Raw genomic sequence first — 55149 nt, forward strand, 5'->3', positions numbered from 1 at the left:
GCGATCACGCCGACGACGACCCTGACCGCCCTGCGCGAGCGCGCCCGGCCGTCCTGAGGGCCCGCACGGACGGTACGCTCTTGCCGAACGCCGCCGTCCATGCTCTTGCCGGGCTGTGAGCCGTGCGGGTTCGCGTCCGTCATCGGACTGAAACACAACAGACCCATCAGGGCCCGCGTCACTGGAGGAGACGAGGCGTCATGGCGCTGACCGGTATCGTTCGCAACGGGCTGGCCCTGCTGGGGCTCGCCGCGGCCACGCCCGCGCTCGCGGTCACCGAGCTGCAATGGTGGCACGCCATGGTCGGCGCCAACAACGACGCGGTGAACCGCCTCGCCGAGGAGTTCAATGCCTCGCAGAGCGAGTACCGCATCGTCCCGGCCTACAAGGGCACCTATCCGGAGACGCTGAACGCCGGCATCGCGGCCTTCCGGGCTGGCACGGCGCCCCACATCATGCAGGTGTTCGAGGTCGGCACCGCCACCATGATGGCCGCCAAGGGCGCGGTGAAGCCGGTCTACCAGCTGATGAAGGACGCGGGCGAGCCGTTCGACCCGGCCACCTACCTGCCGGCCATCACCGGCTACTACTCGACCACGAAGGGCGAGATGCTGTCGCTGCCCTTCAACTCGTCCTCGATGGTGATGTGGGTCAACCGCGACGCCCTGCGCAAGGCCGGGCTCGACCCGAACGCCCCGCCCAAGACCTGGCCGGCCTTGTTCGAGGCCGCCAAGGCGCTGAAGGCGGCCGGCTTCACCACCTGCGGCTTCTCCAACACCTGGGTCACCTGGGCGCATCTGGAGCAGCTCTCGGCGTGGCACGACGTGCCGCTCGCCACCAAGGCGAACGGCCTCGACGGCTTCGACACCAGCCTGACCTTGAACGGGCCAGTGCAGGTCAAGCACCTCGCCAACCTGGCGGAGCTGCAGAAGGAGAAGCTGTTCGACTATTCCGGCCGCTACGACAACGGCTTCGGGCGCTTCACCTCGGGCGAGTGCCCGCTCTTCCTCGGCTCCTCGGGCTCCTACGGGCAGGTGCGCAACAACGCCAAGTTCGATTGGGCGGCCGCGCCGATGCCCTATTACCCGGATGTGCCGAACGCGCCCCAGAACAGCATCATCGGCGGCGCCTCGCTCTGGGTGATGGGCGGCAAGTCGGCCGAGGAGTACAAGGGCGTCGCGAAGTTCTTCAGCTTCCTGTCAGCCACCGACCGGCAGGCCAAGCTGCACCAGACCACCGGCTACCTGCCGATCACCAGGGCGGCCTACGAGAAGTCGAAGGCGGACGGCTACTACGACAAGAACCCGGCCCTCGAAGTGCCGATCAAGGAACTCACCAACAAGCCGCCGACCGAGAACTCCCGCGGCCTGCGCCTGGGCAACATGCCGCAGATGCGCGACGTCTGGTCGGAGGAGATCGAGGCGGCGCTCGCCGGCAAGAAGACCGCCAAGGAGGCGCTCGACGAGGCGGTCGCGCGCGGCAACGCGATCCTGCGCCAGTTCGAGCGGCAAGCGAACCGCTGAGAGAATCGAACCGCTAGGAGCATCGTGGGACCCGAACGCGTGACCTTCCGGGGCTGGCTCCTGCCGCTGGCCCTGCTCACCCCCCAGCTCGCCGTCGTCGGCCTGTTCTTCTACTGGCCGGCCGTGCAGGCGGTCGGGCATTCCTTCGTGGCGCAGGATGCGTTCGGGCTCTCCACCGAGTTCGTCTGGTTCGAGAACTACCGGGCGCTGTTCTCGGACCCCGCCTATTACGACTCGCTCGGCGTCACCGCTCTGTTCTCGGCCGCGGTGGCGGGTCTGTCGCTCGGGATCGCACTGCTGCTCGCCGCGATGGCCGACCGGGAGATCCGCGGGGGCGGTCTCTACCGCACCCTGCTGATCTGGCCCTACGCGGTGGCGCCCGCGGTGGCGGGGGTGCTGTTCGGGTTCCTGTTCCAGCCGGCGCTCGGCCTCGTGGCGCAGCTCCTGCGCGACCTCGGCATCCCCTGGAACCCGCTCCTCGACGGCCGGGACGCGCTGGTGCTGGTGGTGCTCGCCGCCGCCTGGAAGCAGATCTCCTACAATTTCCTGTTCTTCCTGGCCGGCCTCCAGGCCATCCCCCGCAGCGTGATCGAGGCGGCGGCGATCGACGGGGCGGGTCCGGTGCGGCGGTTCTGGACCATCATCTTCCCGCTCCTCTCCCCCACCACCTTCTTCCTGCTCGTCGTCAACGTGGTCTACGCCTTCTGCGAGACGTTCGGGATCATCGACGTGCTGACGGCGGGCGGGCCGGGCCGGGCGACGCAGACCCTCGTCTACAAGGTCTACCAGGACGGCCGCATCGGCGCCGATCTCGGCGGGTCGGCGGCGCAGTCGGTGGTGCTGATGGCGATCGTGATCGGCCTCACGGCGATCCAGTTCCGCTACGTGGAGCGCCGGGTCGCGTACTGAGGACGGGCGGCTCCGCTGTCCCCGGGCTCCGCCCGCGGGGCGGCAGCCTGCCGGGGCGTGAACCTGTCGCACGGCTCGGCCGTTGTCCGGGGGATCCGGAGACCGTCATGCCCCGCCTGCCCCTCAGCCTCGTCGCCCTCTGCCTCATGGCCGCGCCCGCCCTCGCCCAGACCGCCTCGGCCCCGCCTCCCCTGCTGAGCGAGCCGCCGGCCGGCGCGATGCGGGCCTCGGCCTTCGAGGGGGTGCCGGTGATCGGCATGGACCACGTGCGGATCGGGACCATCGAGGACCTGCTGCTCGGCCCCGACGGCCGCGTCGCGGCGGTGGTGGTCGGGACCGGCGGCGTCCTCGGCCTGGGAGAGAAGAAGGTCGCGGTGCCCTTCGACCGGTTCGCCTGGAACGCGGGCGAGGGCGCCTCCGGGCCGCGCTCCTACACCACGCCCGACTCCGCGCCGAGCGAGGCGCGTGCGGAGAGTGCCGGCCCCGGCACCATGCCGGGCGCCCAGGCGAGCAACGAGGTGCTGGCCGCCGTGGAGGGCCGGCGCAGCGGCGAGGTCAGCGACACCACGGGGTCGGTCACGGCGCAGCAGCCCCGCGGCCGCGCCACCGTGCCGCTGGTCGGGCCGAGCGGCGGCCCGAAGGAGGCCGAGGTGCGGATGACGAAGGCGGAGTTCGAGGCGGCTCCCGCGTTCCGCTACGAGGCGGAGACGAAGTGAGCCGCCGCACCGGCGACCGTGCCGGGGCGTGAGGCTCAGACCACCCCGGCCCGCAGCAGGTCGTGGATGTGAAGGATCCCCACCGGCCGGCCGTCCTCGACCACGAACAGCGCGGTGATGCGGGCGCGGTTCATCACCTCCAGGGCGGAACTGGCGAAGACGCCCGCCGTGGTGGTGATGGGGCCGGGCGTCATCACGGCATCGACCCGGCGGTTGAGGAGGTCGGCATCCATGTGCCGGCGCAGGTCGCCGTCGGTGATCATGCCGGCGAGCCGGCCCTGCCCGTCGAGCACGCCCGTGCAGCCGAAACGCTTGCCCATCATGGCGGGCAGCGCCTCCGCCATGGTGATGCCGCTGCCCACCAGCGGCAGCTCGTCGCCCACATGCATCAGCTGGCCCACGGTCTTGAGCCGCGCCGCGAGCTTGCCGCCCGGATGGAAGACCTTGAAGTCGCTGGCCGAGAAGCCGCGCCGCTCCAGGAGCGCCACCGCCAGCGCGTCGCCGAGCGCGAGCTGCACCACGCTCGACGAGGTCGGGGCGAGGTTGTGCGGGCAGGCTTCCTTGACGAGCGGCAGCGGCAGCAGGATGTCGGCCGCGAGGCCGAGCGTGCTGATCGGGTTCGACGTGAAGGCGATCAGCGTCACCGCGAAGCGCTTGGCGAAGCTGATGATGTCCCCGAGTTCCGTCGTCTCCCCCGACCACGACAGGGCGATGACGATGTCCTGCGAGGTGATCATCCCGAGGTCGCCGTGGCTGGCCTCGGTGGGGTGGATGAACGAGGCCGGCGTGCCCGTGGAGGCGAGCGTCGCGGCGATCTTGCGGCCGATATGCCCGCTCTTGCCGATGCCTGAGACGATGACGCGGCCCTGGATGTCGTGGATGGCCGCCACCGCGGCCCCGAACCCGGCCTTCATCTCCCCGTCGAGGGAGCGCGCGAGCGCGAGCAGCGCCTCGGCCTCCGTCCGCACGCTGCGGATGGCGGAGAAATGCGCCGCCTCGACGATCTGTCCCGCGCCGAACGTCTGCGCGGTCCCCGACTGCTCCATGTCACCCCTCGATCGGACATCTGTGACGGCTCCGGCGGCCGCCGCTCGTGAGGCGACGAAGATCCGCGACCTTTGCGGCCAGATTGCGGGGGCCGGCCGCGGCCCCGGCCGTCAGGGCGGTTGCGTGCACCGCTGTCACACCCGCGCGACGGGCAGGAACCCGATCCGGACGCGGTGATTGGGTCGGCACGCCGGCCGGGCCGCGACCGGCCCCCATCCTCACGGGAGATCCCCATGTCCGCTTCGTCGGCCCTGTGCCGCAGCCTCGCCGCCGCCCTCGCGCTCACCTCGACGGCGGCGCTCGCCGCCCAGCAGCCTGCGCCGCCCCGCGCCACCGACGCCTCGCCCCCGGTCGAGGTGACGATCAGCCAGGACGGCGGCACCACCCGCTGCGAGCCGGCAACCCTCCGCCTGCCGGCCGAGACGGACGTGACGCTCAGCCTCGTCAACCAGAGCGGGCTGCCGGCCACCGTGACGGCGCCCAAAATGTTCGAGAACCGCCAGATCCTGCATCACGACGGCGGCCTCGCGCACATCGCCAACGAGTCGGGCTTCACGGTCCGACCGAGCACGCGCGGCGAGGTGAAGCTGCGCACCCTCGCCCCGGGCGAGTACGATTTCTCCTGCGCCACGACGCGCAACCAGGGCACGCCGAGCCGCGGCAAGCTGGTGCTGGTGGCGCCCAACCAGTGAGGCGGCGCCGGTCCGGGCGCGCCGATGCGGCCGGACCGCTCCCGCGATCCGAGGCGGGACGAACGACGCGGCCGCGATGCGATCGGGCAGGTCGAAGGGACGCGGCCGCACCTTTCCGGACAGCCGGCCCTCCGCTCTCGACGCCGATCGCGGCCTTGATGATTTGGCAACCATGCCGGGCCGACACTGGGGTGAGACCCGGGGCCGCCGGGGCGCGCGGCAGGTTGCCGGGCGGCTCTCGGCACACCATCTAAAACTCTGATGCGCTTCACGCTTTGGGCGACCGTCCGCGGTCGTGGCGGTGGGAGCGCAAATCGGTTATGCGGATGCGCGGACCCGCCGCGTCCGCCACGAGAGACAGACCTTGGCAGATCACGACGAGACCGGCGCGCCACCGCCCGCCAGCGACATCAAGCCCGTTTCGATCACCGACGAGATGCGCCGCTCCTACCTCGATTACGCGATGAGCGTGATCGTGAGCCGGGCGCTGCCGGACGCGCGCGACGGGCTGAAGCCCGTGCACCGCCGCATCCTCTACTCGATGTACGAGAACGGCTATCTGCCGGACCGCAAATACGTGAAGTCGGCGCGCATCGTCGGCGACGTGATGGGTCAGTACCACCCGCACGGCGACCAGTCGATCTACGACGCGCTGGTGCGCATGGCCCAGGACTTCGCCATGCGGCTGATGCTGGTGGACGGCCAGGGCAATTTCGGCTCGATCGACGGCGATCCGCCGGCGGCGATGCGCTACACCGAATCGCGCCTCGCCAAGCCCGCGATGGCGCTGCTCGAGGACATCGACAAGAACACCGTCGACTTCAACCCGAACTACGACGAGTCGAAGGACGAGCCGGCGGTCCTGCCCGCCCGCTTCCCCAACCTCCTCGTCAACGGCGCGGGCGGCATCGCGGTGGGCATGGCCACCAACATCCCGCCGCACAATCTCGGCGAGGTGATCGACGGCTGCGTCGCGCTGATCGAGGATCCGGCGCTGACCATCGAGGCGCTGAACGACATCATCCCGGGGCCGGACTTCCCCACCGGCGGCCTGATCCTCGGCCGCGCCGGCACCCGCGCGGCCTACATGACCGGCCGCGGCTCGGTGATCATGCGCGCGAAGTCGCACACCGAGGAGGTGCGCAAGGAGCGCGAGGCGCTGATCTTCACCGAGATCCCGTATCAGGTGAACAAGGCCTCGCTGGTCGAGAAGATCGCCGAACTGGTGCGCGACAAGCGCATCGAGGGCATCTCGGACCTGCGCGACGAATCCGACCGCGACGGCATGCGCATCGTGGTGGAACTCAAGCGCGACGCGATGGCCGACGTCGTGCTCAACCAGCTCTACCGGTACACGCCGCTCCAGACCTCGTTCGGCTGCAACATGGTGGCGCTGAACGGCGGGCGGCCGGAACTCCTCAACCTGAAGGACCTGATCCAGGCCTTCATCGACTTCCGCGAGGAGGTCGTCTCCCGCCGCACCAAGTTCCTGCTGCGCAAGGCGCGCGAGCGCGCCCACGTCCTGTGCGGTCTGGCCATCGCGGTCGCCAACATCGACGAGGTGATCCGGCTGATCCGCACCTCGCCGGACCCCAACAGCGCCCGCGAGGCGCTGATGGCCCGCGACTGGCCGGCGGCCGAGATCGCGCCGCTGATCGCGCTGGTGGACGACCCGCGCCACCGCGTGGCCGAGGACGGCACCTACCGCCTCTCGGAGGCGCAGGCGCGCGCGATCCTCGACCTGCGCCTGCAGCGCCTGACGGCGCTCGGGCGCGACGAGGTCGGGGACGAGCTGAAGCAGCTCGCCGACGAGATCGCCGACTACCTCGACATCCTGCGCTCGCGCGCCCGCATCCTCGGCATCGTCAAGACCGAGCTGGCGGAGGTACGGGCCGAGTACGCGACCCCGCGCAAGACCGAGATCCTGGACTACGACTCGAACGTCGAGGACGAGGACCTGATCCAGCGCGAGGACATGGTCGTGACCGTGTCCCACGCCGGCTACATCAAGCGGGTGCCGCTCTCGACCTACCGGGCGCAGCGCCGCGGCGGCAAGGGCCGCTCCGGCATGTCGACCCGCGACGAGGATTTCGTCACCCGGCTGTTCGTGGCCAACACCCACACGCCGGTGCTGTTCTTCTCCTCGCAGGGTCAGGCCTACAAGGAGAAGGTGTGGCGGCTGCCGCTCGCGGCGCCGAACGCCCGCGGCAAGGCGCTGGTCAACATCCTGCCCCTCGACCAGGGCGGCGAGCGCATCACCACCATCATGCCGCTGCCGGAGGACGAGGCCTCCTGGGAGACCCTCGACGTGATGTTCGCCACCGCCAGCGGCAACGTGCGGCGCAACAAGCTCTCCGACTTCGTGCAGGTCAACCGCAACGGCAAGATTGCCATGAAGCTCGACGAGGGCGACCACATCGTCCATGTCGAGATCTGCACCGAGGCCGACGACGTGCTGCTGACCACGGCGGCGGGGCAATGCATCCGCTTCCCCACCACCGACGTGCGGGTGTTCAAGGGCCGCGATTCCACGGGCGTACGCGGCATCAACCTGGCCAAGGGCGACCACGTCATCTCGATGACGATCCTGCGCCACTTCGAGGCGACGCCGGAGGAGCGGCAGGCCTATATCCGGCGGGCCAATGCCGACCGGCGCGCCACCGGCGAGGCGATCGAGCTGCCGGCCGCGCCCGAGGCGGACGGCGAGGAGACCACGGCCTCGATCGACCTCGACCAGGACCGCTACATCGCCATGGGGGCGGCCGAGCAGTTCGTGCTCACGCTCTCCGAGCGCGGATACGGCAAGCGCACTTCTTCCTTCGAGTACCGGATCTCCGGGCGCGGCGGGAAGGGCATCAAGGCGATGGAGGTGAACACCCGCAACGGGCACCTCGTGGCCTCCTTCCCCGTAGAGACCAGCGACCAGATCATGCTGGTGACGAATGGCGGGCAGCTCATCCGCGTGCCCGTCGACGACATCCGCATCGTCGGCCGCGCCTCGCAGGGCGTGACGGTGTTCAACACCGCCAAGGACGAGCGCGTCGTCTCGGTGGAGCACATCGAGGGCGAGGAGGAGGCGGCCGAGGGGGCGTGAGCCCCGGCCGTCCTCACAGGGGCGAGGATCCGCACCCCGGCCTCGGCCGGTGCGCGGAAGCCTCCCTCAGCGCTGCCCGAAGGCGGCGTCCTTGAACAGGTCCTTGTACTCCCGCGGCTGCGAGCGCCAGTACTGCTTGGGCGCCCGCACCCGGGCGCCGAGTTCGGCGGCCGCGTGCCAGGGCCAGCGGGGGTCGTACAGCATGGCACGGGCGAGCGAGATCGCGTCGGCCTTGCCCTCCGCCAGGATCTGCTCGGCCTGCCGCGGCTCGGTGATGAGACCGACCGCGATGGTGGGGAGGTCGGTGGCCGCGCGCACCCGCTCGGCGAAGGGCACCTGATAGCCCGGACCGAGCACGATCTTCTGCTTGGGCGACACGCCCCCGGTGGAGACGTGGATCGCGGCGGCGCCCCGCGCCTTCAGGGCCTCGGCGAAGGCCACGGTCTGCTCGACCTCCCAGCCCTCCTCCACCCAGTCGGTGGCCGAGACCCGCGCCCAGACCGGCTTGCCCGCCGGCACCGCGTCGCGGACCGCATCGAAGACCTCCAGGGGGAAGCGCATCCGGTTCTCCAGGCTGCCGCCATAGGCGTCGGTGCGCCGGTTGGAGAGCGGCGAGAGGAACTGGTGCAGCAGGTAGCCGTGGGCCGCGTGGATCTCGACCGCGTCGATGCCGAGCCGCATGGCGCGCCGGGCGGTGGCCACGAAGGCGTCGCGCAGCCGCTTCAGATCGGCGGCGTCGAGGGCGCGCGGGGCCACTTCCCCGTCCGCGTGGGCGAGCGCGGAGGGCGCCTCGGTGAGCCAGCCGTGAGGGCTCTCCACGGCGACCTGGGCACCGCCGCGCCAGGGCACCTCGCTCGACGCCTTGCGGCCCGCATGGGCGATCTGGATGCAGACCGGGATTGGCGCGTAGTCGCGCACCGCGCCGAGCACGCGGCCGAGCTCCCGCTCGCAGGCATCGTTGTAGAGGCCGAGATCCCCGTAGGTGATGCGCCCCTCGGGCGAGACGGCCGTCGCCTCGATGGTGAGAAGCCCGGCACCCGACATCGCGAGCTGGCCGAGATGCATCATGTGCCAGTCGCTCGCCTCGCCGTCCCGTGCCGAATACTGGCACATCGGCGCGATGAGGATGCGGTTCTCCAGTTCCAGCGCGTCGAGGCGCAGGGGCTGGAACAATCGAGGCGTGCTCATGCGGACAACTCCGTGGCGGACCAGCGCCCTATCTGGCCCGTGGTCGCGTCCCGGAAAAGCCCCGCCACGGCATCGGCCCCATGCGGAGGAAGCGAGGCCGCACGGGCCTCAGCCGAGGCCGCGCGCGCGCAGCGCCTCGCCGATTTCCTCCAGGATCAGCGGATCGTCGATGGTCGGCGGCGTGGTCCAGGGCTCGCCGTCGGCGATCTTCTTCATGGTGCCGCGCAGGATCTTGCCCGAGCGGGTCTTCGGCAGCCGCCCCACCGTGAGGGCGATCTTGAAGGCGGCGACCGGGCCGATGCGCTCGCGCACCAGCGCCACCAGCTCCCGCTCGATCTCGTCGGGCGCGCGCGCCGAGCCCGCCTTCAGCACCACGAAGCCGCAGGGCGCCTCCCCCTTCAGGCTGTCGCGCACGCCGATCACCGCGCATTCGGCGACGGCGGGGTGCGAGGCCAGCACCTCCTCCATGCCCCCGGTCGAGAGCCGGTGGCCCGCGACGTTGATGATGTCGTCGGTGCGGCCCATGACGTAGACGTAGCCGTCCGGGTCGAGGAAGCCCGCATCCGAGGTGTTGTAGTAGCCCGGAAAGGTGGCGAGGTAGCTCTCGCGGAAGCGCTCGTCCTGCTGCCACAGCGTCGGCAGGCAGCCGGGCGGCAGGGGCAGCTTGATGGCGATCGTGCCCATCTGCTCGGCGGGGACCGGCTTGCCGCCCTCGTCGAGCACCTGCACGTCGTAGCCCGGCATCGGCACGGTCGGACTGCCGTGCTTGACCGGCAGCAGCCCGAGCCCCACCGGGTTGGCGGCGATCGGCCAGCCGGTCTCGGTCTGCCACCAATGGTCGACGACCGGCACGCCCAGGATGCGCTCGGCCCAGGCCACCGTGTCGGGGTCGGCCCGTTCGCCGGCCAGGAACAGCGTCCGGAACCGCGAGAGGTCGTGGCCGCGCATCAGCGCCGCCTCTGGATCCTCCTTCTTGACCGCGCGCAAGGCCGTCGGCGCGGTGAACAGCGCCACCGCCCCGGTCTCGGCGATGACGCGCCAGAACGCACCCGCATCCGGCGTGCCGACCGGCTTGCCCTCGTACAGCACGGTGGTGCAGCCGTGCAGGAGCGGCCCGTAGACGATATAGGAATGGCCCACCACCCAGCCGACGTCGGAGGCGCACCAGTACACCTCGCCCGGGCGGATGCCGTAGAGGTTCGGCATCGACCACGCGAGCGCCACGAGGTAGCCGCCGGTGTCGCGCACCACGCCCTTCGGCTTGCCGGTGGTGCCCGACGTGTAGAGGACGTAGAGCGGGTCGGTGGCGGCGACCGGCACGCATTCCGCACGGCGCCCGGCCTCGCGCGCCGCCGCCACCGCCGCGGCCCAGTCGCGGTCCCGGCCCTCCACGAGGTCCGCGCGCGCCTGCGGGCGCTGCAGGATCAGGCAGGCGTCCGGCTTGTGCTGCGACAGGCGGCAGGCCTCGTCGAGAAGCGGCTTGTAGGCGACGGTGCGGCCCGGCTCGATGCCGCAGGAGGCCGCCATCACGACCTTGGGCGTCGCATCCTCGATGCGCGCTGCGAGTTCCTTGGCGGCGAAGCCCCCGAACACCACGGAATGCACGGCGCCCAGCCGCGCGCAGGCGAGCATGCCGAACAGCGCCTCGGGCACCATCGGCATGTAGAGCACCACGCGGTCGCCGCGCGCGACCCCGAGGTCGCGCAGCACCCCCGCGAGCATCGCCACCTCGTCCTGCAACTCCGCGTAGGAGATGCGGCGCTTGGTGCCGGTGACGGGGGAATCGTAGAGAATCGCCGCCTGATCGCCCCGGCCGCCCGCCACGTGACGGTCGACGGCGTTGTGGCAGGCATTGACCTCGGCGCCGGCGAACCAGCGGCCGAACACGCCGGATTGCGGATCGAAGACGCGATCGGCGGGCTTGGCCCAGGCGATCGCCTGCGCCGCCTCGGCCCAGAATGCCGCCGGATCCGCCGTCCACGCGGCGTAGACCTCCGGGTAGCGGCTCTCCTCCGGGGAGCGGCTCTTGCCCGCCATGACGTTCCTCCTCCTCCGCCGGCTCCCGGCGGTTGGCCGGATTGTCCGGGACTCGGCGGCGGCAGGCAAGACGTCGCCGGAGCCCGGTGGCGTGCCGGTTCGCGCACGGCCGTGGCGCAGCGGCCCGATCGCTGCGTCAGGCTCGCGGGGAATCCTGTGCGTTCCCTGCGGCAGGCGGTTGCCCGGGCGGGGGCGGTGGCGCGCCTGGCCCCTGCTTGAGACTTTCGATCGCGAGCGCGACGGTGGAATGGCCCACGAGATCGACCAGCCAGCGGCCCAGGATGAGGGCCTTCAGGCGCGAATCGATCTCCTCCTGCCCGAGCTGGGCGATGCGGATGCGGAGATCCCCGAGCCCGTTGAGCGACACCGGCCGGCCGAGGCTGAAGCACGCCTCCGCCAGTTGCTGCGCCTGACGAACGTCGAAGCCGTTCATCAGCGTGGCGATCGCCGTGAAGCGCCGGTCGCCCGCCAGGGGATCGTAACTGATGTAGGGCCCGAGATCCTTCACCGCCTGCTTCAGGACGCCGGTGCCGACGACGTTGATCAGGATGAGGCCGAGATTGAAGGCGCTGATCTCCGGCGGCAGGCCGAAGGCCGCGAGTTCCTTGACCTGGACACCGACGTCCCGCTGCTCCTGCGATGGAACATTCTGCATCAGCGCGAAGCAATAGACCGGCAGAGCGATCTGGGCGCGCTCGAACGCGACGTCCTTCATGATCGCCTGAACCGCGTTGCCACGCGGCGGCGCCACGCCGCGATCAATGGCGCGGTCCGACGCGAACAGCAGCGTGTCGAGCAGGAACGACGGTCCGAAGCCGAGTTCTCCGTCGGCGGTCTTGATCCTGAACAGCGACGAGCGGAACAGCGTCATGGCGCCGAAGCCGGAAGCCAGGATGAGCGAAAGCTTCTGGAGATCAGGGTCGTCCTTCAGGTCGGTAAAGAGCCAATCCGGCCGCATCATCCGCAGGCAAACCAGCATGCCCAGGCAGGCGATGACGTTGACGGCGATGTAGAGGGCCGCCGGCGCGCTGAAGAGCGCGCGTGCCGGATCACCCTTGTAGCGGGACACGGTCTCGACGGCGCCGATCAGCAATCCGATCAACACGACCCAGAAGGCCTCCGGCGGATTGGCCAGAGGACCCACCTGCCATGCCCCCATCACGCCGACGAGTTGGTTCCAACCTTCCACGCCTTCCCCCGCAACGACGCAAGGGAATGTGAGACCTGCTCAAGAACCCGTCCACGAACCTCAGGTTGTGACAGACCCTCGCACGCAGAGTGAGGTCGCGATCACAGCACCTTGCGCCCGAGCGAGGTGAGGGCGTAGGCCCTGCTGTCCTGGCCACCGACCGGATTGAGAAGACCCGTATCGACGCCGCTCTGCAGCGTGCGCGCCAGCGTGTCCAGGGGGAGGCCCGTGCGCTGCGCCACATCCACGATCGTGGCCGGCTCGCCGGACCCGATGCTTCTCACGACGGTCGAGAGCACATCCACCTGCGACCCGGCAAAGGCCGCGCTCGCGCGGGACGCCGCATAGCCCTTGCCGCCAGGCTCGCGCATGACGTTGAGGAACGAGCTGAAGAGATCGCCGGAAGGTCTGCCTGACACGATCGCCAACTCCTGTCGGCCCGAGCTCACTGTTTCGCTGACGTTAATTCACCGCCACGGCTGCGGCAAGATGACGGCACGCCGCGGCACGGCCGCCCTCCGCCGTATTTTTCGCATCGGCGTTCCGGCCCAACGATGGCACAGTCGCGCCGGATGCAGCGCCGGGAGGCTGCGGGAGGAGCCGCCATGACCACGACGATCTACGACCAGGGACTCGACCGGAACCCGGCCAACTTCCAGCCCCTCACGCCCCTGAGCTTCCTGGAGCGGGCGGCCACGGTATTTCCGGATCACGTGGCGGTCATCCATGGTTCCCTGCGGCGCAGCTACCGCGACCTCTATGCCCGTGCCCGGCGCCTCGCCTCGGCGCTCGCCCGCCACGGCATCGGCCGAGGCGACACCGTGGCGGTGATGCTCGCCAACACGCCCGCGATGATCGAGTGCCACTACGGCGTGCCGATGTCGGGCGCGGTGCTCAACACCCTCAACACCCGCCTCGATCCGGCGATCCTGGCCTTCTGCCTCGACCACGGCGAGGCCAAGGTGCTGATCACCGACCGCGAGTTCGCCCGCGTGATGGCGCCGGCCCTGCAGCAGGCCAAGGTCACGCCGCTGGTGATCGACTACGACGATCCGGAATACGCGGGCGAGGGCCAGCGCCTCGGCACGATCGATTACGAGGATTTTCTCGCCTCCGGCGATCCCGACCACGCCTGGGCCATGCCGGGCGACGAGTGGGACGCGATCTCGCTCAACTACACCTCCGGCACCACGGGCGACCCCAAGGGCGTGGTCTACCACCATCGCGGCGCGGCCCTGCTCGCGGTCGGCAACGTGGTCACGGGCACGCTCGGCAAGCATCCTGTCTATCTCTGGACGCTGCCAATGTTCCACTGCAACGGCTGGTGCTTCCCCTGGACGCTCTCGGTGGTGGCGGGCACGCATGTCTGCCTGCGGCAGGTGCGCGCCAAGGCGATGTACGACGCCATCGCGGATCACGGCGTCACGCATCTGTGCGGGGCGCCGATCGTGATGTCGCTGCTCATCAACGCCTCGGATGCGGAGCGGCGTCCCCTGCCCCACCGGGTCGCGTTCTTCACCGCCGCCGCCCCGCCCCCGGAGGCGGTGCTCGCCGGCATGGCGGAGGCGGGGTTCGACGTCACCCACCTCTACGGCCTCACCGAGACCTACGGGCCGGCGGTGGTGAACGAGTGGCATGCCGACTGGGATGCCCTGACCAAACCCGAGCAGGCCGCCCGCAAGGCCCGGCAGGGCGTGCGCTACCCGCCGCTCGAAGCCCTCGACGTGCTCGATCCCGAGACGATGCGGCCGGTACCGGCGGACGGGGAGACGCTGGGCGAGGTGATGTTCCGCGGCAACGTGGTGATGCGCGGCTACCTCAAGAATCCGAAGTCCACGCAGGCCGCCTTCGCGGGCGGCTGGTTCCATTCGGGCGACCTCGGCGTGAAGCACCCGGACGGCTACATCCAGCTCAAGGACCGCTCAAAGGACATCATCATCTCGGGAGGCGAGAACATCTCGTCGATCGAGGTGGAGGAGGCGCTGTTCAAGCACCCGGCGGTGGCCGCCGCCGCGGTGGTGGCCAAGCCCGACGAGAAATGGGGTGAGACGCCCTGCGCCTTCGTGGAGCTGAAGGCCTCCGAGATGGTCTCGGCCGAGGAGCTGATCGCCTGGTGCCGCCAGTCGCTCGCCGGCTACAAGGTGCCCAAGCACGTGGTGTTCACGGAACTGCCCAAGACTTCGACCGGCAAGATCCAGAAGTTCGTGCTGCGCGAGATGGCCAAGGCCATTTAGATCAGCCCGAGGGAGGCGGGGCTCCGGATGCGTCGCCGGAGCCCCTCCCCGCTCACTGCGTCTCGAGCAGGCGGCGGGCGATGACCTGGGCCTGGATCTCGGCCGCGCCCTCGAAGATCGAGAGGATGCGCGCGTCGCAGAGCACGCGGCTGATCTGGTACTCCAGCGCGAAGCCGTTGCCGCCGTGGATCTGCAGCGCGTTGTCGGCCGCCGCCCAGGCCACGCGGGCGCCGAGCAGCTTGGCCATGCCCGCCTCGAGGTCGCAGCGCTTGCCCTCGTCCTTCTCGCGGGCCGAGAAGTAGGTGAGCTGGCGGGCGATGTTGATCTCCACCGCCATCATGGCGATCTTGTCGGCGACCCGCGGGAAGGCGATCAGCGGCTTGCCGAACTGCACCCGCTCCTCGGCATAGCGCAGGCCGATGTCGAGGGCCGATTGCGCGACCCCGATGGCGCGGGCCGCGGTCTGGATCCGGGCGGATTCGAAGGTCTGCATCAGCTGGGCGAAGCCCTTGCCCTCGACCTCGCCGAGCAGGTTGGCGGCCGGCACCTCGAACCCGTCGAAGGCGAGTTCGTATTCCTTCATGCCGCGGTAGCCGAGCACCTCGATCTCGCCGCCGGACAGGCCCTTGACCGGGAACGGATCCTCGTCCGTGCCGCGCGGCTTCTCGCCGAGCAGCAGCGAGAGGCCGCGATGGCCCGGCTCGTCGGGCTTGGTGCGCACCAGCACGGTCATCAGATCGGCGCGGACCGGATGGGTGATCCAGGTCTTGTTGCCGTGGATCCTCCAGACGTCGCCCTCCTTCACCGCCTTGGTGCGCAGGTTGGCGAGGTCCGAGCCGGTATTCGGCTCGGTGAAGACGGCGGTCGGGAGGATCTCGCCCGAGGCGATCCTGGGCAGGAAGCGTTGCTTCTGCTCCTCGGTGCCGCCGCACAGGATCAGTTCGGCGGCGATCTCCGAGCGGGTGCCGAGCGAGCCGACGCCGATATAGGCCCGCGACAGCTCCTCCGAGACCACGCACATCGAGATCTTCGGCAGGCCCATCCCGCCGTACTCCTCCGGGATGGTGAGCCCGAACACGCCGAGTTCGGCCATCTGGGAGATGATCTCGAGGGGGATGTAGGCGTTCTGCAGGTGCCACTCGTGGGCGTGCGGCACGACCTCGGCCTGCCCGAAGCGGCGCATCTCGGAGCGGATCGCCTCCATGTCCTCGTCGAGGCCGGCATCGCCGATCGTGGCGGAGCCCTGACCCTCGCGGATCAGCTTGACCAGGGCGGCGCGGTGCACCGCGGTGTTGCCGTCGGCGATCAGCGTCTCGACGGCGGCGGTGCGGTGGCGCGCGACCTCCTGGGGCTTGAGGCCGAGCGAGGTGGTGGGCCGCACCATCTCGCCCTGGCTCATCGGGATGCCGCCGAAGATCTGGTCCAGGTACTCGCCGAGCCCGATGCGCAAGAGCAGCGTCTCGGTCTCGCCGAAGCGGCCGGCTTCCTGCAGGCGCTCGGCATAGGCGGCGAGCTGGTTGACCGCCTCCGCGTAGGTGGCGAGCCAGGCCAGCCCGTGCGCGGCGTGCTGCTCGGCCTCCAGCCGCTCGGCCGAGAGCCGCCCCTCCGCGGTCGCCACGCCGGCGCGCACGCGCCGGCCGGCATCGGCGGCGAGCGCCTTGGCGGAGGTCGCGGCCTCGCGGGCGAGCGACACGAGGTCGGTATCGACGGGCAGGGGCGCGGCCTGGGCTGACATGGCTCTCGTCTCCGGCGAAGTCTTGTGCGCTGCATGATAGCGGCGAATGCAGCGGCTTGTAGAGGGCTGCGTCCCCTTGCGTCGCCCCCAACCTTATGGGGACGGGCCGCCCCGGTCGTCGGAAGCGGGAATCAGCCCCGGCTGGCGATTGCCACGCCCAGGGCGGCCACCCCCATGCCGACGACCTGCACCGTGCTCAGCGTCTCGCCGAACAGCCCGAAGGCCATCGCGGCCGAGACCGGCGGCACGAGGTAGAACAGCGCCGCGACGCCGGCGACCGCGCCGCGCCGGATCAGCCAGAGCAGGATCAGGATCCCGCCCACCGACAGGCCCAGCACCGCCCAGGCGAGCCCCAGGAACGCCGGCAGCGAGGCGTCGAACCGCCCCTGCTCCAGCAGGAGCGCCAGCGGCAGCGTCATCAGGCCGGCGCCGAGGAACTGCACCGCCGCGTTGGTGCGCAGGTCCACGGCCGCCGCCGTGCGCTTCTGCCACAGGGTGCCGAGGGTGATCGCGACGGTGGCGCAGAAGCAGACGCCGAGCGCCGCGGGCGGGATCGCGTCGGCGCCCGCGCCGAGCTTGGGCGCGAGCACCAGCCCGGCGCCGACGAAGCCGACCCCGATGCCGAGCCAGCGCCGGCCCGAGACCCGCTCGCCCAGCACCGGGCCGGCGACGAGGGCGGTGAGCAGCGGCTGCAGGCTGGTGACGAGGGCCGCGATGCCGGCGGGCAGCCCCCGGCTCACCGCCCAGAAGACCCCGTCGAGATAGACGCCCTGGAGCAGAATCCCGGAGACGAGTGCGTCGCGCCAGCCGCGCCAGCCGGAGGGCCAGCGCGCCCGCGCGAGCCACGCGACGGTCGAGAGCACCGCCACCGTGCCGAGGTAGCGCAGGCACAGGAAGGTCAGCGGGTCGGCATGCGGCGCGACGAGGCGCGCGACCACGAAGCCGGTCGACCAGATCAGCACGAACGCGGCCGGGGCGAGGCGCGCGGCGAGCGCGGCGGGATCTGGCGTGGTCTTCATCATTCTGCGCGCGCAGGCAGCACGGCCGTTGCGTCCGTGCAAGCGATGCGGCCGGATGGCGGCTGCGCTTCGCGTGCATGGTGCTGGGCGGATCTCCGCCAGCGATTTCCAACCACGCGTATGAGGATCCGACAGCGCCAAGCCCGCCTCACATGACGCTGCGCCGTGGCGGAATCGCTCTCTCGCCGGGCCACCGACCGGTGTAGAAGCCGGATCCGCCATGCGCGTCCGCACCGCCCTCGAGATCGCCGCCATCGCGGCCCAGCGCTTCGTCGCGCATGACGGCTGGGCCATCGCGAGCCATATCGCGCTCTCGCTGCTGACCTCGCTGTTTCCCTTCCTGATCCTGCTCACCGCGCTCGCCAGCGTGTTCGGCACCAAGTCGCTCGCCGACGAGGCGAGCAACCTGCTGTTCGAGATCTGGCCGAGCGAGGTGGCCGGGCCGGTGGCGGCCGAGGTGCACCGGGTGCTCACGGAGCAGCGGGGCGGCCTGCTCACGCTCGGCGCGGCGCTCGCCCTCTACTTCTCGTCGAGCGGGGTCGAGAGCCTGCGCGTCGGCCTCAATCGGGCCTACGGCTTGCGGGAGATGCGGCCCTGGTGGCTCACCCGCCTCGAATCGATCGGCTACGTCGTCTGCGCGGCCTTCGCGATGCTGGCCTTCACCTTCCTGGTGGTGCTGGGGCCGCTGATGTGGCGCGGGCTGGTGATGGTGGCGCCCGGCATCGAACCGCTCGGCCTCACCTTCGCGGTGGTGCGGGTCGCGCTCACCGCCCTGCTCGTCGCGGTGGTGCTGGTGATCGCCCATAAGTTCATCGCGGCCGGGCGGCGGCCCTGGCACATGGTGCTGCCCGGGGTGGCGGTGACGCTCGGCATGTGGGTGCTGGCGGGCCTCGGCTTCGGCCTCTACCTCGACCGCTTCTCGGGCGCCTACGTGTCCACCTACGGGGGCTTGGCCACCGCGATGGTCTTCCTGATCTTCCTCTACTGGCTCGCCGCCATGTTCCTGTTCGGGGGGGAGATCAACGGCACCGTCATCGCGGCGCGCCGCCGCCGGCTGCAGGCCCGCGCCCAGAGCCGCAAGGACACGATCAAGCTGCTGTGAGGAGCGCCGGCCGAAAGGTTTTGCCCAAGGCCTCCGAGATCGAGCGACACCGGCTCTGCACACACCGGTGAGTGGAACCGGCATGATCTTTCCCGCAATGGACGCAGACGCCGATCATCGAGCGCGGGGAACCCTTCTCCCGTGTGGGAGAAGGGCAGGGTTGAGGGTGGAGACGGCGCAGAAGAAGCCTGAACCGATCCGCTGCCCGGCTCCGTCCTCAGCGATTGATCCTGAGGCCGTACGCCCTCACGCGGGATCTTCGATCCCCTGCCCCTCTCCCACTCGGGAGAGGGGTTCCGTGCGCCTGACCCACGCGGTTGCAAAACGAAGTCCCAGGTTTCGCGTCAGTCGCCCTCTGGCCGGAAGACGTAGCCGAGCCCCCGCACCGTCTTGATGAAGCGCGGGTTGGCGGGGTCCGGCTCGACCTTCTTGCGGATTCGGTTGATGCGCACGTCGATGGCGCGGTCGAAGGCGTCCGGGTCGCGGGCATCCGCGAGGTCGAGGAGCCGCTCGCGGCTCATCACCCGCTTGGGATTGTCGAGGAAGGCCTTGAGCAGGGCGAATTCCGAGCGGGTGAGGATCTGCTCGGCCCCGGTCTCGTCGCGCAGGCGCAGCGTCTCGACATCCACCAGCATGCGGCCGAAGCGGACGCCGCCCGGGGCGGCAGCGGAGGCGGGCTCCGCCGGCGCGGGCCGCGCGAGGGCGGCGCGGCGCAGCACCGAGCGCACCCGCGCCACGAGTTCGCGCAGTTCGCAGGGCTTGGGCAGGTAGTCGTCGGCGCCGAGTTCGAGCCCGACCACGCGGTCGATCGGGCTCGCGGTGGCGGTCAGCATGATGATCGGGATGGTGGTGCGCGCCTTGAGGTCGCGCACGATCGACAGCCCGTCCTCCTCCGGCATGTTGAGGTCGAGGACGATCAGGTCGGGATGGCCCTGCTCCAGGAGGCGGCGCAGTGCGCCGCCGCCCTCGCAGAGATCGACCTCGAAGCCGTGCATGCGCAGGTAGTCGCCCACCATCGCGCGGGCGTCGGGCTCGTCGTCCACCACGACGATGCGCTGGCTCGCCCCTGTCATCGGGCGCCCTTCCGGGATTCAGGAGAGCTCGAAGCGGGAAAGGACACGCGGACCTGCACTGGCCGACACGCAGACTGGGACTGACAAGACGTCGACAATGACTGCGAACCGGGACGCCGTCCATGCCGCGGGATCGCAAGAGGCCGGCCACCCACCGGTTCCGCGCGGTTCAACCGCGCAGCGCCGCGGCGAGGCGCTCGGCGATCCGCTCCCGGGCGCGCCGGGGCAGCGCCCCCGGGGCCTCGTCCTCGATCAGCGCGGCGATCTGCGCCCGGGTCGGGCCCGCGCCGCGCGAGTCCTGCAGCAGGGTGCGCAGGGCTTCGAGATCGTCGCGCCAGGGCGCCTCGTCCCGAGCGGTCGTCCGGGGGGCGGCGGGACCGGATTGGATCGTGCAGAGCATGGCCGATCTCCTCGGCAGGTCATGGCGGGCGGTCTTTGCCCCGTCGCAGAGGGACGCGGCGGTTGTAGGCAAACACTGTTGCGTGCCGATTGCGTCGTGAACACCCCAGGGTGGATGTGCTCTGGCGCACACACTGCCGCGAGCCATGCAGAATCGTGCGGTGTCGTCAGACGGCTCCGCGTCCCGCGCCGATCTTTCCCGCATCGCGACGCAGGCAGGGCCGTGCGAACCTTGTTCCGCACGCGTCGTCCGGTCAGGATGAGCGCGACTGATCGCAACCGACCCGGACCGGACTGTCGATGGCCGACGACGATATCTTGTTCCTGCTGCCGGACGACGGCGAGGCCGCGCAGGAGGCGGCGACGATGTGGCCCGTCGTGGTGGTGGACGACGACCCGGCCGTGCACGAGGGCACCCGCTTCGCCCTCTCGGGCTATGCCCTCGACGGGGCGCGGCTGGAGATCCTGTCGGCGCATTCCGCCGCCGAGGCCCGCGATCTGCTCGCCGCGCGCGGCCCCACCGTGGCGGTGATCCTGCTCGACGTGGTGATGGAGACCGAGGATGCGGGCCTGCGGCTGGTGGACTTCATCCGCCGCGACCTGAAGGACGAGGCGGTGCGGATCATCCTGCGCACCGGCCAGCCGGGGCAGGCGCCGGAGCGCCGGGTGATCGTCGACTACGACATCAACGACTACAAGGCGAAAACCGAACTCACCGCCGACAAGCTGTTCACCAGCCTGACGGCGGCCCTGCGCGCCTACCAGCAGCTCAAGCGCCTGCAGGAGACGCGCCGGGGGCTGGAGATCATCATCGACGCGGCGCCGATGCTGCTCGACTACAAATCGATGCAGCGGCTGGCAGAGGGCGTGCTGACCCAGGTCGCCTCGCTCCTCAACGTCGCCTGCGAGGGCATCCTGGTGCTGCGGGAGAATGCCGGGCGCGACGACGATTTCTGCGTGCTGGCCGGCTCGGGCTGCTACCACCACCTCGCGGTGGACGGGGTGCCCGCACCCCTCGATCCCGAGGTCCAGACCATCGTGGCGCAGGCCTTCGCCGAGCGGCGCCACACCTTCGGCGACCATTGGTCCACGCTCTACGTCCACACGGCGAGCGGCAGCGAGATCGTCGCCCTGCTCAAGGCGGACCGCCAGCTCTCCGAGACCGACCGGGCCCTGATCGCGCTGTTCACCTCGCGCCTGTCGATCGCCTTCGACAACGTGATCCTCTACGAGCAATTGCAGCGGGCCAACGTGAGCCTGGAGCAGCGGGTGGTGGAGCGCACCGCCGAGCTGATGCGCGCCAACCGCCGGCTGGCCATGCAGCGCTCGGACCTGCGCCGCGCCAACCAGCTCAAGACCGAGATCCTCGGCACGGTGGCGCACGACCTCAAGAATCCCCTCGCGGTGATCCTCGGGCGGGCCGAGATGCTGGGCGACCTCATCGGCAGCCTGCCCCAGCCCGTCGAGGCGATGCGGGCGCAGGTCGGCCACATCCGCGATTCGGCGCGCCGGCTCACCGGCATGATCGAGAGCCTCATCGCCGACGCGATGAACGATGCCCTGGACATCACGCTGCGCCGCGAGCCGGTGGATTTCGCGGGCCTCGCCCGCGAGGTGACGCAGGCGAACGCGCCGCTGGCCGAGACCAAGAACCAGGTCCTGCGCGCCCGCCTGCCCGACAGCCTGTTCATCTGCGGGGACGGCGAGCGCCTGCGCGAGGCGATGGACAACCTGATCTCGAACGCCATCAAGTACAGCCCGGTCGGGGCCGAGATCGTGGTGAGCGTGGAGCGGACTGGGGACGAGACGCTCTTCGCGGTGCGCGATTTCGGGCCGGGCCTGTCGCCGGAGGATACCGGGCGGCTGTTCGGCCGCTTCCAGCGCCTCTCGGCCAAGCCGACCGGCGGCGAGGGCTCGACCGGACTCGGCCTCTCGATCGTCAAGCGCATCGCCGAACTCCACGGCGGACGCGCCTCGGCCGAGAGCCACGCGCCGGAGCCGGGCTCGACCTTCGCGATCCATCTGCCGAACATCGCGGTCGAGCTGGCCTGAGTCCGGCCGGGCCGCGGCGCTCCGGCTCCGTGCGCCGTCGGCCGTCCGGGGGTCGGAGGCGCGCCCTCCCCGGCGCGGCCAGCTTGCGAGCGGCCGCCTGCCCGCAGGCGACGCAAGCAAAATCGACACATGGAAAAGTCTTTATCGGTTGACTCGACGACAAGTCTTGTGTGAATTCCACCCCAGTCGCTATACAAGGCGCAATATTTTCACGGGTGGAAATCAGATGCCGCTTTTTTCAGCCTTTGAAATTCTCGCAGAAACGCTTGTTCCCAGCGGCATCCTGCCTCCCAGCGCACCCAATCCCTTTGTCATTCAGGGCTACTGGGTGCAGCTGTCGCTGGCGCCGGGAACCACTCAGGCGAATTTCAACATCACCTTCAAAGAGACGACGGATTTCAATCAAGGTGCCGGACAATCCGCACTGCAGGCTCAGATCATCGATGCGAAGGGAGTGGTTCAACCCTACAACAGCTTCTTCGCATCGGTCGGTCGCGGGTTTCTCGGCCAGACGCTGTTCTCCGGTCAGACGGTGATCTACGGCGTACAGGCCCTGCCGGGGCTCCCGACCGATGCCGCCCTGCCGCAGGGCGGCACCGGCTGGCGTGGCACCGTGTCGATCGACGGCCAGACGCCCGGCTCGCTGATCGCGACGCCCACGCAACGCCTGCTCTACACCAGCGGCAGCGACATCACGAAGGCGACCGCCCTCGACGCCGTCGTCTACGCCGTCCCGACCTTCAGCGGTGCCGCGAGGATCTGAGATGGCAAGCCAGTCCTTCACGGCGTTCTGGCTCGGCTACGTGCCGTCGGGGTCGGGCGCCGGCCCGCTGCTGGGCGCGACGCCGCCCTACGTCGACACCGTCACGCTCGCCTTCGCCAACCTGTTTCGCGGCAACGTCACCTGCCAGAGCTTCCTGTTCAAGGCGAACAGCGAGGACACGATCCGGGCCGGCGTCGCGGCGCTGCGGCGCTCCTCGCCCCACGTGAAGATCCTGCTGTCGCTGATCGGCACCCCCGACCCCGTCGGCGTCGGCTGGAACACCGGCATCACCGATCCGGTCGCCTTCGCGGGCTGGTGCGCCAACCTGGCGAACGACTGGGGGCTCGACGGGTTCGACATCGACAACGAGGATCTCGACAGCAACCCGGGCCAGCCCTTCGTCGACACCTTCACGGCCATGCGCAAGGCGATGCCGAACGCCATCCTGACGCTGGACACCTACCTCTTCGGCCGCGACCAGGCGGTCATCAAGCAATTGGCGCCGGTTCTCACCGGCATCAACACGATGGCCTACTTCCTCGATTTCGACAGCATGACCGCGCTCGTGGAGCAATACGCGACCGTGATCGAGCCGGCCAAGATCGCGATCGGGGTCAAGTCGGACAAGGTCGGCCCGATCACGCAGGGCACGTCGGTCGCGGACACCGCGCGGCTCAGCGCCTGGAACCCATCCGGGGGAGCCAAGCGGGGCATGATGCTTTGGAACCTCAGCCAGGACATCGAGAGCGTCACGGGCGAGCCGGACGGGACCTGGACCCGCACGATCCACGACAACCTGCCCTGACCCGCCGCGCGCCCCTCACCGGAGAGCACCCGGATGTCCGAGCCGCTTCCCGACGACGCCGTCCTGATGACGCTCGCCGGCATCGCGTACGGCGCGCCCGCCTCGATCGGGCGCTATCTCGGCGAGGCCGCGCCCACCGCCGGCTGGACCCTAGCCTGGCTCGCGGCTCCCGCCGACCCGCCGGTCAACTTCGCCTACATCGCCCGCGACGGCGGCACGGGCGCCTGCGTGCTGGCGATCCGGGGCACCTACCCGAACCCGTTCTCGCCCGCCTATTGGCAGGACGGTGCCCAGGACAGCCCGTTCGGCGACATGACGGACTGGCCGGGGGCGCCGGGGGCCGCGATCTCGGCCGGCACGGCGCAGGGGCTGGCCAACCTCCTGGCGCTGCGCGATGCCGAGGGGGTCACGCTCGCCGCAGCGGTGGCCGCCCTGCCGCCGGAGGCCGCCCTCACGGTCACCGGGCACAGCCTCGGCGGCACGCTCGCGCCGGTGCTGGCCCTGCGTCTCGCCGAGGCGGAGCCGGACCGGTGCCTCGGTGCCGTGAGCTTCGCCGGCATGACCCCGGGCAACCAGCCGTTCGCCGACCTGTTCGGGCCGGGCTCGCGCCTGGAGGGCCGCTTGCGCCGCGTGTTCAACACCCTCGACACGGTGGCGTATGGCTGGGACCGGGTGCTGGCCACCCGGGATTTCTACCAGCCCGCCCCGCAGGGCGGCCTCGCGGTCGAGGCGTTGCTGACGGCGACAGCGGCGCGGCTCGCCCTCGGCGGCTACGGCTACGCGCCGGTCGGCCCGGCCGTCCCGCTGCCGGGCGTGCTGCTGCGCGAGCCCGTCATCCCCTGCGACCTCGTCGCCTACGTGTTCGAGACGCTGCATCAGCACATGCCGGACACCTACCTGGCCCTGCTCGGGGCGCCTCCGCTGCCGTTCTCGATCATCTTCGGCAGCGCGGTGGTGCCGCGCGGCCACGCGGCCGCCACCGGTTCGCCCACGCCCCGGCCCGCGCCGGTGCATCTCGACGGCATTGCGCGCTGAGCCGTGTTCCTGATCGCGGCATGACGCGCGCGGGTCCCCTGTCCTGCTCGGGCTTTCGCCTTCACCCATTGGCATGTGAAGCGCGCGTGCATCCGCGAGCCCGCGCCGGTTGGTTGCCCGTGCGATCCCTGGCGCAGATCGGATCTGGACCGATTCCAGATCATCGAGCCAAACACCTGGAAAATTGAGCTGATTTGACAGGGACGAACGCCTCGTGCGACCGGTCTCCATCCAGCCTTGCTGGTGAAATTTTCCGCGCTCAACAAAAATTCCTTGTCGTTCCACGGAACCGCGCGATTGATTCCCGGCCTGCGCATCCGCCACCTTCCGCGTCGCAACGAGAACCGAACCGCGGAGGAGACGATGCCGGCCATCGAGCCGTGGAGCGCGCCGCGCGCCGCCGAGATCATCGCCGGGCTCGCCGACCGCGAGGGCGCAATGCTGCCGATCCTGCATGCCCTGCAGGAGGCGTTCGGCTTCGTGCACGAGGAGGCGGTGCCGCTCATCGCCGAGGCGCTGAACGTCTCGAAGGCGGAGGTGCACGGCTGCATCACCTTCTACCACGATTTCCGCGCCGGCCCGCCCGGACGGCAGGTGGTGAAGCTCTGCCGGGCCGAGGCGTGTCAGGCGGTCGGCGCCGAGGCGATGCACGCCGAGGTGCTGCGCCGGCTCGGCATCGAGTGGCACGGCACGACCCGCGACGGCGCGGTGACGGTGGAGCCGGTCTACTGCCTCGGCCTGCGCGCCTGCGGCCCGGCCGCGCTGATCGACGATGCCCCGGTGGCGCGGCTCGATGCCGACGGCCTCCAGGCCGCGCTGATAGAGGTGGCCGCGTGAGCGTGACGGTCTTCATCCCCCGCGATTCGGTTGCCCTCGGGCTCGGCGCCGACCGGGTCGCCCGACCCCTCGCGAAGGCCGCGGCGGCGCGCGGCCTCGACCTCACCATCGTGCGCACGGGCTCGCGCGGCATGGTCTGGCTCGAACCGATGGGCGAGGTCGCGACACCGCAGGGCCGCATCGCCTACGGTCCGGTGCGGCCGGGCGACGTGGAATCGCTGCTCGACGCGGGGCTCGCCGAGGGCGGGGCGCACCGCCTGCGCGTCGCCCCTCCGACTGGCAGGCGCGCTTCTTCGAGGAGGATTTTTCCCTGACGCGCATCGCCCAGACCCTCGACGCGGCGGAGTGATGGCGATGAGCGCGACCTCCTCGACCGACAAGCTCGTGCGCATGGCCAACCAGATCGCCACCTTCTTCCGCTCCTATCCGGAGGAGGAGGCCGTGGCCGGCATCCGCAAGCATATCGCGGCCTACTGGACGCCGACGATGCGCGCGCGGCTGGAGGCCCATGCCGCGCAGGCCGGCGGGCGCCTCGACCCGCTCGTCGTGGCGGCGTTCGAGCGGGCGGCGGCGCCGAGCCCGGTCCGGCCCGCGACCTCCGACCCGCATCGCCTCGGCGAGGGCGCGAGCGACGCAGGCTGACCCGGGTGACGGCCGCGCCGGTTCGGCGTACCAACCGGCCATCCGACAGGCAGGCCCGGTTTGCCATGCGAAAGACTTCGCCCTCCCCCGCTTCGCCATCCAGCGGCGGGCTGCTGCCCGGCGGCGGCGAGGCGGCGGCCGACACGGCCGTGCGCGTGCCCACGCGAGTGATCGCCTACGCGGATCCCGAGCCGCGGGCCGACACGCGGCCGCTCGCGGTCGAGATGCCGGTGAACGTGATCTACGGCAGCGTGCCCTACGCGGTCATGATGACGACGCCCGCCGACCTCGTGGATTTCGCCTACGGCTTCAGCCTGACCGAGGGCATCGTGCGCTCGGCCGACGAGATCCGCGGCGCGGCCGTGGAACCGGGCGACGGGGGCCTGCGCCTCCTCGTCGACCTCGCGCCGGGGCGGCTGCGCGAGCACCTCGCCCGCAAGCGCGCGATCAGCGGCCGCACCGGCTGCGGCGTCTGCGGCATCGACGACCTCGCCGACATCCCGAAGGCCGAGTCGAAGCCCGATGCCGGTGTGACAGTGCGGCTCGCCGCGGTGGAGCGGGCGCTCGCCGCCCTGTTCGATCGCCAGATTCTCAACCGCGAGACGCGGGCGGTTCACGCCGCCGCCTGGGCGGATCTCGACGGGCAGGTGCTCGCGGTGCGCGAGGATGTCGGGCGCCACAATGCCCTCGACAAGCTTATCGGGGCGCTGCTGCGCGCGGGCACGCGGCCGGAGACGGGCTTCCTCGTCATCACCAGCCGCTGCTCGTTCGAGATGGTCGAGAAGGCGGCGAGCCTCGGCGCCGCGGTGCTGGTGGCGATCTCCGCCCCGACCTCGCTTGCGGTGGAACGCGCCCGCCTGCACGGCCTCACCCTGGCGGCGATCGCCCGCAGCGACACCGTCACGGTGTTCACCGGACCCGAGCGCCTCGTCACCGCGCCACCGGCGCCCTCCCCTTGAGGGCCGAGCCCGGCGCGGGCGCACGGCGGACCGATGCGACCGGCCCGGCTCGGGGCCTACACCTCGCGGGAGGCGGGGTGCAGCGCGGCGCGCCCCGCGCCGCGCTCGTACCAGCCCCGGCTGCGGTTCACGATCCAGACCACCGTGAGCATCACCGGGACCTCGATCAGCACGCCGACGACGGTGGCGAGCGCCGCGCCCGAATGGAACCCGAACAGGCTGATCGCGGCCGCCACCGCGAGTTCGAAGAAGTTCGAGGCGCCGATCAGCGCCGAAGGGCCGGCGACGCAGTGCTGTTCCCCGGCCAGGCGGTTGAGCCCGTAGGCCAGCCCCGCGTTGAAATACACCTGAATGAGGATCGGCACGGCCAGCAGGGCAATGACCAGCGGCTGCGCCAGGATCTGCTCGCCCTGGAAGCCGAACAGCAGCACCAGCGTGGCGAGCAGGGCGACCAGCGACACCGGGCCGAGGGTGTGCAGCAGCCGGTCCAAGGCCGCCTGTCCGCCCGAGGCCAGCAAGGCCCGGCGCACGAGCTGCGCCACGATCACCGGAATGACGATGTAGAGCACGACCGAGAGCACCAGCGTGCTCCACGGGACCGTGATGGACGACAGGCCGAGCAAGAGACCGACGATGGGGGCGAAGGCCACCACCATGATGCTGTCGTTGAGCGCAACCTGCGACAAGGTGAAATGCGGCTCGCCCTTGGTCAGGTTGGACCAGACGAACACCATGGCGGTGCAGGGCGCGGCGGCCAGGATGATCAGGCCGGCGATGTAGCTGTCGAGCTGGTCGGCCGGCAGGTAGGGCTTGAACAGGTATCCCACGAACAGCCAGCCGAGCAGCGCCATGGAGAAGGGCTTGACGGCCCAGTTGATCAGGAGGGTGACGCCGATGCCGCGCCAGTGCCGGCCGACCTGGCCGAGCGCGGCGAAGTCGATCTTGAGCAGCATCGGAATGACCATCAGCCAGATCAGCACCGCCACCGGCAGGTTGACCTTGGCGACCTCGGTCGCGCCGACCAGCTGAAAGAACCCCGGCATCACGTGGCCGAGCGCGAGGCCGGCAAGGATGCAGAGGGCGACCCACAGGGTCAGGTAGCGTTCGAAGGTGGACATGGGGGCACAGGCTTTCGCGGGGTTCAGGCGGTGGCGACACGCCGGCCGTGTTCATCCACGACCCGCTCACCGTCCTCTTTGATGAACTCGCCCTGCTGCGCCGGCAGCAGGTCCAGCACGGCCTCGGACGGCCGGCACAGGCGCACGCCCTTGGGCGAGACCACCAGCGGGCGGTTGAGCAGGATGGGGTGCGCCGCGATGGCGTCGAGCAACTGCGCGTCGGTCAGCGCCGGGTTGCTCAACCCGAGCTCGGCGTAGGGCGTGCCCTTCTCGCGCAGCACGTCGCGTACCGACAGGCCGGCGCGATCGAGCAGCGCGACCAGTAGGGCCCGCGACGGCGGGGTTTTCAGGTACTCGATCACATGCGGCTCGATGCCGGCGTTGCGGATCATCGCCAGGGTGTTGCGCGAGGTACCGCAGGCCGGGTTGTGGTAGATGATCACGTCCATCACGCGACCTGCGGCCGGGCCGACGTGGCCCCTTCCTGGTGGCCGATCTCCCGCACCTTGGCGGTCAGCGCGAACTCGTCCAGGCTGGCGATCGGCAGGGCGATGAACGCCGCGATGCGGTTCTTGAGATAGCGCTGCGCCTGGCGGAAGGCCGCCGCCTTCACGTAGTCCAGGCCCTCAATCGCGGCGGGGTCCTCGATACCCCAATGCGCCGTGACCGGCTGACCGGGCCAGAAGGGGCAGGTTTCGCCGGCTGCGTCGTCACAGACCGTGAATACGAAATCCATCACCGGGGCATCCGGCGCGGCGAACTCGTCCCAGCTCTTCGAGCGCAGGCCTGAGGTGGGATAACCGCTCTCCTGCAACGCCTGCAGGGCAAGCGGGTGCGGCTGGCCCTTGGGCCGGCTGCCGGCCGAGAACGCCCGGAAGCGTCCCTGCCCGTCCTTGTTGAGCATGGCTTCCGCCAGGATCGAACGGGCCGAGTTGCCGGTGCAGAGGAACAGCACGTTGTAGACGCGATCAGGCATGGGCGGTGTCTCCGGGGAGGCAAAGGCAGGCCGTCAGGGCTTCGACGGCCGGGGTGCAGACCTCCGGGCGGCCCTGGCAGCAGTCGCGCATCAGGAACTCGACCAGGCCTGACAGGCCCGCGAACGCGGCGCTGTAGAGGATCGAGCGCCCCTCTCGCCGGGACTGGATCAGCCCGGCGCGGCTCAGCTCCTTGAGGTGGAACGAGAGATTGGTGCCGGACACTCCGACCCCGCCCGCGAGCACGCCGGCCGCCAGACCGTCCGGGCCGGCGGTGACGAGCGCCCGCACGATGCGCAGGCGGTGCTCCTGACCGAGGGCCGCGAAGGCGGCGATGGCTTGCCGTTCATCCATCATCTATGCAATATCTCAATCATTGTTGAAATGTAGACGAAAGCCGCCCCTTGGACAAGCCCGCCCAGCCGTTTGCCGACGGCCTGCCGAACCTCAGCGCCGCGCACTTCGAGACGCCCACGGCCGCCGCCATCACCCCCCGGCAGCCGTTCACCCACGCCCCGCGTTTCCTGATCCTCTACGGCTCACTGCGGGAGCGGTCGTTCAGCCGGTTCCTGGCCTACGAGGCGGCCCGCCTGCTCGAAGTCATGGGCGGCGAGGTGCGGATCTTCCATGCGGACGGCCTGCCTCTGCCCGACGACACCACCGCCGACCATCCGAAGGTGCAGGAGCTGCGCCAGCTCTCGCTCTGGTCCGAGGGGCAGGTCTGGGTGTCGCCCGAGCGGCACGGCAACCTCACCGGCGTGATGAAAAGCCAGATCGACTGGCTGCCGCTCAGCGAGGGCAGCGTGCGCCCGACCCAGGGCCGCACCCTCGCCGTCATGCAGGTGTCCGGCGGCTCGCAGAGCTTCAACGCCGTCAACAGCCTGCGCCTGCTCGGGCGCTGGATGCGGATGATCACCATCCCGAACCAGTCGAGCGTGCCCATGGCCTACCGGGAATTCGACGAGGGCGGCCGCATGAAGCCCGGCCCGCTCTACGACCGCGTGGTGGACGTCTGCGAGGAGCTGATGAAGTTCACGCTGCTGACCCGCGAGCGGGCCGACGCTCTCGTGGACCGCTACAGCGAGCGCAAGGAGCGCGACCCCGACCGCCTGAAGGCCGTGGGCGCCGACATCGGCTTCGCTCAGCGCTGACGGCGCCCGCCCGGCCGCGACCCGACCTCGGCGCCGGTTTCCCCTCTTTCCCGCCCGCCGGCGCTTGTCACGCGCCCCGGCCCGCATTACACAGCGCCCATCGCACGCCGCCATAGCTCAGTTGGTTAGAGCGCTAGATTGTGGATCTAGAGGTCCCCCGTTCGAGCCGGGGTGGCGGTACCAGCGAACCCTCTACAAACAAACGATGTTTCGAGGCGGCATGGGAGCCGCCCATATCGCCAATGCCGAACGGGTCGGCACCGGGTCGGCACACGCTCAGGCTAGCAATCGCTGCCCTGCGACAATTTTGCTGGGGCAGTCCACACCTCAGTTGTTCTCGCGCCAGTTGGCCATCCGCTGCCCGAGCGTGCGGTTGGCTTCGCTGTCGTAGGCCGAGAGCACCTGCATGAACATCGCCCGGACCTCGGCCTCGGTTAGGGTCGAGCCGCGCATGTCGAACGCGAACGAGCGCGCGTCCGTGACCGCCTTCTGACCCCCGCCGCCTGACCGCACACCCGACAGCGACCCGCGCACCATGTCCGTCTGGCGCTCCGTGAGCACCGTTTCGCCTTCCTGCAGGACGGCCGCGAACTCGTTCGAGGCGAGCCCGGTGTGGTAGCGAGGGGCGTCGTGGAAGATCCGGGGATCGACGCGGACCCGCGGGATCCCGGGATCACCGACCCGGCCACCGTCGTGCAGCAGCAGCGCCCCGTCGCTCAGAACCACGGGGGCACTCGCAGCCGCCATCGCGGCACCTCCGCCGCCCCGGAAGAACGACAGCGCGCCTCCAAACAAGCCGCCGAGCGTGCCGGCGCCGCTCTCGGTCGCCGGAGCTGCTGTCCCCAGGAGACCAGCCAGCGGCCCCGTCCCCGTGAGCAATCCCTGCAGCGCCATGCGGGCGAGCTGGCGCGAGAGGTTGTGCAGCACATCGGAGAGCTTCTGCCCGTCGATGAGGGCATCCGCGATGCTGTCGCTGAGCGCCTGCCCGAAGTACTGCGCAGCCTGAGCCGCGAGCTGCTGTTGCTGCTCCAGGGCTGCGATCCGGTCCTTGGCGTGCCCGTATGCGTCGGCCGCCTTGTTGATGCGTGCGATCTGCTCATCGCTGAGCTTGATCCCGGCCTGCTGTGCAACTTCGACAGCGCGAGCCAGCTGAACCGCGCGCTGCTTCTCAGCAGTCGACTTGTTGAAGGCGTCCGCCTCTGCCTTCAGGCCGGCTACTTGCTTTTCGAGGCTACGGGTGAAGCTTTCCACCGCGTCGATGCTCTCGGATGAGGACGAGCGTGGCGTAGTGGTGATGAGGGGCTTGGTCTTGTCTCCGAAAAACAGATCCGTCACCGACTTTGAGGCACGCTGCGCAGCGGCGATGGTGGTCGGGTTCATCGACCCGCGCATCTTGTCCAGCGCGTCCTGCATGCCGGCATCCGCGGCGGGGCCGGTGCGAGACTGGCCGGGCGCAAGGGCGCCGAGCTGCGCAGCGATCGAAGGCGCTCGCGGTCCGCTCGATAGGCCCGCCCCGCCCTGCTGGAACTCACGCGCTGCGGCTTGCATGCCGCGAAAGGCGTTGAGCGCGATCGATGCGCCTTGCGCCAGGATCTCTTTCCACGCGATCGCGGCATCCGTGAGCGTCATGCCGGCGCGGGCGAGGTCGGTGTTGAACTGCCGCCCCACGTTGGCCAGCGTGTTCTCTGCCTCTTCCAGCCGGCGCTTCAGCTCCTGCGCCCGGGTGACGTCCTCCGCCTTCACCACCACGAGGTTGAGGTTGCCGAGGTCAGTCGCGCTCCGGAGGAGGTCCCGGAACTCCAGGCTGCCGCTCCGCAGCCGGTCAACGATGCTTTCCGGCATCAGCTTGCTGGCGAGGTCCAGGGCCGCGATCTGGGCGCCGGCCCGGTACATGCCCTCCATGATCTCCAGGGCGGTGCGGAGCTTGTCCTCATCGGTGGCGGAGCCGAGGAAGCGCGGCACGCTCTCGGCCGGAGCATTGCCGGCCCGCACCTGAGCGCGGAGCTGCCGCTCGAATGCGGATTGGTTGCCACCGGCCCCTTCGGCGTTCGGCTTCTCCGTGCCCTGCATCACGATGAAGGCCCGGTAAGCCTGCTCTAGCGCCGCTGTAAGATCCTTGGCCTCTACTTTCAGCTCATGGGCGCTATTGGTCCAACGCTGATAAAAATCGGTAGAGACGCCGAGCCGTGCGCTCTCGGTGCCGATCTTGTTCACACCGTCGAGAGCATCCATCGCGGCCTTTGCCGTTGCCTGCACCGCCTCAAGGGAGACCTTGATGGTGGCGTATGCTGCGACGTACGGGGCGATGTTGCGGACGAGCGAAAGGGCGCCGGCAGCGGCGAGTGAGCCCGCGCCACTCGCCGCGCCGCTGAGGGCCGCACCTGCGATCGGAGCGCCGACCTGCACGACCTGCTGACCAGCGGCGTAGGCTGCGGGCGAAGCCGTCGCGATGAGGGACTGCCTAGCGTTCACGGCCGCTGCCGTGATGCTCTTCGTGATCTCGCTGCCGGACCGCTTCGCGAAGTTGCTCAAGGCCATCTCGGCGGTACGGCTGGCGCCCGTGAACTCCAGCGCGAACTGCGCGGCACGCTGCTTCGCTGTGTCGGTGACGAGCTGCATCCCGCGCTGAAAATTCGAGACGTTCGCGGTGATGTCGAAGCTGAGGGCTGCGCGCTCGGCCATGTTCAGTCCTTCATGTCCTGGGAAAGCCCGCGGCCTATGCGATCGGCGCCATCCATCTCGGTCTCGAATGCGACCGGCCCGAAGAATGGCTGGGGACGCTGTCCGGGGCCGGTTCGACTGGGGAGCCGGCCGAACTCGATGGCGCGGATGTAATCGTACTCCGCCTGGGTGGTCTCCGGGCCGCCGGCCAGCACGCGAGCCCCGGCCTGATCGGGCAGTGGCTCCCAGCGTATGCTGGCCCGGGCGGTGCCGGAGCGCGCCGGGATCTGCTCTTGCATCGCCTCGACGGCGCGCTGTGCCTCCCCCTCGGCGCGCGACTGTGCCGCCGCCTTCAGCTTGCGCTCGGTATTGGCGAGCTGCGCGACGAACAGCGCGAGGTTGCCGACGCGCCCACCGATCATGACGGCACCGAGAAAACGGCCTTGTCTTCGTCAAGACCGAACAGGAACCCGGTCATCACGAGGCCGGCGAGCGCCGCCCACATGGCCATAGGTTGCCGCTGTACCAAGGCCTCTACCACGTGAGGATCCACGCCCTGCGTCCGCACGACAGCATCGGCAAGACTGCCATCCAACCGGCGCAGTGGCATCGGCGGCTGGTGGCGATCCGGAGGAGCAGGATGAGACGCGCGTAGGACGGCAAGCACGTCCGCCGCCGTCCACTTTTCTTCGGTGAGGCGCCGCCACACCTCAAGGGCCGAGCCGACGTCCAGTTCGAGGCGCCCGAGTGCGGCGTGCGTCCGGGGGATCTCGAACCGGACTGCCTTGCCACCGATCGATGCAATGACATGGCTAACAACGTTGGGGGTCTCGCTCATGTCTCTTCCTCGCTATTCCGGGCAACCGCCTGCAACTGGAGTTTCAGTCCATAATCAACAATTCCGGTGATCTCAAAGATCTGCCCATTATCGTTGATCCTCATTTCGCGAGTGATGCCGGGCTGGTTCCAGATAGTGAATGTAGCAGTTTGCTCACTATTTCTGCCACCCAATGCGATGAATTCGCGCGCTGTCATGTCGCGACGATAAGCCCAACTGTTTGTGAATAATTCCCATAACCGAATAATCTCGTTACTGACGGGGTCGCGGGCCTTCGTCGCGGCCTCTATGGCAATCATGCGGTTCATGGCGCCAGCGCCGACCATCGTAGTGCTCCCTCGTCAGGATGCCGGCCGCGCGATGCGCGAAAGCCGCGCGACCGGCCATGTCGATCGGACAGAGCCTCCGACGGGGCGCCGGCTCATCCCCGTGGATGCAGGGCCGCCGGCTGCCGGTGTTCTGAGCCACCTCCGGCTGGGCTTTGCCTGGGGACGTTGACACCCCGGCAATCGGTCAGGCCGCCGCATTGGCAGGCGGCACCTGCTGCTGTGGCGGCGCAGCAGGTGTGGTGTTGGGGTTCGCGTAGAGGTTGCCACCAGGACGTGGCGGCAGGCCCTCCATGCGGCGTGCATCGTTCGGACACAGAACCGTCGCCTCAATGCCTTCTCGATAGGCCGCGAACCGTGCCGCAAGGTCGCCGCGCAACAGGCCGGTGAGGTCGTGCTCGATGACAAACTGACGCCGGCTTTCCGTCGTCAGCAGCGATCGCATCAACTCGGTTTCGATCCGACGCGCCCACGGGGTGAAGCAATCTCGCACCAACGCCCGGCTCTCTTCGGACAGGCTTCCATAGCTGGCGTTCTTGCCTAGGCCCACGACAGAGAGCGGCACGCCGTAGAGACGCGCCACATCCTCCATGCCGGTGAGCCTGCTTTCATGGAACTGCGCCTCACGGCCCGAAGGCGCCAAAGGTTTGGCAGTAAGACCCCCTTCAAGTAGGAGAGTAAAAGGCTCGTTACGAAGACGCTGAACTCTTTCGTGCAATTGTTTTTTGAGCCTTTGAAAAGCGTTCTCTGCCATATCATGCCCATACGGACTAGCAGCTTGATTGCCCTGTGCAGCAGAGAAAAAAGAAGCATCTGTCTCAAACGAAAGATCAGGTGTGAAACCTCGATCAACTTGCGACTGCGCAAGGTCCGCCTGTCCGACGACAAGACCGATCGCGGCCCCGGCCCACTGCAACGGCGAGACCCCGATAAAGCCGTCCCGCGTCGCATAGCGCAGGTGCACGGTCTCATCCTGCGTCAGAACAATCGTGCCATGCACAGGGTCTGTTACCCGGAAGCGCAACCTTCCGGATGGTAATCGTTCGATGCCGACCCATGGGTGGGGCAGGTGATCGATGGCGATCACTCGGCCCCGCCCGTCGATGTGCTGGCGGGCGAAGCCGTTCCCCCACGTCGCGACGTCCCGCACCAATCCCTCGCGCACGCTGAAGGCCGTGGCGCGATCGTTCGACACGCTGTTAAGCAGCGGCATCAGGTAGTGGTCAGGAGCGGGCTCGCGTCCGCCGTCTTCGGTCAGCCGCAGGACGTTCAGCGGCAGGCTCGCAAGGCCCTCCGCAATGAGGCTCACGCATCTGGCCGCAACGGCGATGCACTGAACGGCCTCGTCGGGGCTAGCGTATTGGCGACCGTTCCACCCCAAGCCGAAGTAGCTCGCCAGGAACGGGTCGCTCGCCTTCACGGCTGGGGCGGGCGGACTGGCACGGGTCTCCAAGCCCAGGAAACGGCGCAGCGCGCCCATCTCAGCCTCCGAGAGTGTCGAGGTAGCGTCGGGCGATCGAAAGCCGCTGTCGGGGCTCGTAGACCCCTCCGCGCGCTTCCACAGTCGTCTGGCGGTAGGCGGGCCATCCGCTGATGACGGACACCTCCGCGAGGTCTACGGCGCGCAGCTCGCGCAGGTCGCCGGTCCACACCTCGCCCCCAGGCCGGACACTGAAGCCGAACGACATCCCGCCGAGGTCGCCACGCTCCGCCATCACCAACACGTCTCGGCCCTCGCTGGTGTCGGGCAGATCCAGCTCGAACGCGAGCCCGCGCGCATCCTCCCTCAGTCGCAGTGTGCCGCTCTTCGTTCGGCCGAGCACGCGTCTGGCATCGTGATCCCGTAGTGCGAGCACGTCGCCCGCCAGAGAAGCCGTGAAGGCGCCCGGCGCGATCCGCTCGCGGATCGCGCCACGGGACGGATCGGCAATGCGCGCCTCCACGCCGAAGACAGCCGCCAGCCCTGTAAGGCGCCGGCCGGCTGCGCGGACTTCGAGGGCTGCAGCGCGCTGTTCCATCACGCCAACGTCGTCGGGACGTCGTCGGCGTAGACGAATGCTTCCGGATGACGGATGGCAACGTCCGCGTCGAGGAATGCATGCAGATAAGCGCCGCCCTTCTTGGCGATACTGTCAGCATACGGGTTAAGAACGATGTCAACCGACGAGAAGTAAGCGACGATCAACTGCGACCACGAACCGTAGTAGATTTCCGAAAGGTTCGTGCCAGCCCCGAGATTGGACGGTATCTGCGTTGTGAACTCAACGCGCTCCTGATTGAAGATGGTCGAGACACCCAACGGCATCCCATCCTGAGTGAGGAGTTTGGAGGCGACTGCGCGCACCTGAGGGCTCGTGAGGTAGCCCGTACCGCCCTCAATGTTCGCAGCATCAATGGCGCCGATCATCGATGCGGTCAGATTGATCCAGTCTTGCGCCGACTTCTCCGTGCCGAACGTCAGCTTCGGCACGCCGGCCGTGCCCTTGATGCCAGCCGGCGCGGCTCCTGATCCCGTCCCGCGAACGGCCATCAGGTCGAGCGCCTGGGCGAGCAGCCATCCGAGGTCGTTCCGCAGGACGGTTTCGATCTGAGGTGCCTGGATGAGCATCCGGCGGCTCATCTCGTAATTGCCCGTGACAGTGTGCGGCTCAATGCTGATCTTGTCGAAGGTGGGGTCGGCCTGCGGGCCTTCCTGATGCTCTCCGACCCATCCCACAGTGCCCGAAGACTTCAGGCGCGGCAGGTCGAGGTTCGAGCTGAGGCCGGACAGCACGGTTGCGCCGAGGCTCTGCACCTTCAGAGCGGGCCGCGGTCGGTCGATCAGCGGGCCGAGGTTCGTCGCTATGAGCGCGCCAGCCGGACCACCCGCAGGCGTCTGTGTGCCGACGTACCGGCGCTCGTTGCCGAGAAGTGCCGAGGCCGGGACGGCGATGGCGCCCTGCCGGCCTGATCGATGCTCGCGGGCATACTCGCCCTCGGCACCTGTCAGCCGACCGTTCTCCAGGAACTCGCCGATCGCCTTGCCGACGCTGTATCTCGCCTCCAACTCCGCCATGCCACCGTGGCCAGCGATGGGCTCGCCTTCCATGCGGCGCTCCATGTCGGCCACGGTCTCGGCTCGGCCGATCTGCGCCTCCAGGTTCGACACCTCGCCCTTGAGCACGTCGAAACGGCCTTGCTCCTGCTGGTTCAGGTCGCGCGTCTCTCGTTCGGCCACGTCGCACAGACCGCGCATCTCCTGCACACGCGCGGCGCGCTGCTGGCGAAGTTCCATAAGTGTTGCCACGTTATTCTCCTGTGTCTGCCGTATAGAAGAGGGCTGACAGAGAAGAAAACGTCCGCTCTGTCACGGTAGATGTCACAACTTTGTCTACTGCATAACCTGCAGGCAGCTCATCAAGTGCCACCTGTGCGACGTCCGGCGACCGGATCCAGTTCGCCACGAGGCGCCACTCAGCGCCGTCCCGCAGGCGCAGCTCAGCCACCGGCCAGGGCCGGCTGACGCGAAGCTGCCAGCGAGAGCTGGGCATCGCCGTCTCCACCGCGGGCCACCCGCTCACGAGCGCGGCAATCGCCTGCTCGAAGGGGAGAGACAGGATGCCGGGTAGCGGATCGGGCAACCGGTCGCGATCCGGCACAGGCAGGCTGCGCAGTCCAGTGTAGCGCTGCACGGCCTCCGGGCTGGCGCTCGGGCCGTCGGCGGCGAGGATCGCGATCAGCATCGTCGCGGCGTTCTGATGCGACGCCTGCGCGGCACCCCAGCCCTTCACGCTTGGCGGCAGCATGCCGGCCTCCCGCAGGCTGCGGGCGACGGTCTCGACGGCAAACTCTGATCGGCCGTCGAGGCGGGCAAGCACGGCCTGCAAGGCGGGGAAGCGCGGCATGGTACGTCCTCTCTCACTGAGAACATACGCAGAACCGGCCTTATTGTTCAAGTCTCAGCGTTCACAATGGCTGAAATGCCGCTCGCTCAAAAAAGGAGTGGGAACGCAAAGCGCGCTTTCGATGGAGACGCCCGGTCCCGGGATCGCGGATCGAATTTCAAAAGCGAGGCCCCCGGGGTTTAATCTCCCAGGTCGACAGCGAGCCACGCATGGCGATCACAGTACCAATCGATTTCGGATGCACTCCGGAACACGGTCGCAGCCTTGCCGCACTCACAGCATCGCCTCGTGTCCTCTGCTGGAGCCATATCCTGACCCGATAGAGATAGCTCTGAAGGTGTAGAGGTAAGGTGTAATGGGTCCTTCATCCTCGCAGGGTCAGACCCTTCAAATTCGCAGGGGCTCAAGCGTGCTCTGCCCTTCAATCTTGCAAGGGTTCGCTCGCCTCGTGCACGCTGCGATCGGCGCTCCGCACGCTTCCCGGGTCGGGCATCGCGCTTCGCCCCGAGGTCGTCGAGGATGGCGTTCACGGGCTCATCGCTGATGCTGTAAGCCGTGGAGCTGCGGCCTTTGCCCTCCACGAACGTGAAGTAGCCGGCATCCGCAATCGCCCTGCGCGCACGCCATGCGCTGCTCTGCGACTTGAAGCCCGGCACCTCATCCGCAAGCGTGTCGTCCGCGATGATAGCCTTGCGGGTCTGTGCATTCGTGGCCTGGAGAATGCGTGCCAGCATCCTGAATTCGCTGGCGCGGAGCCGACTGTCGGCGCAGGCGGCGTTCAGGATGTCGAGCTTCCAACTGGTGAAGCTGCGGGCGTCGTCAGCTTTCGGCTGCTTGCGGTCCTGCATGGTTCGCGGCCTCGGCCGCGGTCGCACGACCCGCCAGCTCTCGAAGCTCCCCGTCGTGGCGGGCTGCGTCTTCGGCGGCGTTCTCAGCCGCTTCGATCGCGCGTTCCAGCAGGCGCACCAGCATGCGCGCCTGCCGCAGGTTCAAGTCAACGTAGGTCCGAAGATCCGGGGCGCCGCTAGTTGGGACGCGAGCACGCACCTCAACGGACGGAAGGCGCCCCACGAGATGAGCCGTCACGATGAACCGGCGCCCTGACATGCCGTCGATGGCAGCCTTGTCGACGACGCGGCGAAGGGTCTTTGTCATGCTGCCCTCTTGCGTTCGGCGAGCGCTCGCTGGGCCGCCTCGACGTCGGCGTAACAGCCCACCGGCTCCCCCTGCGGGCCGTACGCGTAGACGGTGCCCGGTCGGCTCATGATGACCGATCCGAGCTTGTTGCGGCCCTGGAAGACGTCGAGGCGATCACGTTGCGCGGCCATGTCACCGGCCCTCTATCGATATACCCTGATTATGGATCAGAGCGGAATGATAGAGAAGGCTTATGGTTCATTGCTGACGATGGCGAGGACAACGAGGCTGCGCGCCTCAGCGTCCCGGCACATGGCGGCGAGCGCTTCGAGGTACTCGGCCGTGCTGGTGAACTCCTCCAGGCTGCCCAAGAGTGCCTGCACCGCCTCGTCGCCCTTGCGGGCAATGTCGACGAGCTGCGCTTTGTCCTTCCGGACCACGCAAGTCGCGAGTTGGAGCGCCAGCAGCCGGCGCGTCAGGTCTTCGGCCGTGATGTCAGGAAGGTTGAGGCCGTGAAAGCCGACGATCCCCAGCGAGGCCGCACCTTCGCAGGATCCGCATTGTGAGCTTCGGCGGGTCATGCGGTCGCTCCATTGTCAGAAGTTGAGCGACACCGACGAGCTGGACGCCATTCATCCAGGTCCGCGCGATCGTAGCGAACCTGTCGACCGCTCTTAATGAAGACCGGCCCCGTACCAAACACTCTCAGGCGCTCTAGGTAGTTTTTCGTAACCCCTAAGTAGCTAGCAGCCTGAGATGTAGTGAGTAGCTTGTCTCGTTCTATTGTGCTATTCTGAGTTTCGGGCATCAATCGCGCTCCACAAAGCTTGGAGCTTGCTGGTAAGACTGATGCCGGGGAATGAAAAAGCCCACCGTGCACCAAGCCAGCGCAGCAAGCACTGGTTGCCATCGGTGGGCGCGATTGCCCTGTTCCTGAGAGCCAAGCTAAAGCAAATGAAAGGTTCGTCAAGCAGTGCGCCGCGCGTGCCGTATCGGGACGACATCGCCAGATGGCGTGCCTTCGAGAGCTGCGGCAATAGTCGCGCCGATGCGGTCCGACGCACGCTTGACCGGATCTGCGTGCAGATGAGCGTAGCGCTGTGTGGTGCTGGCCTGTGTGTGGCCCAACAGGCGACCGATGATCGGCAGCCCCATGCCTCCGCCTGCGCCCACGCTGGCGAACGAATGCCGCAGGTCATGGAGCCGGAGGCCATCAAGTTCTGCAGCGCGCGTGAAGGCCGCCCAAGGCTTCGCGAGGTCGGCACGGGGCTTCGCCGGATCGTTGCCCGCCACGACGTACGCAGAGGCTCGCGGGAGGCCTTCTATGATCGCCAGGGCGGGCGCGTTGAGCACGACGGCACGCCGGCCGGTTTTCGAAGTCGGCAAGAAGAGCATGCCGCGCTCGAAATCTACATCAGCCCACCTGAGATGCAGGATCTCCCGGAGCCTGCAACCGGTGAAGAGAAGCAAGCGCACGGCTGCCGTCACATGCGGGCTGTAGACCGTGCGCGCGTTCTCATCCGCCGCCCGGTGCTTCGATCGGGCCTTGTTCGGGTCGGCGCTCCAGGCGAGCCCGATCGTTTCCGCCTCGCGAAGGACGGCACCGAGGCGCTGAAGCTCCTCCGTGGTGAGGTAGCGCTCCCGGGCTTCCTCCCCGAACCGCTCCACGTGACGGGTCGGCACCTCGAATGCCCGCGGGAGGATCTGGCGACGGATGGCGAAAGTGTAGATGGATGACAGGGCCGCAAGAACACGGTTGGCCGTGATGCGGTGCCCACCCTCCCCTATGCGGCGGTGCAGCCTGTCGACGTCGGCGAACGTCACCTCCCCCACCTTGCGCGTTCCCAAGGCCGGCGTGATGTGCTTGTCGAGATAGATCCGATAGAGGGCCGCTGTGCCGGACGCGAGCTTTGGTGCCACGGCTTCGGCCAACCATTGCTCCGCTACCGCCGCCAGGGTTGGCGCTTCGCGATCCGCGCGCCGCTTGGCGGCTGGGTCCTCACCGGAGCGAGCCGCCGTCAGCTTCTCTCGTGCGAGCCTGCGGGCTTCTTCCGTTGCAAGCACACCATGGGGACCAAGCGTCAGCCGCTCGTTCCGCGAACCCCGGCCACCTGATCCCGCGCGGTACTCCACGACGTAGCTCTTCGCACCGGAAGGGAAGACGCGCACCGCGAACCCCGGCAATTCCTGATCGTAGACCGTGAAGCGGCTGGCCGCCGGCTTCAGGGCATCGACGGTGCGTTTCGTGAGGCGCGCCGTGGGCATCTCGTCCCTACCTTCCGGTTTCCGCGGGTCGGCACCGGGTCGGCACCGGAAGGAAAATCAGCGGAAACTCTGGAAAGCACGCTAGGGCCGGATTTCGCCGAAAACAACGCTAGCTCAGGCGTTTAGGAAAGCTTGGAAAAACACCGTCAAACTAAAAAATTGAGATTGTGGATCTAGAGGTCCCCCGTTCGAGCCGGGGTGGCGGTACCAGCGATTTCCTGAAGATGGCAGATGGTGAGCGGGGCCAGCGCGCGATCGGCTCCCAGGATGGCACGCGTGGAATGCGATGCGCCGACGCCCTTTCGGATGACTCCCTCAGCGCGCCGAACCTGCCCCAAATCGCACTCTGAATCGGGCTCGCCACGGCCTATTGCTGGCGTGCGACACCGTGAGGGCGGGTTCGGACATGCATGACAGGCAAAAGCCAAGCAGAGAACCCGAGGGCACATCTCCAGCATGTCAGGGCTGCATCTGCCCCTGATGCCATAGCGCGCGAAGCAGTTCGTCCGCCATTGCCGCTCGTCGTCACTGACGCCGTGGCAACGCTCGCGCCTCTCGATCCTGCGCAACGTCGGATCGAGCGGCCGATGCGAGGACGCGATCGGCCTCACCGAGAACCACGGCCGTCGGCAGGCCTTTCATCGCAGCCGGCACGGCTCGGCGCAGATCAACGGCATCTCGAACCACTCGCTCGCGGGGTTGACTAGCTTCATGATCGACTATCGTGAGTTCGATGCCATCGTCGTGGGCTCCGGTGCTTCGGGAGGCTGGGCCGCAAAGGAGCTCACCGAAGGCGGAATGCGCGTGCTCCTCCTGGAAGCAGGCCGCGCCGTCGATCCGGTCAAGGATTTTCCACAACCGGCGAAGGCGGGGCATCACCTCGCGGTCGGCCATCCGCTCGTCGCGCGGTCCAAGGCCGCCCTCCTGGGCGGTCAGTTCGTCCAGGCCCGCTGCATCGCGTTCAGCCATCTCACCCAGCGGTTCTTCGTCAACGATCGCCAGAATCCCTACACGACGCCGCCGGGCAGGCCCTTCAACTGGTACCGGGGACGCCAGCTCGGCGGCAGGCTCTACCTGTGGGGGCGCCTCGTCTTCCGCATGTCGGACGACGACTTCAAGGCCGCGAGCCGAGACGGACACGGCGCCGATTGGCCGATCTCCTACAGCGACCTCGCTCCGCATTACGACACGGTCGAGACGTTTCTCGGCGTCAACGGCACGCTGGAAGACATTGCCGGATTACCGGATGGGAAATACGTCAAGCCGACGACCCTCAACCAGCCCGAGAGAGAATTCCGCGCCCGTGTCGAACAGGCGTTCCCCGGCGCGCACGTCATTCCGACGCGGTATGTCGCCAACAACGCGTCGCGCATTCCGCTCCCCATCCGGGCGGCGCAGGAGACGGGCCTGCTGACGCTCAGGACGGATGCCATCGTCGAGGCTCTCACCATCGACGAGGCGACGGGGCGCGCGACAGGCGTCCGCTACATCGACCGGATCACGGGACAGACGCACGCGGCGCGGGCGCGATTCGTCTTCCTGTGCGCGGGCAGCATCGAAACGCTGCGGATCCTGATGAATTCGCGCTGCCAGCGCCATCCGGGCGGTGTCGGCAACAGCTCCGGGCGGCTCGGCCGGAACTTCATGGATGCGGTCCACATCGCACTGACCGGGCCGCACGAAGACGTGGAGGCCCAGGAGCCCACGGCTCGGACCGACGCCTTCGATTTCGGCAAGATCGGCGGCTTCTATGTGCCTGCCTTCAGGACGACGGAGCCGGTGGCGGGGCCTTACCGACGGGGCTTCGGCATCATGGGCGGCATCGGGCGGGGCTATCCCTTCTGGTATCTCACCGCGCAGGGCGAGATGCTGCCCCGGCCGCAGAACAGGGTGACGCTCGACCCCGCCAAGCGGGACGCCTGGGGCATCCCGGCCGCGCATGTCGACGTCAGCTACTCCGAGAACGAGGAGCGGATGGTCGCGGATGCCCGCGCGACGTTGCAACGCATGGCCACCGTTGCGGGTCTCAAGCCGAAGGCGACGCCGATCGGCAAGCCGCTGCACAATCTCGCCTTCAGGATCATGCGCAGGCGCTTGGTGATGCCATCCGGCGCCAGCATTCCCGGCTCCGCGATCCACGAGGTCGGCGGCGCGCCGATGGGGACGGACCCGAAGACCTCGGTGCTCGATCCCTACAATCGATGCTGGGATGCGGACAACGTCGTCGTCACCGATGGGGCCTGCTTCGTGTCGAGCGGTGCCCAGAACACCACCTTGACCATCATGGCGCTGACGGTGCGGGCCTGCGCCCACGTCCTCAAGATGCATCGCGCTGGCTCGCCGGCCTACGAGCTGAGTTATACCGACGGTCGTTGAAGACGACCTTTGGTTCCGGTCTCGACTTGTCGCCAAGCCTCCGGCTTGGCATCGACACGTCGCGATGGGTCATCGGCCCCGTCGATCCCGGGCTTGCCCGGGATCGAGATCGATGCGTCAGCATCCTGGGGCGGTGGCATGAGGCACGCGCAGCATTCTGCCCACGAGCCTCAGTTTCGATGAACCGAAGCGATCGGAGCCGCGGCCGGCGGGGCCGAACGGCTGACATCGGCGGTGCCGACACCCGAGGCGGCCCGGCCGCCGCGCACCCGACGTGAGCGCGGGCCGGCGGCGCGGCGTGAGCCCGGCCGATCCCGGCGCGCACGGCAGCGTCGCCTCTCGCCACGGCCCGAGTGCATCTCGCCTACGCAGAACGGCGGGAATGGTCCGGAAGCGGAAGGTCTGGGCATGCAAGGCCAAGCTCAGCAGCGCTTTCGCCGCAGACGACACCCTCGACAGAACGTCCTGGCTGAGTTACTGCGCGCCGAGTCTCGGCGAGAACATAATGCGAACGACGCTTTTGAGCAGGGCGGTCCGGCGCGGGCGCGGGTGGCGGACGTGGCGCACCGAGAATGCCAGCGAGATCTTCTTCGGAGCGGCCGCGCCGCTTGGCGGCATGCGCCTGCGCTGGACGGTGCGGGGCCGCATCGGCGTCCTTGATGCCGCCGCCAACCGCAGGCTCGCCCGTCATACGGCCTTCGATCTGATCAACAACACGAACGTCACGGGCGCCCTGCGCGACCCCGGCGACTGCGCCACCCCCCGCCGCAAGGCCGGGTGAGCGCAGCCCGGGGGGCTCGGGCCTCTCGCTCCGTCAGGCCGTACGCGCCGCCGCCTGCTCGGCGGCCACCAGCACGTCGAGCGCACGCCACGGCTTGGGCATGTAGGTCGCGGATCGCGGCAGGTGGTCGATCCGGTCACCGGGGCCGCCGGAGGTCACCACCATCCGGATCCAGGGCCATTTCGTCGCCACCATGCGGGCGAGGTCGACGCCGTCCACGAGGCGCGGCAACTGTACATCGGTGAAGATGAAGGCAACGTCCTCCGCGTGCTCACGCAGATAGGCCAGAGCCTCCTCGCCGCTCTCGGCCTCGACGACCTGCAGATCGGTCTCCTCCAGCACGGCCGCCGCGAGATCGCGCAGCATCCGGTCATCCTCGACCACCAGCGCGGCCATACGTGGAGCGATCGCTTGTCCCATCGGCAGTCCCCCGGTTGCGTGAACGGCCACGGCCATGACCGACACCGCAATTCCAACGGCGCGCCGCGCGAAGTGTTCAAGCGCAGCCATTAACCCAGATCAAGATCATCCGACCACTGGATCGCGCGACGCAAGAAGTTTGAGCGCGACAGGATCGCGCCGACCGAGTCACGCGCGATACGGGGACGCCGTGGCCCACGCACACGTGGATGCAGACTTGGCCGCCTTCAGGGTCCCGGCAACGTCCCGGTCGCAGCGGCCACCGCTTCGGTTCTCCGGATCGCGCCGCCTTGTCGGGGCCGAGCCGATGGCCACGGTGCCCGAAGATGCTCTATGCCCCGGGTCTCGCCCCTCCACCCGACCTTGGCGCCCAGGTGTTGCGTTCATGGAGCTCAAGTGGCTTGAGGATTTCGTCAGCCTGGCGCGGACGGGCAGCTTCTCGCGCTCGGCCGAGGAGCGCCATCTCACCCAGCCCGCCTTCAGCCGCCGCATCAGGGCGCTCGAAGCGTGGCTCGGCGTCTCCCTCGTCGACCGCAGCACCTATCCGACCACGCTGACGCCCGCAGGCCGTGATTTTCGCGAGACGGCCGAGGAGACCGTGCGGATGCTGCACGCCAGCCGGGCCGCCCTGCAGGCGGCCACCCGGCCGAGCCAGCAGACGATCGCCGTTGCGGCGCTCCACACCCTCGCCCTGACGTTCTTTCCGCGCTGGCTGCGCCGGATCGAGGCCCATACGGGCCCGCTCGACAGCCGCCTGCTCCCGGACGACTACCACACCTGCCTGCAGGCGCTGGCCGAGGGCGGCTACGACTTCCTGCTCACCTTCCACCATCCGGGCGTGCCGCTCCCGCTCGACCCCGCGTCGTTTCCGCACCGCGTGGTGGGGGCCGACAGCCTCGTCCCCGTGTGCAGCGCCGCGCTCGGCGCGGAGCGGGCGGCGCTGCCGCTGCTCGGCTACGCGCCGAACTCCTTCCTCGGCCGGGTCGCCGCGCTCGCCCGGCAGGCGCAGGCGGAAGGCTCGCCGGCCGTGACCGCGCACACCAACGAGAACGCCATGGCCGAGGCGCTGAAGTTCATGGTGCTGGAAGGGCACGGGCTGGCATGGCTGCCGCGCAGCCTCGTGGCCCGCGAACTGGCCGCGGGCGAGGTGATCGTCCTGTCCGGGGAGGCGCCCCTCGACATCCGCCTCTACCGCAACGCCGGCCATCGGCGTCCTGCGGTCGCGGCGGTGTGGGAGGCGGCCGGTGCCGTGGCCGCCGAAACTATGCCGACCCGGCATCGGCCAGACTGACACGGCATTGGACCGCGCCGCCGTGGCGCCGCATGGTGCCCCCGCTGCAGGAGGTCGCGATGCTCGGTGTGCTCGGTGGAATGGGTCCAATGGCGACCGTCGACTTCATGGCCAAGGTCGTCCGCCACACGCCCGCCGCCCGCGATCAGGACCACATCCCGATGGTGGTCTGCTCGGACACCCGCATTCCCGACCGCGGCCCCGCCATCCTGGGCGAGGGCGCCGACCCGTTCCCCGCCCTGCGCGAGACCTTGCGCCGGCTCGAAGCGGCAGGCGCGACCTGCATCGCCATCCCCTGCAACACCGCACATTTCTGGCACGCCGCTCTCCAGGCCGAGTCCGGCGTGCCCATCCTGCACATCGTGGATGCGGTCGCGGCCGCGCTCGACCGTGAGCAGGGCGGCGAGATCGGCCTGCTGGCGACCGGCGGCACCCTGGCGGCGGCCATCTATCCTGAGCGTCTGGCCCGGCGCGGCTTCATCTGCCGGACACCCGACGCCGCCGGGCAGGCCGAGGTGATGCGGGGGATCGCGCTGGTGAAGGCCGGAGAACTGGACGAGGCGACGGCGATCCTGCGCAGGCAGGCCGAGGCGTTGGTGGCGGCGGGCTGCGCTCGGGTCGTGATGGCCTGCACCGAGATCCCGGTGGCGCTCGGGCCGGTCGAAGGCCCGCTGCGCGCAGCGCTGGTGGATGCGACCGAGGCGCTGGCCCGCGCGTGCATCCGCACCTGCCGGGCGCAGGCGGATGGTTCGGCCGCGCCGCTCGCTGCGTGACGCGGCGGTCCGCCCCGCGCGCGGACGCCTGTCCTGACGGATCAAGGCTTTTCTGCCGCAACGGCGATGCCGCCGTCGAGCTCGTCGCGGATGACGCCGAGCAGGGCCGTTTTCACATCGTGCCCGCGCGCGGTGAGCGAGAGCCGGTGGCAGCTCTGAACGAGCCCGTTGGTCTCGTCCGGCACGCGCGCTTCCTCGGCCTTGCGGCGCCTCGTCTCGTCGTCGTGGGACGTCGCGACCAGCCCACGATGCTCAAGGTCGACGTCGATGAAGGCGTAGAGCCGCAGATCGGCCGAGGGCCGCTCGTACACGCAGTGGATGCCCTGATGGGGAAGGGTGAAGAGCCGGAGCATCTGCAGCCCGGTCAGGGACTCGATCGCCTCGATGATCGCCTGCCGCTCCTCCGCCGTGAGACGATCGAGGCCGGCCTTCCGCAGCGAGACCGTCAGGCGGCCGCGGTCCTTGAGCACCACCTCGCCCCAGGCCGTCTTCATGCTCTGGATCCGCGCCGTCACCGACATCAGGTCGCGGAAGGACTGATTGACCGCGGGGGCATTCAGGAAGGCCAGGAGGATCAATCCTGCCGGGACAATCACGCGCCAGATCGTGCTGCTTGCAATCGAAACCGCCTTCGCCATGGCTGCCTCCTCGAGCCCGACCCGGTCTACGATGGATGGCACCAGATTGTGTTCAGGGGCATTGATCGTCCGTGCGCCACGGCACGAGAGCAATAGGACGACCATCCTGCGAAATGGCTCAGGTTCCCAGCATGGACAGCACAGCATAGCTGGGCCGAAACCGTTATATCGCCAGGCCGGTTTCGACCGAATGCTCACCCACGTCGCGGCTCAGGGGATCAATTTGTGAGGACGACGTTCGCAGCGCGGGGCCGGCCGCTGGCCGGCGACACGCCACGTCGCCGGAGCCGGGCCATTGTCATCGCCGGTAGCGCCGGACGGCGGCCGGCACCGAGGCGACCGCGGAGGATCCCGACGCCGTGGCGAGACCGGTGCGCTGGCGCTTCTGATAGCGGGCCTCGATCAGGGCGAGGTGCAGGGCGTGGTCGAGTTCGGCCAGCATCATCGAGCGGCTTTCGAGGCGCAGATCCTCGATGCAGCGGATCATGTCGTCGATCGAGGTGATGCTGAGCATGACGCTCCTCCCGCCGCGCTACCATCCCGGTTGCGCCATGATTTCTGGAATTTTGTATACCAGATAGGTCCGAGTCAATCCGGATCCGGCGGCAGGATGGCGGCTCAGTGCGGCGGCTCAGCGCGGCTCGGGCGGGTGAACGGCCTTGGCGCCGTAGCGGCGGGTCCATTCGGCCAGGATGCGCGGGCGGTTCTCCGCCATCCAGGCAAGGTCGTTGCGGATCATCCGCGCCTCGGCGTGAGGCGGGTAGTTCGCCGGCAGGCGCGCGGCGCCCGGATGGGCTACCACCGCGAAGGTCTGCGCGTAGAGCGCGTTCGCTTCCCGCGAGGCGGCCCAGTCGGCCACCCGTTGGGCCAGCGCGCGATGCGGGGAGGAGGCCAGGATCGCGAAGGCTTCGAGTTCCCAGCCCACGCCGTCGGCCGGCACGAGGATGCGGATGGGGGCACCCCGCGCCCGGATCTCCGCCGCGCGCATGTCGTAGGTGAGCCCCACCGCGACGGTCCCGCGGGCGGCCTCCTCGCAGGGCGTGGCCGCCACCGGCAGGTAGGCCGCCACGTTCTCGTGCAGGGCATCCATGAACGCCCAGCCCGCCGCCTCTCCCATCGCCTGCAGCCAGCCCGCCACCAGCAGGTAGCCGGTGCCGGTATAGGCCGGGTTCGGCATCGCGATCCGCCCCTTCAGCGCGGGCCCGAGAAGGTCGCGCCAGAAGACCGGCGGCGACAGCCGCTGGCGCTCGCCGAGGGCGGTGTTGAAGCAGACCACGCCGAGATACGCGTCCATCCCGGTCCAGGCATAGGCGGGGCCGGCATCCCGGAAGGGCGGTCGCAGCGCCTCGGCGCCCGCGGGGCGGTACGGGAGGAGAAGGTCGGCCTTCTTGAAGAGCTGGAGGCTCGTCGCGGCGAGCCCGAGCACCATGTCGGCCCGCGGCTCCCGCCGCTCCTCCAGGACGCGATCGGTGATGATGCCGGTCTGGTCCCAGACCCAGGCGATCTCGACCTCCGGGACGGCCGCCTCGATCGCGGCCTTCACGGGTCCGTGCTGCTCGGGTTCGAGGGCGGTGTAGACGATCAGCCGCGTCCGTTCGGCTGCCGCAGCGGGCGCGGACAGCCATCCGGCCATCAGCGTGAGGACGAGCCCGGTGATCGCGGATCGGTGACGCATCGCAGCCGCAGGCCAAGCGACAGCCACGAGTCGGGGCGGCCGCGGGGCGCACTCTCCCTCAAGATCGCGCGGCGGACCAGCCCCCCGGCGCCGGGCCACGGTCTCCGGCCGGCGCGCTCCAGGCTCACTCGGCGGCGGTCTCGGTCGGGTCCACGAGGCTCTCGACGAGGCCGATCAGCCGGCGCCGGACCTGCGGGCTGCTCACGCGCTGGAACGCACGGACCAACTGGAGATCCTGGCTCGTCCAGAACAGATCCGACGAAATGCCGCTGTTCGGCCGCTCCTCCTCGATCGCGACCTCCTGGCGGGGAGCGCCCTCGTAGAAGAAACCGACCGGTACACCCAACATGTCTGCGATCTGCTGCAGCCTGCTGGCGCTGATGCGGTTGGTCCCCTTCTCGTATTTCTGGATCTGCTGGAACGTGACGCCGAGTGCATCCCCCAGCTTCTCCTGGCTCACGCCGATGAGCAGGCGCCGCACACGCACGCGGTGCCCGACATATCGATCAATCGGATCCGGTGCCTTCTTCAACTTCAGCTCCACTCGCCCGCCGCCGCCGCCGGCCCCCCGGCGCCCACATGGCTAGCAGAATCGAACCTAAGGTCAAAGATACGAAAAACAAATCGCCGAATCTTGCGTAGACGGTCGCTTCCCCAAGGGAGCGCGGAAGTCTCCGGTCGAGAACCCCTTCGGCTCCGACGGGGAGAGAACCTGTCACGCGGCCGTATGGGTCGACCACCGCGGAGATGCCGGTGTTGGCGGAGCGCACGAGGGGCAGCCCTTCCTCAACGGCACGCAGGCGCGCCTGCGCGAAGTGCTGGCGCGGGCCGGGCGTATTGCCGAACCAGCCGTCGTTGGTGAGGTTCAGGATCAGTCCGGGCCTCTCCCCCTCCCCCACCACCTCGTCGGGGAAGATGACCTCGTAGCAGATCGAGGGGGCGACCGGCGGCAGGCCCGGCACCGCGAGTCGCCGCCGCCCCTCCTCCCCGGCCGTGAACCCCCCGGGCACCGCGACGAACTGCGAGAGGCCGAGGGTGCGCAGGATGCGGTCGACCGGGGCCGGCAGGTACTCGCCGAAGGGCACGAGGTGGCGCTTGTCGTAAGGAGCGCCCACGGTGCCGTCCGCGCCGATCACCATCACGGAATTGTAGAAGCGCAGCCGCTCGCCCGGCAGCGGCTCGTCGGCCCTCGCCGCGCCGGTGATGAGATAGCGCCCGGGCCCGAGGGCGGCCGCGATCTGCGCCAGCGCCTTCGGGTCGCGCTGGATCAGGAACGGAAAGGCCGATTCGGGCCAGATCAGGTGGGTGACATCCACGAGCCCGTTCGACTGGGGCGAGGTGGCGCTGTCGCTGAGGCCGAGATAGTGCTGGAGGATGCCGTCGCGGTTGCGCGGGTTGAAGCGGGCGTCCTGCGGCACGGCGGGCTGCACAAGGCGCAGCCGCACGCCCGCCACCTCCGGCATCGGCCCGGCCGGGATGCGCCACGCGCCGAGACCCGCGAGGAGCGCGAGACCGGCCAGCGCGAGGAGCGCGGGCCACCGCCGCTCGCCCGGGCTGCGCCCCGTGGCGAGTGTGGCGGGGGCGGCCGCCATGAGCACGGCCGCGAGCGTCAGGCCGTAGAGCCCGAGCCACGCCGCCCCCTGCATCAGCCACAGCTGCTGGCCGAGGGCCATCCCGAGCGTGTTCCAGGGGAAGCCCGTGAAGAGGTGGCCCCGCAGCCATTCCGAGACGGCGAGCCCCGCGGCGAGCGCGAAGATCCGCCCCCATCCGGGCGACCAGAGCAGCCGGGCGAGCGCGAAGCCGAGGCCGAAGAACAGGCCGAGCACCGCCGGCAGGCCGAGCACACCGAAGGGCATCAGCACCGCGAAGCGGTCGGCCTCGACCAGGAAGGCGGCGCCGAGCCACCACAGGCCGGCCACGCCATAGCCGAAGCCCCAGGCCCAGCCGATCGCGCCGGCCGTCCAGGCGGTGGCGAGGTGACGGCGCCAGCGGCCCGTGCCGCTCGCCGCCCCGTCGAGGAGCCAGACCGCCGCGACGAGGGCGGGCACCAGGGCCGGCAGCAGCCCGAAGGGCGGCATGGCAAGCGCCCCGGCGGCGCCGGCGAGCCACGCCAGCGCGAGGCGCCGCCAGCCGGAGGTCAGGGCCACGCGATGCGCGAGCGCGGCGAGGCGCGCGGGCGGCGCCATGCCGGTTCGGACGGCCTCGCCCGCGGACAGGGCTCCGCCGCGCAATCCGGTCAGGGGCCGGTTCACGCGCCCGCGTCGGCGGGCGTGCCGCTGCCGTTGAGCGTGCGGGGCGGCGGCAGGGCGAGGGGCTCGTCCGGCCCGGCAAGCTTCGCCGGTCCGTGGTGGAGGCGCAGCCGCTTGATCCGGCGCGGATCGGCGTCGAGCACCTCGACCTCGAAGTCGCCCGGCACCGCGATGACCTCGCCGCGCGAGGGCACGCGGCCTGAGATCGTCACCACAAGGCCGCCGATCGTGTCGACATCTTCGGCCAGCTCGCCCACCGCACCCGCGATGTCGAAGCCCGTCGCCTCCGCGACGTCGTCGAGGCTCGCGCGGGCATCCGCCACGTAGATCTCCCCCTCGCCCTCGACCCGCAGCACCCGGTGCCCTTCGGCCACGTCGTGCTCGTCCTCGATGTCGCCGACCACGACCTCGATCAGATCCTCGATCGAGATCAGCCCGTCGGTGCCGCCGTACTCGTCGATGACGAGGGCCATGTGGGTGCGGCTCGCCTGCATGCGCACGAGCAGGTCGATCGCCGGCATGGAGGGCGGCACGAACAGGACCGGGCGCAGGATGCGCGTGGAGGCCAGCGTCGCGTCGAGGTCAACCTCCCCGAGGCTCGGCGTGCGGGCGAGGACCGGGCGGCGGACCCGCCCGTCGTCCTGGATCACCGGCGGCGGCTCGGCGACCGGCTTGGTGACCGGCTTGGCAACCGGCTTGGACGGACGCCCCGGTTCGGCCTCCGCGCGGGCGGCAAGGTGGTCGACGAAGTCGCGGATGTGGACCATGCCGCGGGGATCGTCGAGGGTCTCGCCGTAGACCGGGATGCGCGAGTGCCCGGCCGTACGGAAGACCTTCAGGAGCTCGCCGAGCGAGATGTCGGCGGGCACCGCGACGATGTCGCCGCGCGGCACCATCACGTCGTCGACCCGGACGCGGTGCAGGCTGAGCACGTTCTTGAGCATCGCCCGCTCGACGGGCGAGAAGGCGTGGTCGCCCGACTGCGCCTCGGCGATCGCGTCGCTCAGGTCGTCGCGCTGGGGCTCGCGCGGCTTCAGGTGGAAGATGGTGAGGAGACGGTCATACCACGGTTCGCGCGCCGGACTGTCTTCCTCCGGGGCGGGCTGGGCGGTCGCAGCGGCGCCACGACTTCGATCGTTGCTCATGTCTCTCTAGTCTGGGATTTGCGGCGGTCGCGGTTCATTCCGCGGCTTCGCCGTAGGGGTCCGGCACGCCGAGGCGCCGCAGCGCCGCGACTTCCAGGGCTTCCATCGCCTCAGCCTCAGCCTCGCCGGTCTCATGGTCCTGGCCGAGAAGGTGCAGCGTGCCATGGACCACGAGATGCGCGAGGTGATGCCCGAGGGGCTTCGACTGCTCCGCACTCTCGCGCAGCATTGTGTCATACGCAAGAACGACGTCGCCCAGCGGGCGCACGCTCCCGCCATGGGGGTGGGGCGCGGGGAAGGACAGCACGTTGGTGGGCTTGTCCTGGCCCCGCCATGTGCGGTTGAGCTCCCGCACGGCCTCGTCGTCGGTCAGCACCACGCTCACCTCCACCGGACCTCCGGGCGGGAGCTGCGCCAGCGCCGCCGCGACCGCGCGGCGCACGGCCGCGTCGAGATCCGGCACCGCGTCCTCCCAGCGCTCGTCCTCCACGACGACGTCGATCTCGTCCTCGGCGCTCATCGGCGCCTCACGGCAGCGGCCCGCGCCGCGGCGCGGGCCGGGCGTCGGGGCGCTCGCGGGTCTCCTGCGCATCCGCCTCGTAGGCGGTGACGATCCGGCGCACGAGGTCGTGGCGCACCACATCCACGTCCCGGAAGGTGACGCGGCCGATGCCCTCGACCCCGTCGAGGATGCGCACCGCCTCGACGAGGCCGGACTTCTGGCCCGGCAGCAGGTCGATCTGGCTCGGGTCGCCGGTGACGATCATGCGCGAGTTCTCACCGAGGCGGGTGAGGAACATCTTCATCTGCATGGAGGTGGTGTTCTGCGCCTCGTCGAGGAGCACCACCGCGTTGGTGAGGGTCCGCCCGCGCATGAAGGCGAGCGGCGCGATCTCGATCATGCCGGTCTGCAGGCCCCGGTCGACGTGGCGCGCCTCCATGAAGTCGTAGAGCGCGTCGTAGATCGGGCGCAGGTAGGGGTCGACCTTCTCGCGCATGTCGCCTGGCAGGAAACCGAGGCGCTCGCCGGCCTCGACGGCCGGGCGCGACAGGATCAGGCGCTCCGCATGGCCCTGCTCCAGGAGCGAGACCGCGTGGCCGACCGCGAGCCAGGTCTTGCCAGTGCCGGCCGGTCCTTCGGCGAAGACGAGTTCGTTGGCGCGCAGGGCCTTGATGTAGGCGTCCTGCGCGGCGTTGCGGGCGCGCACGGCCCCGCGCCGGCGAGTGGCGATCTGCTCGAACTGGGCGCGCTCGCCGTTCGCGGGCGCCTCGGCGGCCGGGAACAGGTTGCCCTGCAGCGAGGCCTCCTGGATGACGCCGTCGACGTCGCCGACGGTGAGGGGCGTGCCGCCCCCGTCGCGCACCCGCGCGTAGAGCATTTCGAGGACGAGGCGGGCGCGCTCGGTGACCTCGGGCGTGCCCTTCACCACTACGTGGTTGCCCAGCGCGGTGGCGACCACGCCGAGGCGCCGCTCCAGGTGGGCGACATTCTGGTCGTACTGGCCGAAGACGAGGCTCGCCAAGCGGTTGTCGTCGAAGGTGAGGGCGATCTCGGCCGTCTCGCTGAGGCCGTCCACGGGACGCGCGGCGGTCTCCCGCCCCCGTCCGCCGCGTCCGCCCGATGACTCTCCCGGTCGCAAGCCCGCCATCCCTACGCTGCGGCGGCCGAAGCCGCCTCCGTCCGCTCGCCGAACAGGCTGTACGTGCCGAGCCGGGTGATGCGCACCGGCACGACGCGCCCGATTAGGTCGGGGCCCGCCTCAATCTGCACCGCCTGGAGATAGGGCGACTTGCCGGCGACCTGGCCCGGATGCCGCCCGGCCTTCTCGATCAGCACGTCCACGACTCGCCCGACGGTGTCGCGGTTGAACGCGCGGGCCTGGGCGTCGAGGAGCGCCTGCAGCTCCGCCAGCCGGTCGCGCTTGACCGCCTCCGGCACCGCGTCCGGGCTCTCGGCCGCCGGGGTGCCGGGCCGCGGGCTGTACTTGAACGAGAACGCGCCGGCGAATCCGATCTCCTCCACGAGCCGCATCGTCGCGGCGTGGTCGGCATCGGTCTCGCCGGGGAAGCCGACGATGAAATCGGAGGAGAGCGCGATGTCGGGCCGCGCCTGACGGATCCGGTCGATCAGGCGCCGGTAGGTGTCGGCATCGTGGCGGCGGTTCATCGCCGCGAGGATGCGGTCCGAGCCCGACTGCACCGGCAGGTGCAGGTAGGGCATCAGGGCGGCGCAGTCGCGGTGGGCGGCGATCAGGTCGTCGTCCATGTCGCGCGGATGGCTGGTGGTGTAGCGCAGCCGGGCCAGCCCTGGCACCTCGGCGAGCCGGCGCACGAGGCGGCCGAGCGTCCACGCGCCGCCCTCCGGCCCCTCGCCGTGATAGGCGTTGACGTTCTGGC

Annotated in this window: 57 protein-coding genes, 1 tRNA gene and 1 pseudogene (2 of these 59 only partly in view); 22 read left to right on the forward strand and 37 right to left on the reverse strand. The window is 69.5% G+C overall.

Annotation, left to right across the window (positions count from 1 at the left end; translation table 11 throughout):
- The 4 genes from MFF61_RS06835 to MFF61_RS06850 all read left to right on the forward strand — a co-directional run.
- Positions 1 to 57: the 3' portion of a thiamine pyrophosphate-binding protein gene (locus MFF61_RS06835; protein WP_238234331.1), read on the forward strand. Its footprint begins 1623 nt before the window's first position; 57 of the gene's 1680 nt are visible here — the last part of the coding sequence; its start codon lies beyond the left edge, outside the window; its stop codon occupies positions 55 to 57.
- A gap of 143 nt (positions 58 to 200) precedes the next feature.
- The gene (gene ugpB / locus MFF61_RS06840) at positions 201 to 1523 is read left to right on the forward strand and encodes a sn-glycerol-3-phosphate ABC transporter substrate-binding protein UgpB (RefSeq protein ID WP_238234332.1); all 1323 of its coding nucleotides are present in this window, start codon (positions 201 to 203) and stop codon (positions 1521 to 1523) included.
- A gap of 24 nt (positions 1524 to 1547) precedes the next feature.
- Complete coding sequence (gene ugpA / locus MFF61_RS06845; RefSeq protein ID WP_238234333.1) at positions 1548 to 2432, forward strand: sn-glycerol-3-phosphate ABC transporter permease UgpA; 885 nt, start codon at positions 1548 to 1550, stop codon at positions 2430 to 2432.
- Between the two features lie 107 nt (positions 2433 to 2539).
- Positions 2540 to 3148, forward strand: coding sequence for a PRC-barrel domain-containing protein (locus MFF61_RS06850; protein WP_238234334.1), 609 nt, complete (start codon positions 2540 to 2542; stop codon positions 3146 to 3148).
- Between the two features lie 35 nt (positions 3149 to 3183).
- Here MFF61_RS06850 and MFF61_RS06855 read toward each other — a convergent pair whose 3' ends face one another.
- Positions 3184 to 4194: a KpsF/GutQ family sugar-phosphate isomerase gene (locus MFF61_RS06855; RefSeq protein ID WP_238234335.1), complete on the reverse strand. Its 1011-nt coding sequence runs from the start codon at positions 4192 to 4194 to the stop codon at positions 3184 to 3186.
- Between the two features lie 234 nt (positions 4195 to 4428).
- Between MFF61_RS06855 and MFF61_RS06860 the strand changes: the two genes are divergently transcribed.
- Both MFF61_RS06860 and gyrA read left to right on the forward strand, forming a co-directional pair.
- A complete protein-coding gene (locus MFF61_RS06860; RefSeq protein WP_238234336.1) occupies positions 4429 to 4887 on the forward strand; it encodes a cupredoxin domain-containing protein in 459 nt (152 codons plus the stop codon).
- 364 nt (positions 4888 to 5251) lie between these two features.
- Positions 5252 to 7981 (forward strand): DNA gyrase subunit A, encoded by a 2730-nt coding sequence (gyrA, locus tag MFF61_RS06865; protein WP_238234337.1) that lies wholly within the window; start codon positions 5252 to 5254, stop codon positions 7979 to 7981.
- 66 nt (positions 7982 to 8047) lie between these two features.
- On the opposite strand, the gene MFF61_RS06870 is transcribed toward gyrA, so the two are convergent.
- The 4 genes from MFF61_RS06870 to MFF61_RS06885 all read right to left on the reverse strand — a co-directional run bounded on the left by MFF61_RS06870 (position 8048) and on the right by MFF61_RS06885 (position 12823).
- Entirely contained in the window at positions 8048 to 9169 is a 1122-nt protein-coding gene (locus MFF61_RS06870) for an NADH:flavin oxidoreductase/NADH oxidase (protein WP_238234338.1), read from the reverse strand.
- A gap of 108 nt (positions 9170 to 9277) precedes the next feature.
- Positions 9278 to 11206 (reverse strand): propionyl-CoA synthetase, encoded by a 1929-nt coding sequence (locus tag MFF61_RS06875; RefSeq protein ID WP_238234339.1) that lies wholly within the window; start codon positions 11204 to 11206, stop codon positions 9278 to 9280.
- Positions 11207 to 11342: 136 nt separating this feature from the next.
- Positions 11343 to 12299 carry a hypothetical protein gene (locus MFF61_RS06880; RefSeq protein WP_238234340.1) on the reverse strand — a complete coding sequence of 319 codons (957 nt, stop codon included), beginning with the start codon at positions 12297 to 12299 and terminating at the stop codon, positions 11343 to 11345.
- A 197-nt stretch (positions 12300 to 12496) separates the two neighbouring features.
- Complete coding sequence (locus MFF61_RS06885; RefSeq protein ID WP_238234341.1) at positions 12497 to 12823, reverse strand: hypothetical protein; 327 nt, start codon at positions 12821 to 12823, stop codon at positions 12497 to 12499.
- 177 nt (positions 12824 to 13000) lie between these two features.
- On the opposite strand from MFF61_RS06885, the gene MFF61_RS06890 reads away from it, so the two are divergent.
- Entirely contained in the window at positions 13001 to 14629 is a 1629-nt protein-coding gene (locus MFF61_RS06890) for an acyl-CoA synthetase (protein WP_238234342.1), read from the forward strand.
- Positions 14630 to 14681: 52 nt separating this feature from the next.
- On the opposite strand, the gene MFF61_RS06895 is transcribed toward MFF61_RS06890, so the two are convergent.
- Positions 14682 to 16364, reverse strand: coding sequence for an acyl-CoA dehydrogenase family protein (locus MFF61_RS06895; protein WP_238234343.1), 1683 nt, complete (start codon positions 16362 to 16364; stop codon positions 14682 to 14684).
- A gap of 131 nt (positions 16365 to 16495) precedes the next feature.
- Positions 16496 to 17383 carry a DMT family transporter gene (locus MFF61_RS06900; RefSeq protein ID WP_238234344.1) on the reverse strand — a complete coding sequence of 296 codons (888 nt, stop codon included), beginning with the start codon at positions 17381 to 17383 and terminating at the stop codon, positions 16496 to 16498.
- Between the two features lie 220 nt (positions 17384 to 17603).
- Here MFF61_RS06900 and MFF61_RS06905 point away from each other — a divergent pair, with 220 nt between their 5' ends.
- The gene (locus MFF61_RS06905; RefSeq protein ID WP_238234345.1) at positions 17604 to 18485 is read left to right on the forward strand and encodes a YihY/virulence factor BrkB family protein; all 882 of its coding nucleotides are present in this window, start codon (positions 17604 to 17606) and stop codon (positions 18483 to 18485) included.
- A gap of 344 nt (positions 18486 to 18829) precedes the next feature.
- Here MFF61_RS06905 and MFF61_RS06910 read toward each other — a convergent pair whose 3' ends face one another.
- Positions 18830 to 19558 (reverse strand): response regulator, encoded by a 729-nt coding sequence (locus MFF61_RS06910; protein WP_238234346.1) that lies wholly within the window; start codon positions 19556 to 19558, stop codon positions 18830 to 18832.
- Between the two features lie 169 nt (positions 19559 to 19727).
- Positions 19728 to 19958, reverse strand: a complete 231-nt coding sequence (locus tag MFF61_RS06915; protein ID WP_238234347.1) for a hypothetical protein — start codon at positions 19956 to 19958, stop codon at positions 19728 to 19730.
- A gap of 299 nt (positions 19959 to 20257) precedes the next feature.
- Here MFF61_RS06915 and MFF61_RS06920 point away from each other — a divergent pair, with 299 nt between their 5' ends.
- The 8 genes and pseudogenes from MFF61_RS06920 to fdhD all read left to right on the forward strand — a co-directional run bounded on the left by MFF61_RS06920 (position 20258) and on the right by fdhD (position 27050).
- Positions 20258 to 22009 (forward strand): ATP-binding response regulator, encoded by a 1752-nt coding sequence (locus MFF61_RS06920; RefSeq protein WP_238234348.1) that lies wholly within the window; start codon positions 20258 to 20260, stop codon positions 22007 to 22009.
- Positions 22010 to 22235: 226 nt separating this feature from the next.
- Positions 22236 to 22772: a hypothetical protein gene (locus MFF61_RS06925; RefSeq protein ID WP_238234349.1), complete on the forward strand. Its 537-nt coding sequence runs from the start codon at positions 22236 to 22238 to the stop codon at positions 22770 to 22772.
- A gap of 1 nt (position 22773) precedes the next feature.
- Positions 22774 to 23577, forward strand: coding sequence for an EndoS/ChiA family endoglycosidase (locus MFF61_RS06930; protein WP_238234350.1), 804 nt, complete (start codon positions 22774 to 22776; stop codon positions 23575 to 23577).
- A gap of 33 nt (positions 23578 to 23610) precedes the next feature.
- On the forward strand, positions 23611 to 24612 hold the full coding sequence (locus MFF61_RS06935; protein WP_238234351.1) for a lipase family protein: 1002 nt from the start codon (positions 23611 to 23613) through the stop codon (positions 24610 to 24612).
- A 363-nt stretch (positions 24613 to 24975) separates the two neighbouring features.
- Positions 24976 to 25449 (forward strand): formate dehydrogenase subunit gamma, encoded by a 474-nt coding sequence (locus MFF61_RS06940; RefSeq protein ID WP_238234352.1) that lies wholly within the window; start codon positions 24976 to 24978, stop codon positions 25447 to 25449.
- Positions 25446 to 25709, forward strand: a pseudogene (locus tag MFF61_RS06945) (formate dehydrogenase); the annotation flags it as partial. The gene MFF61_RS06940 and the pseudogene MFF61_RS06945, both read left to right, overlap by 4 nt.
- Positions 25710 to 25803: 94 nt before the next feature.
- Positions 25804 to 26091 carry a formate dehydrogenase subunit delta gene (locus MFF61_RS06950; protein WP_238234353.1) on the forward strand — a complete coding sequence of 96 codons (288 nt, stop codon included), beginning with the start codon at positions 25804 to 25806 and terminating at the stop codon, positions 26089 to 26091.
- Between the two features lie 65 nt (positions 26092 to 26156).
- Positions 26157 to 27050 (forward strand): formate dehydrogenase accessory sulfurtransferase FdhD, encoded by an 894-nt coding sequence (gene fdhD, locus MFF61_RS06955; RefSeq protein WP_238234354.1) that lies wholly within the window; start codon positions 26157 to 26159, stop codon positions 27048 to 27050.
- Positions 27051 to 27106: 56 nt separating this feature from the next.
- Here the strand turns inward: fdhD and arsB are convergent, their stop codons facing one another.
- The 4 genes from arsB to MFF61_RS06975 are packed head-to-tail and all read right to left on the reverse strand — an operon-like array spanning position 27107 to position 29496.
- Positions 27107 to 28168 (reverse strand): ACR3 family arsenite efflux transporter, encoded by a 1062-nt coding sequence (gene arsB / locus MFF61_RS06960; protein ID WP_238234355.1) that lies wholly within the window; start codon positions 28166 to 28168, stop codon positions 27107 to 27109.
- A 23-nt stretch (positions 28169 to 28191) separates the two neighbouring features.
- Positions 28192 to 28617 (reverse strand): arsenate reductase (glutaredoxin), encoded by a 426-nt coding sequence (gene arsC, locus MFF61_RS06965; protein WP_238234356.1) that lies wholly within the window; start codon positions 28615 to 28617, stop codon positions 28192 to 28194.
- Positions 28617 to 29144 carry an arsenate reductase ArsC gene (locus MFF61_RS06970; protein ID WP_238234357.1) on the reverse strand — a complete coding sequence of 176 codons (528 nt, stop codon included), beginning with the start codon at positions 29142 to 29144 and terminating at the stop codon, positions 28617 to 28619. Before MFF61_RS06970 ends, arsC begins: the two co-directional genes overlap by 1 nt.
- Positions 29137 to 29496 carry an ArsR/SmtB family transcription factor gene (locus tag MFF61_RS06975; protein WP_238234507.1) on the reverse strand — a complete coding sequence of 120 codons (360 nt, stop codon included), beginning with the start codon at positions 29494 to 29496 and terminating at the stop codon, positions 29137 to 29139. Before MFF61_RS06975 ends, MFF61_RS06970 begins: the two co-directional genes overlap by 8 nt.
- A 50-nt stretch (positions 29497 to 29546) precedes the next feature.
- Between MFF61_RS06975 and arsH the strand changes: the two genes are divergently transcribed.
- Complete coding sequence (gene arsH, locus MFF61_RS06980; protein WP_238234358.1) at positions 29547 to 30293, forward strand: arsenical resistance protein ArsH; 747 nt, start codon at positions 29547 to 29549, stop codon at positions 30291 to 30293.
- Positions 30294 to 30399: 106 nt separating this feature from the next.
- A tRNA-His gene (locus MFF61_RS06985) sits at positions 30400 to 30476 on the forward strand.
- 144 nt (positions 30477 to 30620) lie between these two features.
- Here MFF61_RS06985 and MFF61_RS06990 read toward each other — a convergent pair.
- From MFF61_RS06990 to MFF61_RS07050, 14 genes are all read right to left on the reverse strand, one after another.
- Positions 30621 to 32975: a hypothetical protein gene (locus tag MFF61_RS06990; RefSeq protein ID WP_238234359.1), complete on the reverse strand. Its 2355-nt coding sequence runs from the start codon at positions 32973 to 32975 to the stop codon at positions 30621 to 30623.
- A gap of 2 nt (positions 32976 to 32977) precedes the next feature.
- Positions 32978 to 33376 carry a hypothetical protein gene (locus MFF61_RS06995; protein ID WP_238234360.1) on the reverse strand — a complete coding sequence of 133 codons (399 nt, stop codon included), beginning with the start codon at positions 33374 to 33376 and terminating at the stop codon, positions 32978 to 32980.
- A complete protein-coding gene (locus tag MFF61_RS07000) occupies positions 33373 to 33792 on the reverse strand; it encodes a hypothetical protein (RefSeq protein ID WP_238234361.1) in 420 nt (139 codons plus the stop codon). Before MFF61_RS07000 ends, MFF61_RS06995 begins: the two co-directional genes overlap by 4 nt.
- The gene (locus tag MFF61_RS07005) at positions 33789 to 34118 is read right to left on the reverse strand and encodes a phage head closure protein (protein WP_238234362.1); all 330 of its coding nucleotides are present in this window, start codon (positions 34116 to 34118) and stop codon (positions 33789 to 33791) included. Before MFF61_RS07005 ends, MFF61_RS07000 begins: the two co-directional genes overlap by 4 nt.
- Before the next feature lie 187 nt (positions 34119 to 34305).
- Positions 34306 to 35598, reverse strand: coding sequence for a phage portal protein (locus MFF61_RS07010; protein WP_238234363.1), 1293 nt, complete (start codon positions 35596 to 35598; stop codon positions 34306 to 34308).
- 1 nt (position 35599) lies between these two features.
- On the reverse strand, positions 35600 to 36136 hold the full coding sequence (locus MFF61_RS07015) for an HK97 family phage prohead protease (protein WP_238234364.1): 537 nt from the start codon (positions 36134 to 36136) through the stop codon (positions 35600 to 35602).
- Positions 36136 to 37404: a phage major capsid protein gene (locus tag MFF61_RS07020; protein WP_238234365.1), complete on the reverse strand. Its 1269-nt coding sequence runs from the start codon at positions 37402 to 37404 to the stop codon at positions 36136 to 36138. Before MFF61_RS07020 ends, MFF61_RS07015 begins: the two co-directional genes overlap by 1 nt.
- A 1-nt stretch (position 37405) precedes the next feature.
- Entirely contained in the window at positions 37406 to 38002 is a 597-nt protein-coding gene (locus tag MFF61_RS07025) for a hypothetical protein (protein WP_238234366.1), read from the reverse strand.
- Positions 38003 to 38181: 179 nt separating this feature from the next.
- Positions 38182 to 38850, reverse strand: coding sequence for a hypothetical protein (locus tag MFF61_RS07030; RefSeq protein WP_238234367.1), 669 nt, complete (start codon positions 38848 to 38850; stop codon positions 38182 to 38184).
- Complete coding sequence (locus MFF61_RS07035; protein WP_238234368.1) at positions 38822 to 39157, reverse strand: hypothetical protein; 336 nt, start codon at positions 39155 to 39157, stop codon at positions 38822 to 38824. Before MFF61_RS07035 ends, MFF61_RS07030 begins: the two co-directional genes overlap by 29 nt.
- On the reverse strand, positions 39154 to 39330 hold the full coding sequence (locus MFF61_RS07040; RefSeq protein WP_238234369.1) for a hypothetical protein: 177 nt from the start codon (positions 39328 to 39330) through the stop codon (positions 39154 to 39156). Before MFF61_RS07040 ends, MFF61_RS07035 begins: the two co-directional genes overlap by 4 nt.
- A gap of 60 nt (positions 39331 to 39390) precedes the next feature.
- Complete coding sequence (locus MFF61_RS07045) at positions 39391 to 39720, reverse strand: hypothetical protein (protein WP_238234370.1); 330 nt, start codon at positions 39718 to 39720, stop codon at positions 39391 to 39393.
- Positions 39717 to 40049 (reverse strand): helix-turn-helix transcriptional regulator, encoded by a 333-nt coding sequence (locus MFF61_RS34030; RefSeq protein WP_373324651.1) that lies wholly within the window; start codon positions 40047 to 40049, stop codon positions 39717 to 39719. Before MFF61_RS34030 ends, MFF61_RS07045 begins: the two co-directional genes overlap by 4 nt.
- 56 nt (positions 40050 to 40105) lie before the next feature.
- Positions 40106 to 41404: a tyrosine-type recombinase/integrase gene (locus MFF61_RS07050; RefSeq protein WP_238234371.1), complete on the reverse strand. Its 1299-nt coding sequence runs from the start codon at positions 41402 to 41404 to the stop codon at positions 40106 to 40108.
- 711 nt (positions 41405 to 42115) lie between these two features.
- Between MFF61_RS07050 and MFF61_RS07055 the strand changes: the two genes are divergently transcribed.
- Together MFF61_RS07055 and MFF61_RS07060 are read left to right on the forward strand one after the other, a co-directional pair.
- Positions 42116 to 43780, forward strand: coding sequence for a GMC oxidoreductase (locus tag MFF61_RS07055; RefSeq protein WP_238234372.1), 1665 nt, complete (start codon positions 42116 to 42118; stop codon positions 43778 to 43780).
- A gap of 505 nt (positions 43781 to 44285) precedes the next feature.
- Positions 44286 to 44561, forward strand: a complete 276-nt coding sequence (locus MFF61_RS07060; protein WP_238234373.1) for a hypothetical protein — start codon at positions 44286 to 44288, stop codon at positions 44559 to 44561.
- 33 nt (positions 44562 to 44594) lie between these two features.
- On the opposite strand, the gene MFF61_RS07065 is transcribed toward MFF61_RS07060, so the two are convergent.
- A complete protein-coding gene (locus tag MFF61_RS07065; protein WP_373324646.1) occupies positions 44595 to 44957 on the reverse strand; it encodes a response regulator in 363 nt (120 codons plus the stop codon).
- A 409-nt stretch (positions 44958 to 45366) separates the two neighbouring features.
- Between MFF61_RS07065 and MFF61_RS07070 the strand changes: the two genes are divergently transcribed.
- Both MFF61_RS07070 and cuyB read left to right on the forward strand, forming a co-directional pair.
- Positions 45367 to 46272: a LysR family transcriptional regulator gene (locus MFF61_RS07070; RefSeq protein WP_238234374.1), complete on the forward strand. Its 906-nt coding sequence runs from the start codon at positions 45367 to 45369 to the stop codon at positions 46270 to 46272.
- 59 nt (positions 46273 to 46331) lie between these two features.
- Positions 46332 to 47045: a cysteate racemase gene (cuyB, locus tag MFF61_RS07075; RefSeq protein ID WP_238234375.1), complete on the forward strand. Its 714-nt coding sequence runs from the start codon at positions 46332 to 46334 to the stop codon at positions 47043 to 47045.
- 41 nt (positions 47046 to 47086) lie between these two features.
- Here cuyB and MFF61_RS07080 read toward each other — a convergent pair whose 3' ends face one another.
- The 9 genes from MFF61_RS07080 to miaB form a co-directional block, all read right to left on the reverse strand.
- Positions 47087 to 47788 carry a hypothetical protein gene (locus tag MFF61_RS07080; protein ID WP_238234376.1) on the reverse strand — a complete coding sequence of 234 codons (702 nt, stop codon included), beginning with the start codon at positions 47786 to 47788 and terminating at the stop codon, positions 47087 to 47089.
- A 193-nt stretch (positions 47789 to 47981) separates the two neighbouring features.
- On the reverse strand, positions 47982 to 48197 hold the full coding sequence (locus MFF61_RS07085; RefSeq protein WP_238234377.1) for a hypothetical protein: 216 nt from the start codon (positions 48195 to 48197) through the stop codon (positions 47982 to 47984).
- Positions 48198 to 48314: 117 nt separating this feature from the next.
- Entirely contained in the window at positions 48315 to 49358 is a 1044-nt protein-coding gene (locus MFF61_RS07090; protein WP_238234378.1) for an extracellular solute-binding protein, read from the reverse strand.
- A 124-nt stretch (positions 49359 to 49482) separates the two neighbouring features.
- Positions 49483 to 49890: a helix-turn-helix domain-containing protein gene (locus MFF61_RS07095; protein WP_238234379.1), complete on the reverse strand. Its 408-nt coding sequence runs from the start codon at positions 49888 to 49890 to the stop codon at positions 49483 to 49485.
- Positions 49865 to 51610 (reverse strand): apolipoprotein N-acyltransferase, encoded by a 1746-nt coding sequence (lnt, locus tag MFF61_RS07100; RefSeq protein ID WP_373324647.1) that lies wholly within the window; start codon positions 51608 to 51610, stop codon positions 49865 to 49867. The genes MFF61_RS07095 and lnt overlap by 26 nt, the downstream gene beginning before the upstream one ends.
- A complete protein-coding gene (locus tag MFF61_RS07105) occupies positions 51607 to 52752 on the reverse strand; it encodes a hemolysin family protein (protein ID WP_238234380.1) in 1146 nt (381 codons plus the stop codon). The genes lnt and MFF61_RS07105 overlap by 4 nt, the downstream gene beginning before the upstream one ends.
- A 34-nt stretch (positions 52753 to 52786) precedes the next feature.
- On the reverse strand, positions 52787 to 53272 hold the full coding sequence (ybeY, locus tag MFF61_RS07110) for an rRNA maturation RNase YbeY (RefSeq protein WP_238234381.1): 486 nt from the start codon (positions 53270 to 53272) through the stop codon (positions 52787 to 52789).
- A 7-nt stretch (positions 53273 to 53279) separates the two neighbouring features.
- Positions 53280 to 54401, reverse strand: a complete 1122-nt coding sequence (locus MFF61_RS07115) for a PhoH family protein (protein ID WP_373324648.1) — start codon at positions 54399 to 54401, stop codon at positions 53280 to 53282.
- Positions 54402 to 54403: 2 nt separating this feature from the next.
- Positions 54404 to 55149 carry the 3' portion of a tRNA (N6-isopentenyl adenosine(37)-C2)-methylthiotransferase MiaB gene (miaB, locus tag MFF61_RS07120; protein ID WP_238234383.1) on the reverse strand. Its footprint extends 598 nt past the window's final position, so 746 of the gene's 1344 nt are visible here — the last part of the coding sequence; its start codon lies beyond the right edge, outside the window — the gene reads right to left on this strand; its stop codon occupies positions 54404 to 54406.

This window comes from Methylobacterium isbiliense, assembly GCF_022179325.1.
In the GTDB taxonomy this organism is placed as follows: Bacteria; Pseudomonadota; Alphaproteobacteria; order Rhizobiales; family Beijerinckiaceae; genus Methylobacterium; species Methylobacterium isbiliense.

Bases quoted from the DNA above. Each gene is read 5' to 3' on its own strand.
- MFF61_RS06975 (WP_238234507.1), bottom strand. From the start codon at position 29,496: ATGGATGAACGGCAAGCCATCGCCGCCTTCGCGGCCCTCGGTCAGGAG.
- MFF61_RS06890 (WP_238234342.1), top strand. From the start codon at position 13,001: ATGACCACGACGATCTACGACCAGGGACTCGACCGGAACCCGGCCAAC.
- MFF61_RS06910 (WP_238234346.1), bottom strand. From the start codon at position 19,558: ATGACAGGGGCGAGCCAGCGCATCGTCGTGGTGGACGACGAGCCCGAC.
- MFF61_RS06900 (WP_238234344.1), bottom strand. From the start codon at position 17,383: ATGAAGACCACGCCAGATCCCGCCGCGCTCGCCGCGCGCCTCGCCCCG.
- MFF61_RS07045 (WP_238234370.1), bottom strand. From the start codon at position 39,720: ATGACCCGCCGAAGCTCACAATGCGGATCCTGCGAAGGTGCGGCCTCG.
- MFF61_RS06930 (WP_238234350.1), top strand. From the start codon at position 22,774: ATGGCAAGCCAGTCCTTCACGGCGTTCTGGCTCGGCTACGTGCCGTCG.
- MFF61_RS07070 (WP_238234374.1), top strand. From the start codon at position 45,367: ATGGAGCTCAAGTGGCTTGAGGATTTCGTCAGCCTGGCGCGGACGGGC.
- MFF61_RS07090 (WP_238234378.1), bottom strand. From the start codon at position 49,358: ATGCGTCACCGATCCGCGATCACCGGGCTCGTCCTCACGCTGATGGCC.
- MFF61_RS06915 (WP_238234347.1), bottom strand. From the start codon at position 19,958: ATGCTCTGCACGATCCAATCCGGTCCCGCCGCCCCCCGGACGACCGCT.
- MFF61_RS06995 (WP_238234360.1), bottom strand. From the start codon at position 33,376: ATGATCGGTGGGCGCGTCGGCAACCTCGCGCTGTTCGTCGCGCAGCTC.
- MFF61_RS06970 (WP_238234357.1), bottom strand. From the start codon at position 29,144: ATGCCTGATCGCGTCTACAACGTGCTGTTCCTCTGCACCGGCAACTCG.
- ybeY (WP_238234381.1), bottom strand. From the start codon at position 53,272: ATGAGCGCCGAGGACGAGATCGACGTCGTCGTGGAGGACGAGCGCTGG.
- MFF61_RS07055 (WP_238234372.1), top strand. From the start codon at position 42,116: ATGATCGACTATCGTGAGTTCGATGCCATCGTCGTGGGCTCCGGTGCT.
- MFF61_RS06860 (WP_238234336.1), top strand. From the start codon at position 4,429: ATGTCCGCTTCGTCGGCCCTGTGCCGCAGCCTCGCCGCCGCCCTCGCG.
- MFF61_RS07040 (WP_238234369.1), bottom strand. From the start codon at position 39,330: ATGGCCGCGCAACGTGATCGCCTCGACGTCTTCCAGGGCCGCAACAAG.
- MFF61_RS06895 (WP_238234343.1), bottom strand. From the start codon at position 16,364: ATGTCAGCCCAGGCCGCGCCCCTGCCCGTCGATACCGACCTCGTGTCG.
- MFF61_RS06935 (WP_238234351.1), top strand. From the start codon at position 23,611: ATGTCCGAGCCGCTTCCCGACGACGCCGTCCTGATGACGCTCGCCGGC.
- MFF61_RS06940 (WP_238234352.1), top strand. From the start codon at position 24,976: ATGCCGGCCATCGAGCCGTGGAGCGCGCCGCGCGCCGCCGAGATCATC.
- MFF61_RS06905 (WP_238234345.1), top strand. From the start codon at position 17,604: ATGCGCGTCCGCACCGCCCTCGAGATCGCCGCCATCGCGGCCCAGCGC.
- MFF61_RS07000 (WP_238234361.1), bottom strand. From the start codon at position 33,792: ATGAGCGAGACCCCCAACGTTGTTAGCCATGTCATTGCATCGATCGGT.
- cuyB (WP_238234375.1), top strand. From the start codon at position 46,332: ATGCTCGGTGTGCTCGGTGGAATGGGTCCAATGGCGACCGTCGACTTC.
- MFF61_RS07015 (WP_238234364.1), bottom strand. From the start codon at position 36,136: ATGGAACAGCGCGCTGCAGCCCTCGAAGTCCGCGCAGCCGGCCGGCGC.
- MFF61_RS06855 (WP_238234335.1), bottom strand. From the start codon at position 4,194: ATGGAGCAGTCGGGGACCGCGCAGACGTTCGGCGCGGGACAGATCGTC.
- MFF61_RS07010 (WP_238234363.1), bottom strand. From the start codon at position 35,598: ATGGGCGCGCTGCGCCGTTTCCTGGGCTTGGAGACCCGTGCCAGTCCG.
- MFF61_RS07115 (WP_373324648.1), bottom strand. From the start codon at position 54,401: ATGGCGGGCTTGCGACCGGGAGAGTCATCGGGCGGACGCGGCGGACGG.
- fdhD (WP_238234354.1), top strand. From the start codon at position 26,157: ATGCGAAAGACTTCGCCCTCCCCCGCTTCGCCATCCAGCGGCGGGCTG.
- MFF61_RS06870 (WP_238234338.1), bottom strand. From the start codon at position 9,169: ATGAGCACGCCTCGATTGTTCCAGCCCCTGCGCCTCGACGCGCTGGAA.
- MFF61_RS07035 (WP_238234368.1), bottom strand. From the start codon at position 39,157: ATGACAAAGACCCTTCGCCGCGTCGTCGACAAGGCTGCCATCGACGGC.
- arsC (WP_238234356.1), bottom strand. From the start codon at position 28,617: ATGGACGTGATCATCTACCACAACCCGGCCTGCGGTACCTCGCGCAAC.
- MFF61_RS06875 (WP_238234339.1), bottom strand. From the start codon at position 11,206: ATGGCGGGCAAGAGCCGCTCCCCGGAGGAGAGCCGCTACCCGGAGGTC.
- MFF61_RS34030 (WP_373324651.1), bottom strand. From the start codon at position 40,049: ATGGCAACCAGTGCTTGCTGCGCTGGCTTGGTGCACGGTGGGCTTTTT.
- MFF61_RS07080 (WP_238234376.1), bottom strand. From the start codon at position 47,788: ATGGTCGTCCTATTGCTCTCGTGCCGTGGCGCACGGACGATCAATGCC.
- MFF61_RS06850 (WP_238234334.1), top strand. From the start codon at position 2,540: ATGCCCCGCCTGCCCCTCAGCCTCGTCGCCCTCTGCCTCATGGCCGCG.
- MFF61_RS06920 (WP_238234348.1), top strand. From the start codon at position 20,258: ATGGCCGACGACGATATCTTGTTCCTGCTGCCGGACGACGGCGAGGCC.
- MFF61_RS07060 (WP_238234373.1), top strand. From the start codon at position 44,286: ATGCGAACGACGCTTTTGAGCAGGGCGGTCCGGCGCGGGCGCGGGTGG.
- MFF61_RS07050 (WP_238234371.1), bottom strand. From the start codon at position 41,404: ATGCCCACGGCGCGCCTCACGAAACGCACCGTCGATGCCCTGAAGCCG.
- MFF61_RS07025 (WP_238234366.1), bottom strand. From the start codon at position 38,002: ATGCCGCGCTTCCCCGCCTTGCAGGCCGTGCTTGCCCGCCTCGACGGC.
- MFF61_RS06950 (WP_238234353.1), top strand. From the start codon at position 25,804: ATGAGCGCGACCTCCTCGACCGACAAGCTCGTGCGCATGGCCAACCAG.
- MFF61_RS06990 (WP_238234359.1), bottom strand. From the start codon at position 32,975: ATGGCCGAGCGCGCAGCCCTCAGCTTCGACATCACCGCGAACGTCTCG.
- MFF61_RS07005 (WP_238234362.1), bottom strand. From the start codon at position 34,118: ATGGTCGGCGCTGGCGCCATGAACCGCATGATTGCCATAGAGGCCGCG.
- ugpB (WP_238234332.1), top strand. From the start codon at position 201: ATGGCGCTGACCGGTATCGTTCGCAACGGGCTGGCCCTGCTGGGGCTC.
- MFF61_RS07105 (WP_238234380.1), bottom strand. From the start codon at position 52,752: ATGAGCAACGATCGAAGTCGTGGCGCCGCTGCGACCGCCCAGCCCGCC.
- MFF61_RS07030 (WP_238234367.1), bottom strand. From the start codon at position 38,850: ATGCAGGACCGCAAGCAGCCGAAAGCTGACGACGCCCGCAGCTTCACC.
- MFF61_RS07065 (WP_373324646.1), bottom strand. From the start codon at position 44,957: ATGGCCGCGCTGGTGGTCGAGGATGACCGGATGCTGCGCGATCTCGCG.
- MFF61_RS06925 (WP_238234349.1), top strand. From the start codon at position 22,236: ATGCCGCTTTTTTCAGCCTTTGAAATTCTCGCAGAAACGCTTGTTCCC.
- arsB (WP_238234355.1), bottom strand. From the start codon at position 28,168: ATGTCCACCTTCGAACGCTACCTGACCCTGTGGGTCGCCCTCTGCATC.
- MFF61_RS07085 (WP_238234377.1), bottom strand. From the start codon at position 48,197: ATGCTCAGCATCACCTCGATCGACGACATGATCCGCTGCATCGAGGAT.